Source organism: Limnohabitans sp. Rim8 (assembly GCF_943326455.1).
Classification (GTDB): domain Bacteria; phylum Pseudomonadota; class Gammaproteobacteria; order Burkholderiales; family Burkholderiaceae_C; genus Limnohabitans_A.
Genome location: NZ_CALPTI020000021.1, coordinates 1 through 55,665, shown reverse-complemented (window position 1 = coordinate 55,665; position 55,665 = coordinate 1). Strand labels below are relative to the sequence as shown.

Sequence of the window (55,665 nt, the reverse complement as noted above, 5' to 3'; positions counted from 1 at the left end):
TGCGACCGTTACCGCGAATTGGGCCCGCTGCTCAAGTTGATCGACGAAATCGAAGGCACCACGCCCCAGGTTGGCTTTGCCTACGGGCGCATGTGAGCATGCCGCGCTTTTACTGTCCCACGCCTTTGGCCACAGGCCATGCGCTCAGTCTGCCTGCGGGTGCCGCCCGTCATGTGCAGGTGCTGCGCTTGCAGCCGGGCGAGGTCATCACTTTGTTCAACGGCGAAGGTGGCGAGTTTGACGCCACCGTCATCCGCATGGGCCGCAGCGATGTGGAGGTGGCGGTGGGCGCTCACCACCCGGTGGAGCGCGAAACCGTCCGTGCTGTGCACTTGTTGGCAGGCATCACCGCCAACGACCGCATGGACTGGCTGGTTGAAAAAGCCACCGAACTGGGCGTGGCCAGCATCACCCCATTGGTGGCGGAGCGCAGCGTGCTGAAGCTCAAGGGTGAACGGGCCGATAAAAAATTGGCGCATTGGCAGGGTATTGCGGTCGCTTCTGCCGAGCAGTGCGGTCGCAACCGCGTGCCCATGCTGCACGCCGCCGTCACCCTCAAAGAGTGGTTGGTGCGGGCCGAAGCAGGACAGCGCTGGGTGTTGTCTTTGTCAGAAGGCACGCAAGCCTTGTCGGCCATGAGCGGCAGCGCCCCCGTCACCGTGCTCAGCGGCCCCGAAGGGGGCCTCAGCCCCAGCGAAGAAGCCAGCGCACTGGCTGCAGGCTTTGTGCCTGTGACACTTGGCCCTCGCGTTTTGCGGGCCGAGACCGCGCCTTTGGCCGTCCTGGCCATTTGCGCCTGACCTGAACATCTGACAACTCGCTGATTTTTGTGGGAGCCCCGACACCGGGTCGGTGGATCATGGATCGCGAAGGCTCTTTCGCGACGAGGGCGCCGAGGCGACAGGGTTTTATAAGTACCCAGCGATACACTGCCCTTCATGAACCCCAATTTGATTCTTCTCACCCTCTGCCAGGGCCTGTTTTTCACCAACAACGTCACTTTCATCGCCATCAATGGTTTGGTGGGTTTGTCTATGGCGCCGCTGGGCTGGATGGCGACTTTGCCCGTGATGGGCTATGTGGTGGGCGGTGCATTGTCGACTGGGCTGGTGGCCAAGAGCCAGTCGCGCTGGGGGCGCAAGGTGTCTTTCCAGCTGGGGCTGGTGGTGGCTTTGTTTTCGGCGTTACTGGCCGCTTATGCCGCCTGGAGCCACAACTTCTGGCTGCTGGTGTCGGCCACGGTGATTGCGGGTTACTACAGCGCCAATGGCCAGCTGTACCGTTTCGCGGCGGCCGAGTTGGCCGCAGACGGTTTCAAGGAAAAAGCGGTCTCACTGGTTTTGGCTGGTGGCTTGATCGGCGCCATCGTGGGCCCCAATTTGGCTTCGCGCACACGCACCTTGTACGAGGTGCCGTTTTTGGGCGCTTACATGGCGCTGGGCATCGTGGCCATTTTGGCCATGGTGTGCATGAGCTTCATCCGCTTTCCGGTCGTGCCCGCCAAAAAACCGGGCGACAGCGCGGGGCGCCCTTTGCGCGAGATCATGCGCCAGCCGGTGTTCATTGTGGCGGCGGCTGCAGCGGCCCTGAGTTATGGCGTGATGAACCTGCTGATGGCGGCCACCCCTTTGGCCATGCAGGTGTGCGGTTTCAGTTTTGACGATGCGGCGCTGGTGCTGGAGTGGCATGTGATCGCGATGTTCGCGCCGGGCTTTTTCACAGGCCACCTGATCAAAAAATTCGGCACGCTGCAGATCATGGCGGTCGGCGTGGTCATCAACTTCGCGTGCATCGCCATTGCACTCACAGGGGTTGAGCTCCACCAGTTCCTGATCTCACTGTTCTTGCTGGGCTTGGGCTGGAACTTCCTGTTCACCGGCAGCACCACGCTTGCCATGCAGGCTTGGACTCCCGCTGAAAAAGACAGGGGTCAGGCTGCCATCAATTTCTTTGTTTTTGCCACCATGGCCATCACCTCTTTCGCATCAGGCGCGCTGGTCACCACACAGGGCTGGACTTGGCTGAATCTCGGATCTCTCTTGCCCGTGACTTTGACCGGGCTGGCGCTGATATGGATGGTATTCAAGCAGAGGGATGCGCAGAAAAACGCGCCAGCAGCCAGCGCTTGAGGGATGTGAACACTTGGGCGCGGTAAAGGTCGTTGAAGATCTCGTGGTACATGGCTTCAAAGCATTCGGCCTGCACCACAGCCTTGGGGGCTGACCGGGCAAAGTCTGCGCTGGCTTGCGCATTGACCAAACGGTCTTGCCCTGCATACAGCAGCAAGGTGGGCACCTGCCATTTCGCTGCCTCGTCTAGTGTTTTTTCGCCATTCTTCAAAATCCAGGCAGCCAGCCCGGTGGCGATGCGCCGGTGCACCATCGCGTCGGCTTGGTAGGCCTTCACCACATCCGGGTCGCGTGACACAAAATCGGCTTTCAAGCCGTTGTCCACGCACAAGTGAGGTGCCAGACGCGGCAAGAAGGCGAGCAGTATTTTTTGGAAAATGTTGGGAAACCCACCCAACGCAGGGGACGACAAGACAGCCGCATCCACGGTACGCAAACCCTCGGCCAGCGTGCGCGCCACCACCAAGCCACCCATGCTGTGGCCCAGCAAAATCAGGGGCAGCTCTGACAAGTGGGGGCGCTGCCTGGTGTCGTCGATCACTCGGCACAAATCGGCCTGCAAGCTGCCGGGGCGCAACATGTCACCGCGTGCGCCTTCGGATTGGCCATGGCCTTGATGGTCGTAGGCCCGCACCGCAAAACCCCATTGGTGCAAGTGCGCCGCCACCTCGCCGTAGCGCCCGGCGTGTTCGCCCAGGCCGTGCACCAAGATCACCGTGCCCAGGGGTTGGCCTGCAGGCAGGGCCCAGTCGTAAACGGCCAGTTGGCCGGCTTCGCCCTGCAAGGCGGTAACTTTCGGGCGCGCGATGGCGGGACGCGATGTCACGTTCATCAAGGCATCCGCGCCATGACTTCGGCCACCGCAGCCGTGAGCTTTTTGGCATAAGGCACATGCAAAAACTCGTTGGGTCCATGCGCGTTGCTCTTGGGACCGAGCACGCCGCAGACCATCATTTGCGCCTTGGGAAAGCCAGCGCTCAGCATGTTCATGAGCGGGATGGTGCCGCCTTGGCCGATGTAGCCGACGCCGGCACCAAAGTGCGCTTGGCTCGCGCTGTTCAGGGCTTGCTCGAACCAGGGTGAGGTGTCAGGCGCGTTCCAGCCGGTGGCACCGCCGCCGCTTTCAAAGGTGACCTGGGCCTGGTAGGGCGCGTTGTCCTCCAGCAATGCTTTCATCTCGGCCACGGCTTGTGCCGCATCCACCAGCGGGGGCAGGCGCAAGCTGAGCTTGAAGGCGGTGTAGGGCCTGAGCACATTGCCTGCGTCTTTCAGCGCCGGAAAGCCTTCCGCCCCCGTGACGCTCAAGGTCGGTGTCCAGGTGCGGTTGAGCAGGGCTTGCGTGGGGTCGGTCGTGGTGGGCAGGGCAAAGCTGGTGGAGCCGCCGCAGTCGTAGTGCGCCCAGGGGAAACGCTTGTACACCTCGTCGCCCAGTATGGCGGCTGTGGCCCGCGCTTGCGCCAGCCGCTCGGCAGGCACTTCGCAGTGGAAGCTCGCGGGCAACAGTCGGCCTGTGGCGCTGTCTTCGAGGCGGTCGAGCACCTGGCGCATGATCCGAAAGCTCGATGGCACCAAGCCCGAGGCGTCCCCCGAATGGATGCCCTCGGTCAGCACCTGTACCTTGAGCGTGCCGCTGGCCATGCCGCGCAGGCTGGTGGTGAGCCACAGCTGGTCGTAGTTGCCCGCGCCGCTGTCAAGGCAAATCACCAAGCCCACATCGCCCATGCGGGTGCGCAGCGCGTCCACATAGGGCAGCAGGTCATACGAACCCGACTCTTCGCAGGTCTCGATCAGGCCGACGATGCGCGGGTGCGGAGTCTTTTGACTCTTGAGCGCCTGCACGGCGGCGATGCTGGCATAGACCGCATAACCGTCGTCTGCGCCGCCCCGGCCATAAAGCTTGCCGTCTTCATACACAGGAGTCCAAGGCCCCAGGTCGCTCCTCCAGCCATTGAACTCGGGCTGCTTGTCCAGGTGGCCGTACATCAGCACCGTTTGGCCGGATCCCTCGCTGGCGGCGCGGGTGGCGGCGACTTCAAAAAACATGATGGGCGTGCGACCGGGCAACTGGATGACCTCAAGCGTCAGGCCTTCCACCTTTTGTGCCTCGACCCATTGCGCCGCGCGGCGCAGCACAGTCTCGATGTGGCCATGCGCCGCCCAGTTGGCGTCAAAGGAGGGTGATTTGGCGGGAATTTCGATGTAATTCTTCAGCTCTGGAAGGATGGTGCTGTCCCAGGCTTGGGTGACGTCGTTCAGGGCGCGGGCACTGTCAAGATGACCGGCTGGCATTTCGCGGTGCAGGGGGGTGTTCATGGCGTGGCTCCTGATGGCTGCATAAAAAATGACTGTAACGCTATTGGACCCAGTCGACCACTGCCGTGCTTCGCAGTGGGGACAGCCGGTGATTTACTGCCCTGGTTTGGCGCAAAATAGCTGTGCAACATTCCCTTTGGCCTGCCCCGATTTGCCTCAAGTCCACCAATCCAAGTGACCCCGTTCGCCCTCAACACGCCTCCCAATGTTGGCTTACCACGCATGGGCGCCATTGTCTTGGCTGCTGGCGCAGGCAGCCGCATGGGGCATCGCCCCAAGTGCCTGTTGCAGCTCAGTGGCAGGAGTTTGCTTGAGCGTCAATTGGAGGCCTTGTCAGAAGCCAAACTTGCTCCTCTGCTGGTGGTTTTGGGGCACTATGCTGAACGCATTCAACAAGAGATTGCGCTGCAGCATTGGGGAGCCCGCGTGGTGCTCAATCACCAACCGGATGACGGTCATGTCAGTTCTTTGCGTGCTGGACTTTTGGCCTTGCCCCTTGATTTGGATGCGGTCATGGTGCTGCTCGCCGACCAGCCCATGATCGATGCGCAAGCTGTCCATGCCCTGATCCAAGCTTATGCCGCGCGTCCTGTGGGCACGCAACTGCTTCAACCGACGGTGCAGGATTTGCCCGGCAATCCGGTGATTTTTTCATCTGTGGTGGTCTCACAAATTATGGCGGGGGACGTTCAGATGGGCGCGCGCCAATGGCAAAAAGCTCACCCCAATGAGTCTTACCGATGGAAAACCCCTGATGCGCGTTACTGTCTGGATGTGGACAATGAAGAAGACCGTCAGACAGTGGAGACCTTGACAGGGCAAAGCCTGATTTGGCCCCACGACTTGAGCCAATCCAACACAAAGCAGACATGAACAGCATCGACATTGATGTCATCCGCACCGCCCTTGATTGGCAAAGCCGTGGTCACCGCGTGGTGATGGGCACGGTCGTGCGCACTTGGGGCTCGGCCCCGCGTCCACCCGGCTCACTCATGATCATTCGGGACGATGGCCAAGTGGCCGGGTCGGTGTCGGGTGGTTGCATCGAAGACGACTTGATTCGCCGTGTGGCCGCGGGTGAGCTGGCCATGCGCATGCCCGACACCACCACCTATGGCCAAACCGCCGAAGAGGTGCGACGCTTTGGCCTGCCTTGTGGCGGTTCGGTGCAGGTGGTGCTGGAGCCTTTGAGTCCCCAATCGCAATTGCGCGAATTGCTGGTGCTGATCGAGCAGCATCAGCGCGTGGAGCGCCGCTTGGATATGGCCACTGGCATGGTGCGCATGGGAGCCGCCACCGAAGGCGACAAGCTGCAGTTTGATGGTCAGAGCCTGACCACGGTACACGGTCCTCGTCTGCGCTTGCTCATCATTGGAGGCGGGCAACTGTCGCGTTATCTGGCCGCGATGGCCGTCATGCTCGACTACCAAGTCACGGTGTGCGAGCCGCGTGTGGAATACCACGAAGGCTGGGAAGCCATGAGCGGTGTGACCCTGTCCACCCAAATGCCCGACGATTTGGTCTTGGCCATGCGCCTGGACCACAACAGCGCCGTGGTCGCCGTCACGCACGACCCCAAGCTGGACGACTTGGCCTTGATGGAGGCGCTGCGTACCCCCGCGTTTTATGTGGGCGCATTGGGCTCGCTGCACAACAACGCCCAGCGCCGCAAACGGCTCCTTGACTTTGATGTGAGTGAGGCCGAAGTGCAGCAATTGCATGGCCCTGTGGGCCTGAATATTGGTGCACTCACTCCGCCAGAGATAGCCATGAGCATCGTGGCCGAGATGACCGCCATGCGCCGGGGCACCGATTTGAGTCAAGCGCTCAGCAACTGGGAAGGCTCAAAGACGGTGTGCGGGTTGGTTTGATGGCGCTCAAGCCCTGACGACGTCCAGGATCAACTTCAGTGAGATCAGCAGCAAGCCCAGTTGCACCCATTTGAAGAACCAGTCGTCGGCTATTTTGCGTGTCAGGTAAGCCCCCACCACGGTACCCACCAAGGCAAACGGGATCAGCACCAGTGCACCTGTCAGTTCAGCGGGGCCATACGGCTGCAGCTGGTGGTAGGGCCCCAGTTTGGCCAAGTTGATGAATGCAAAAAACAAAGTTGAGGTGCCAGCAAACACCAACTTGGAAAGTTTCTGGGGTAACAGGTAAACCTGAAATGGGGGGCCACCCGCGTGTGAGATGAAGCTGGTAAAACCCGACAAACCACCCCAAAAAAGTCCTTTGTCCCAGCGGGCTGGGCTGGGTGCCTGTTCGGTGTTGCGCTGGCGCCAGGCGTTGAGCACAAAGCCCACGCCCATCAGGCCGATCATCATTTTCACGGCTGTGTCAGACACCAGCGCTGCGGTGAGCCAGCCCACCAACACGCCGCCCACACCAGCTGGAACGAGAATTTTCAGATTGATGGCGCTGAAGTTTTTACGGTACAACCACAGCCCCACCATGTCAGAGATGATGTAGATGGGCAGCAGCATGACGACCGCTTTGACCGGAGACATGAACAGCGAAAGAATAGGCACTGAAAGCATGCCCACTGTGGGCAAGCCACCTTTGGACAAGCCCACCATGGCCGCGGCCACGCCCGCCCAAATCAGGTAATGCAAATCATCCATCACAACGCAGGTCAGAACGTCTTTGAATCACAAATAAGGACGCACCCATTCCAAACCCCGTGAAGTCCCCCCCGCCGAAGCATCGGCCGGGTTGTATTCACAACCGATCCAGCCGTTCCAGCCGCATTCGGCCGAAACCTTGTCGATGATTTTGAAGATGTGTGGCCAGTTCACCTCGCCTGTGCCGGGCTCGTGTCGGTGGGGCACCTCAGCGATCTGAAAGTGGCCTACCTGGCCTGTAGGCAGGTATTGGGCAATCTTGGCGCTCAAATCGCCCTCGACGATCTGGCAGTGGAACAAGTCCATCTGCACCTTCAGGTTGGCCGCACCCACCGCCTGCACGATGCGGTGCGCGTGGTCTTGGCGGTTCAGGTGAAAGCCCGGCACGCTGCGGGTGTTGATCGGCTCAATCAGCACATCACGGCCGGCTTTGGCCGCTTCAGCAGCAGCCCACTGCAGGTTTTTCACCAGTGTTGCGTCAGCAGCTTCAGGGCTGTCACCCGAGGCGCGCAAACCGACCATGGCATGGATGCGGGGACATTGCAGCGCCTCTGCATAGACCAGCGCGGCTTCGAAGCCAGTGCGAAATTCGGCTTCACGCCCCGGCACGCTGGCCGTGCCCCGGCTGCCGCCTTCCCAGGCCTGCATGAAGTTGCCGATTGCATTGCCCCCGGAAGGGGTGTTGAACAAAACCTGCTGCAAACCATGGCCCTGCAATCGGGCCGCCAATTCAGCCGCTGGGTAGGCATAGGGAAACAAATACTCCACGGCCTTGAAGCCGTCTTGGGCAGCCGCTGCAAAGCGGTCCAAGAACGGCAGGTCGGGGTACATCATGGACAAGTTGGCGGCAAATTGAGGCATGTTGGAAGGTTTGAAAAGAAGTCATGAAGTCGACGAGCAATCGATACCGTCGCTCCACTTTGAAGCAATGACGCCGTTTTGCTCGACTCAGAATGCAAAGATAACAGCATTTCCAGTCAACAAAGCCGGGCGCTTTGGTGCAATTGCCAGATGCGCGCCAGCACATCGCGGGCTTGCTTCTCGCCAATCACCGGCGTCGCCAGTTCCATGAGCTTGCCTTCCAGGTCGGCATCGGACAGGGGCAGCTCAGGATCACCCTTGCGGTCAGACTGCAGCAGGTTCAGCTGCCGACCATCGCGCAAGGTGATATCCACCCGCGCACCGCGACGACCGGGAAACGCAGCATCCACGGCCGGATCTAGCGCTTTGTCGATGCGTTGCATGAGCGCACGGGTGTGTGGGTCGTTCAAACGCTCGGGCTCGAAGGCCGACAGGCGCACACTGCCGTGGACCAGCGCTGTAGCCACCATGTAGTGCAGGCTAAACCGCGCTTGGTCGGCGTTTTGTGGGTCCACATGCGGCGCGATGTCGAGCGTGGGCTGGTACACGCCCAGCTGCACCCGCTTGATGTCGGCATGGCCAAAGCCGTGCATTTGTTGCAGTGCCAAAGCGCCGTCGATGGCGGCAAAAGTGTGGCCGCAGCCAACGTGGTTTTTGAAGGTGAGGCGGGTGATGTGGAAGTCTGTGCCCAGTGTGGCGCCGACCTTTGACCAATCTGGTCCTTGGCTCATGGCCTGACCCAGACCCGATTCGCCTTCGAGCACATCGAGCGAGCTGCGCATGCCGCCTGCGGCCAGTTGGGCCGCCAGCACACCGGCTTCGGCTGCGCGGCCTGCGTGCAGTGGTTTGGCCATCGCCTCTGAGCGAAAGGCCTGCTGCAGTCCGGCGGTGAAGGTGGCGGCGACGGCCAAAGCGTTGGCAAAAGCCACTTCGTCCAACTGCAACAAACTGGCGGCTGCTGCAGCGGCCCCAAAGCTGCCCATGGTGCCCGTGTTGTGCCAGTACTGGTAGTGCGGCCGCCCCATGACCACGCCGATGCGGGTAGAGACTTCGTAACCCAGCACCACGGCGCGCAAAAATTCAGGGCCACTGGCCCTCACCGACTGGGCAACAGCCAGTGCCGCGGCAATCGTGGCTGCACCGGGGTGGAGCATGGCGTCGCGAAAACTGTCGTCCACCTCAGCCGCGTGGGCGGCCGTACCCTGAATCAGGGCCGCGGCACGCGGGGTGGCCGCGCGCCCTTGTACCAGTTGTGCGGCGCCCCGGTCCAAGTCATCGGCCAGGGTGTGGGTCAGCACCTGCACCGCAGGCGTGTTCAGGCCGGGGTAGATGGAGGCATACCAATCGATCACGGCACGCTGCGCGTGGTGCGCCACTTCGGGCGGCAGCGGAGCCCGGGCAAAGCACATGGCAAAGCGAGCGAAAGTTGCGACCGCCAAGGGCTTGGGTGCTGGTTCGGATGCGGGTTCGGTGTGGGCCATGAAACAGCCTTTAAGTCAGCACCAGCACGCCATCGGCAGCGCTCACGCCTTGGCCTTGCGCGCGCACAAACACCGGGTTGATTTCTGCCTCCAGCAGGCGGTCGCCCAACTGCGCGGCCATGCCCGAAAAAGCCACGACGGCGTCCACCAGCGCGTCCACATCGGCTTTCGGGCGGCCACGAAAGCCGTCGAGCAAGGGCCAGGTTTTGAGGTCCTGGGCCATGGCCAGCGCATCAGCGCGGCTGAGGCTTTTGAGGCCTTGCGCGTCTTGCGGCAAAAGGCGCAGCGTGGTGTCTTGGAACAACTCGGCTGTGACGCCGCCCATGCCCAGCAGCACGGCCGTGCCCAGCGCATCGCGGTGCAGACCCAAAATCAATTCGGTGCCGCCATAGACCATTTCTTGTACCAAAAAGCGCTCAGGGCGCACGCCTGCCTTGGCCAGTACTTCGTCTCGCATGCTGGCCATGCGCTCGCCCACCGTTTCGGGGTTCAGGCCGATGGCCACACCGCCCACATCGCTCTTGTGCGTGATCTGCGAGGAGAGGATTTTGAGCACCACACGGCCACCGAGTTCGCGCGCAGCGGCCTCGGCCTCGGTTGGCGTGGTGACGATGCGCTCGGCCGCACACGGCAACTTGAAGCGCGCAAACACTTGTTTGGCCTGCGCTTCGTCGAGCGAACCAGAAGGCAAGTCGTCGATGGCGATTGCGGCTGGGCTGCTGTTCGTTACTTCTTCGATGGGAGCCACAAATCGGCCGACTTTCAGCATGGCGGCCAGCGCGGCTGTGCAGCTCTCGGCAGCGGCAAAGGCGGGCACACCGCTGCGGGTGAGCAGTGCGCCTACCTCCGGGGCGTGCGGGCTGACATAGGCCATCACGGGTTTGTCCGATTCAGGCAAACAGTCGCGAATGGCATGGGCCATCAGCTCGGGCATCGCCAAGCTGGACGAACCCACGATGATCACCAGCGCGTCGTAGCTGGGGCTGGCCAACAAGGCGCGTATCGCGCCGCGCAGCAGGTCGGGGCGCAGGCCTGCCAAGGTCACGTCAATTGGGTTGCGGTCGAGCACGGCTTCGCTGCCAGTTTGCAGCGCACGCAGCGCCCCGGCCGTGGCGGCGTCGGGTGCGGGGGTTTCAAAACCGGCCACGCCCAAGTCGTCGGACACCAGCGTGCCCGCACCGCCGGTGCTGGTGAGGATGGCCACGCGCTGGCCGCGCAAATGGCGTCCGGTGGCCAAGGCCACTGGAATGTCCAGCAGGTCATTGAAGGTCTGTGCGCGGATCACGCCCACTTGTTTGAAGAGCGCGTCGTACATGCGGTCGGTACCCGCCATCGCACCTGTATGCGACACAGCGGCTTGTGCGCCGGCTTCAGAGCGGCCGATCTTGAAGGCCACCACGGGCTTACCCAAGCCTGCGGCTTTCAGGCAAGCGGCGCGGAACTTGGCTGGATCGCGCACAGTCTCAATGTAGAGCGCGATCACCTGCGTGGCCGGGTCGTCGGCCAAGTGGTCAATGAAATCGGCCAATTCCAAGTCCACCTCGTTGCTGGTGGATATCAGCTTGGACAGACCAATGCCGCGTGCTGTAGCCCTTGACAACAAAGAACCCAAAATGCCACCACTTTGCGACACCACGCCAATACGCCCCACCGGGAAATGGTCCATTTCCAGTGCGCCGGTGGCCGAAAGCACGATGCTGTTGGTCAGGTTCACCAAGCCGATGGTGTTGGGGCCCAAGATGCGCATGGCACCCGCCGCTTCCATCAGTTGTTGTTGGCGGCGTGCGCCGTCTTCGCCGGTCTCGGTGTAACCACTGGCCAGCACGATGGCCGCCGCGCAGCCACGCACCGAGAGCTCTTTGACCGCCAAGTGGGCGCGTTCGGCGCCCAACAAGACGATGGCTACATCGGGTGTCTCGGGCAGCGAGGCGATGTCGGCATAACAAGGCAGATCACCAATGCGGTCCACCTTGGGATTGACCGGCAGGATGCGCCCAGTAAAGCCATGTTTTTGCAGGTAGGCCACTGGGCGGCCGGCGGTTTTGCTGGCGTCGGCCGATGCGCCGATGACGGCGACGCTGCGGGGTTGTAGCAAGCGGGTGATCGCATCGATGGGGGAATTCATGGGCGCACTCATGGGGACATTCACGATGTTCACTCTTGGCCAGAGGTTTTGGCCAAAAAGGCTTCGACCGAGGCGCGGTGCTCGCTGCTGGTGTAGCAGATGCCTTGCGCTTGGCTGCCTTGTGCAAACACGTCGTGGGAGCTCATTTCAAAGCTTTGGTTCAAGATGGTTTTGGTCAAAGCCATGGCGGTGCTGGAGTTTTGACTCAGCTCTTTGGCCCAAGCTTGTGCGTCAGCCAACAGCGTGTCGGCGCTGGTCTTGCGGTCCACGATGCCCAAGGCAAGGGCTTCGTCCACCTTGACTTGGCGGCCGGTGAAGATCAGTTCTTTGGCCTTGGCCAAGCCCACGCGGCGGGGCAAAAAGTACATGCCGCCGCCATCAGGAATGATGCCGCGCAGCATGTACGACCAAGCAAAACTGGCCCACTCGCTGGCGATGATGAAGTCGCAAGCCAGCGCCGTGTCTGCGCCCAAGCCCGATGCGGCGCCGTTCACGGCAGCGATCACTGGTTTGGGGCAGGTGTGCAGCAGCGACTGCGCGGTGTGCACCCGCTGCTGACGGTGCCAGCCATTGAAGCCGACTTCGCCAGCCGGAGCGTTCATGCGCTTTTGCATGCCGCTGATGTCACCGCCTGCGCAAAAGCCCTTGCCCGCGCCGGTCAGCACCAAGGCGCGAATGGCTTTGTCGGCCGTCACCGACTCCAGCGCAGAGATGAATTCCGTGCGCATGTCGTCGCTCATGGCGTTGCGCTTGTCGGGACGGTTGAGTGTGAGCGTGGCGATGCCGTTGTTCACGGCCAATTCAAGAAGTTGGTAGTCCATGGTGATTTGGGTGTCGTTGTCAGTGTTCAGTCGGCCTTGATGTTGTTTTCTTTCACGATCTTTCTCCAGCGCGCTTCTTCTGCCTTCACATAGCGATCGAACTCTGCGGGTTCAGACGCGGTGACGATCAAGCCTTCTTGCTCGACCTTTTTCACAAACTCGGGGTTTTGAGCCGCTTTTTTGACGGCTGCGTTCAGCTTGGCGATCACCGGAGCGGGCGTGCCTGCACGAACAAAAAATCCATACCAGCTTTCCACCGCATAGCCAGGAACCGAGGCGGCCACGGTGGGTACGCCCTTGAACGCGGGCGAAGGTTCGGGCGTCGTCACAGCAAGCGCGCGCAACTTGCCTTGGTCGACCAAGTTGCCCACGGCCGCCGCTGTGCCAAAGAACATGTCAATCTGACCGCCGAGTACATCCACCATGGCGGGCCCTGCGCCGCGGTAGGGAATGTGCAAGAAATCAAGCTTGGTCAAGTTGGCGAACATTTCGCCAGCCAGGTGGGCCGAGGTGCCATTGCCTTGAGAGGCATAGGTCAGTTTCCTGCCCGACCTTGCTGCATCCAACACGTCTTTGACCGTTTTGAACGGGCTTTCGGCGCGCACCACCAACACATTCGGACCACGGCCGATCAGACTGACCGGCGCGAAGGCCGTGTCGTTGTTGTAAGGCAGTTTGCTCAACAAACTGGGGTTCACGGCGTGTGCCAGTGTGGCGATGACCAGGTTGTAGCCATCGGGGGCACTTTTGGCCACCAAGTCGGTGCCGATCACCGTGCCCGCGCCGGGTTTGTTGTCAATGATGACCGATTGGCCCAGTGCTTGAGACATGCCTTGACCCAAGGTGCGTGCAATCAGGTCGGTGCCGCCGCCTGGGGCAAAGGGCACGACGATGCGCACAGGTTTGTCAGGGAACTCAGCGTGGGCCAGGTTGGCCAAGAGGGCCAAGCCCAGCCCCAAACCTGTGGCCACGCGGCGCAGGCCAGAAGAAAAAATGGTCATGTGATGTCTCCGTGATGGGTGAGCTCGGGTGCGGTATTTTGTGGGCCGCGACAACGAACAATGGATTGCACCTAAAGCTTAGAGGTCTTCAGACTTTTTAGAACCTGTATATTTCCATCTGATGGAAATAAAATGGCAAAAACCTGTTCGCAACTGACCCAGCTCATTGGGTAAACCCTGACCCATCTTGCAGTGAGTGCTTTCGAAGAAAACCCAGGCCGTTCCACCATCAACCGTTCCTTGCTGCGCGGTGCCGACATCCTGCGCGCTTTCCGTCCGGGCTCTGATCTGTTGGGCAATGGCGAGATTGCAGAGCGCACGGGTTTGTCAGCATCCACGGTCAGTCGCCTCACGCAAAGCATGGTGGCTGCCGGTTTGCTGCAACAAGACCGAGCCCGCAGGGCTTATCGGTTGGCCCCCTTGGTGCTCAGCTTGGGGCATGCGATGCGTTCAGGCTCGCAAGTGTTGGCCGTTGCAGCGCCTTTGATGCGTGCTTTGGCTGAGCGAGAGCACATCAATGTGGGCTTGGCATGCCCCGATCGCGACGAGATGGTTTACCTCGAATCCATCCGCTACAACCGCCGATTGGCGCTGCGCAGTGTGGTCTCTGGCCAGCGTGTGCCGATGGAGCTGACCTCGTTGGGGCAAGCTTATTTGGCCACGGTGCCAATGGAGCGATACCAACTGCTCGAGCCCATCTTCAAGCGTCGCAATGGTCGGCACTGGAAAGAGATCAAGTTGGCTATAGAGGCCTCAGAACTTTGCATGAAAGAAAAAGGCTATTGCTGGGCCAGTTGGCAACCTGAAGTGTTGGCCCTGTCCACCGCTCTGCAGTCAGCAGAGGGTGTTTGCATCATCAATGTCAGCGTGTCTACACCCGGAAAAATCGAGCCTTGGATCGAGACGCTGGCACCCCAACTTCTCGCTTTGAAGGCAGACATCGATCTGGCGCTGGCCAAATGGCCATGAGATCGTGGTCTTTCAAAATTTGAGCGTTGAGTCTATGCGCGGTGCTGGGGTCCACTTCGCGGTGTTATGGCGGCTCTGTATGCGAGCGGACAGACGCTGAATTTGAGGGGCTCAAAATGGGTTGGTAACTCAGGTGCACATGATTTACACCTTTGCAACTTCACTCATTTTGAAAGCTAATCACATGACATTCGAAACTCAGAAATCCACGTCACCGGCTTTGGCGACACTCAAGCCGGAGCAGCACCACCAGAAGGCAGCAGAGCATTTGGAGTTGGCGGCCAAATCACACAAAGAAGTCGCCAAATGCATCGGTACCAACGACCATGCCGCGGCTCAGACCCACAGCAAAGCAGCGCATGAGCACATGACCCAAGCCCATGAGCATGCTGATGCGGCTAAAAAAGCGATGCCAACACCCAAGTAATCCAGCCAGGATTTGCCAAGCCGTCTGCCCTGATGAGGACAGACGGCTTTATCTTGGCGATTTGACGCCAGAAGACCCAAAACCACCGTTGCCAATGCGCATACGGCGTGCTTCTGCTGACTTAGCCCCTGCCAGGAATCTTGGCGAGCAGTTGCTCCACATGGACTTTGGCTTTTTCGAGAGAAGCCATGCTGCCTGTGAGGTACATGCGGCCGCTGGCACCGATCATGCTGCACTCGACCAAGGTCAGGTCGGGGGCGACTTTTTCGGCTTCGTTGGCCATGTGGGCACCGAACAGTGCCGGAGCCACTTCCATCAGCAACATGTTCTGGCCCGGGAGCACCATGCTGGCTTGGCGTGTGCGGTTCATCAGCACGGCGTGCTGATCGGTCACGTTTTCCAGAATGTCGCTGTACAGCAGGTGTGGGCGCAGCTGGTCTTCGGCTTTCGCGCCCATCCAGTCCAAAATGACTTGTCCTGCACGCTGAAGCGCTGCGCTGTCGTTGCTGTGCAACTCCAGGACGCCGAACTGCCGCTCCACAGCCAGGATGCCCGGTTCCAGCGTAGGTTCAGCCTTGAGGGCCAGATCGATCACCCGTTGAATGGAAAGTCCGGGCGCGATCTCGACCAGCAGCGCGTTGGTGCCTTGCATCGCCACGTAGCCACGAGCGCCCAAAGGCGAACTCATCCACGAGGAGAACTGGGGCTGCAAGTCGTTGAGCGTCAGGTAGACCCGAAGCTCAGCTGCCGGCTTGGTCGGCGGTTTGGCGGGCGCGGTGGCTTTTTTGCTTGTGGCCATTCGGCCTCCTTATCTGCAACAGCCGTCGATCATTTGCCGTCGAAGGCTTTGGACACGTCAGCGTGTGGACGTGGGATGACGTGGCAAGACACCACTTCACCGATTGCGCCTGCGGCTTCTGCACCGGCTTCGGTGGCGGCTTTAACGGCACCTACGTCGCCCGAAACGATGATGGCGACGAGACCGCCACCGACTTCTTTTTTGCCAACGATGTTGACGTTGGCGGCTTTGACCATGGCGTCAGCGGCAGCGAAGGCAGCAACATAACCTTTGGTTTCGATCATTCCGATAGCTTGTGACATGTGAGTCTCCTTGAGGGGTTAAAAAAGAAAGGGTTGAGGAAAGAAGTTGAAGGAAGGGGTGAGGGGAACAAGTGCCGCTGCGTCAACGCATCGGTGTGGGGGTGTCGTAGTTGTCGAGTGAAGCAATGATCAAGGCATCGGCCACCACACGAGGATGCGCTGGGGCGAACCACCACGCGGCGGGTGCGCCGATGGTGATCATCACGCGCTCGCCAATGCCGCAACCCATGGGGTCGTAGCAGACGACCACGTCCTTGGGGTAGTCCAGTTGTACCTCCAGCAATGCGCCAGCGGGCAATTCGGGCAGGCGCTTGCTGGCGACAATGCGGCCGATCACGGTTCCTGTTTTCATGTTTTGCTTCCTCGGTCAATGGTGATGCCGCGCTTGCGCAGGGCCTCTTTGCCCAAAGGGGTCAAGACCGCCTTGGGGTGGATGCGAACGGTTTTGACGCTGGCTGGCAAGGTTTTGAGCAGCTTCTCGCCAATCACGCCTTTGAGCTCAGGTACGGATTCGCTCGCCTTGTGCGCCTGCAGGTCGCAACGCTCGTCTTTGCATTCACAGGCTTTGCCTTCTTTGCAAGACGGGCAGCAAGCGGCCGGGTCGATGGCGGTGGTGGCGGCCATGGCCGAGGCACCGCCGGATGAACCACCAGTAGCACCACCTGATGCCGCCACGGCTTTCACCGCCGCTTCGTCCACACGCATGTCAAAACGCAGCAAACCCGATTGCGCCGCTTGCAACAAGGCCGGGCTGGCGGCCAGGCGCTTGAACAGGTCGGTCAGCGCGGCGGCTTGCGCGGCCGTGCCCACACGCAAGGGCACCACCACGCCGATGGGACTGGCAGTGGCCTTGTTGGGTGTTGTTGGCTTGGGCATGCCCACTTGCTTCCAGTAAGCGTCTTTGCGGGCGATCAGGCCATTGCGAATTTGGTAGACATCGGTGCCGTCATAGGTGCCGGTCTGGCCACCGGGCAGCGGCACGGACACTTTGTAGTTTTGCACCACGGTCTGGCCCAGCACGTTCATGTGCGAGTCCGAAAACTTGGGGCCAGTGGGGCTGGCAAAGCGTTCTTTCAAAAATGCCAAGCAGGCTTCGCGGCCGTTGAGCACGCGCGAATCGGGCAGGATCCAGACCACATCGGGCGCAAAGCAGGCCACGATGGCCTCGGCGCTCATGGTCTCGTAACCGGCTTCAAAGCGGCGCATCAAAGCAGCCACAGACGCGTCAGCCGCCGGGGCTGGGCTGGACGCAGCGCCCAAAGCTTTTCGCACCTGCATGCGAATTTGCTCGCGCAAGGCGTCTGTGCTCATGCAGCACCTCCTGCGTCGCGGATCACAGCCTCGGCCACTGCCGCTGCAGCACGCACGTCCGACGCATTGCCCGACAGGTACAAGCGACCAGCTGGGCCCATGAAGCGGCAGTCGATCAGTTTCACGTTGGCGGCCTTCTCGGCCTCGTTGGCCACCAGCAGCGCATACGACGAGGTGGTCATCTCCATGATGTAGAGCGACTCACCGGGCAAGAGCATGCTGCCGGCCTTGCTGCGGTTGATCAAAAACGCGTGGTAGCCATCGACCCGGTCGATCACCTTGGAGGCCAGGATCTCGGGCTTGAGCACGCTTTTCTCGCTCACACCCATGGCATCCAGCACAGCAGCCCCGGCCGACTTGACCGATGAGGAGGACTGGCCGTGGAACTCCAGGTAACCAAACTGCCGCTCAACCACCAGGTTGCCGGGTTTGACATCGTCGTGCTTCAAAGCGATGTCGGTCAACCACTCGATGTCCATGCCGGGGGCGACTTCGATCACCATGGCGGCGTCGTTGTGGCGCGGCAAGAAGCCACGGGCCGTCGAGCCCAGCAAACACATCAACTGTGGCTGCAAGCGGTCCAGAAAAATGTAACTGCGCAAAGTGGACATGAGGGGCTTTCAGCGAAGGTGTTCGAGTTCTTCCTGCACGATGCGCAGGACGGTGGCCTGAAGTTCAGGCGTGAGGGAGGACAACTGGCCCGGTGCCGCTTGCAAGGCCGCGCCCGAAGCCATGGCTCCGGCCCAGCCGCCCGGCAGAGGAAAGGCCACGCGTTTCCAGTTGACCAGAAGCTCGGGGCCGACGTTGCAGTCCACCGAGCTTTTGCCCGCGTAACCCGTACCAATGGTGAAGGTGTAAGGCAAGCCGGTGTTGGCACCGGTGCTGTCGTGCACCGTGCTGCCATTGACGACCACACGGTAATAGTCGAGCGCCGCGCCCCAGTACACCGCCTGCTCGGCCGATGCGGAGTGGATACCTGTGGTGTGGCCTGCGCCGCTGTGCTCCAGCATGAGCCGCGCCACGCCAATGCCCTGGTCAACGTCTTGGACCACCACGCAACCCAAAATGGGCGAGAGCTTTTCCTTGAGCATCACATGGCCAGACTGCGGGTTGGCGATGGGGCAGATCAGCGCCTGACAGTCGCGCGGCACTTGCACGCCTGCGGCCTGTGCGATCTCAAACGCGGGGCGACCGACCACTTTGCCATTGAACTTGCCACCAGGAAAGGCGTGGTTCTGGATTTTCTGCGCCTCTTCTTCGGTGCACACATGCGCACCCTGTCGGGCCAGGGCTTGTTGCATGGGCCCGGCAATTGTTGCGTGCAACAAGAGTACAGAGGGGGCCTGGCAGGGGCTGCCGTGGTCAAAATTCTTGGCGGTCACAATGGTCTGCGCAGCGGCTTCGATGTCAGCACTGGCATCCACATAAATCGGCACATTGCCCGAACCCACGCCAATGGCGGGGTTGCCCGAGCCGTAAGCCGCACGCACCATGGGCGTGCCACCGGTGGCCAAAATCACGTTGGTGCGGGCGTCGCGCATCAGCGCCCCTGTCGCCTCGACCGTGGGGCGGGTCAGGATTTGCAGCGCATGGGCCGGGCCACCGGCCTTTTCAATGGCCGCTTGCAGCTCGTTTGTCACGGCGGTGCAGCAGCCCAAAGCCACCGGGTGCGGCGAGATGACCAGCGCGTTGCGCGTCATCAGGCAAAGAATAGCCTTGAACATGATGGTGGCCACCGGCGAGGTGGAGTTGGACAAACCCACCACCACCCCAGCAGGGCGGCCGATCTCAACGATGCGCAGCGCATCGTTGCGGCGCACGCCGCCCAGCGCCACGTTGTCCCAGGCCGTGGGGGTGAGCGTGCAAGCAATCTGGTTTTTGGCAATCTTGTCGGCCACTTTGCCGATGCGGCTTTCGCGCACGGCCCACTCGGCATAAAACTCGGCACGCGGCAGCAAGGCTGCAGCCACTTCTTTGGCCACGCGCTTGGCTTCTTCGGGCGTCCACAGCGCCAGCGTGGCAGCGGCTTGCTGGGCACGGCCCAGCAAGTCACGGGCCTCCTGCAAGGCGGCCAGGTCGTGGTCGGCCAGGTCGATCGGGTTGCTGGAACTCATGGTGGAGAGCAGCCCGGGTTTAACGGCGCGCCGCAGCCGAAGCCACGGCGTTCAGGTCCACGTTTTCCAGCGCGCTGAAGATGGCTTCCACCGCTTGCTGTTCACGCGGGCTGGCCGCTTGCATGCGGGTGGTGTCGAGCAACTGGCGCATCACCGAAGGCTGGCCACCTGAAGCTGTACCCGCGGCTGCGCCAGGGTTCAGGGTGGGCACAAAGCTGCCGCAGGTCATGCGCTGACCGGCGCGGTAGTGCGGCGCGTAGTCAAACACGGCGTAGTGCTGCGTAGCGCAGTTATCCCACATGGCCAAGGAGTCTTTTTCCCAACGGAAACGCACCATGAATTCGGGTTTTTTCACCCACTCATAGAGCATGTTCAGTACGGCCTCGGACAGGTCCATGTGCATGCCCAGCAAGCGCTTGGTCCAGATCGAATTCACAAACAAAATCTTGCGGCCGTTGAAGGGGTGGGTGATCACGGCAGGGTGCGACACCGTGGGCGTGTTTTCGATCATCTTGCACTCTTGCTCGCTGGCCGTGACCAGCATGCCGCTCTTGATAGAAGCACGTTTGGCAAAGCGCTCGCTGGCGTTGATGCGGCGAAAGTGCCAAGGCAGGTCGTGGTCGGCCTGCAGGCCTTCAAGCATTTGCTGCATGCCAGGATTGAGCGCATCGTAGGCTGCACCTGCGTGCATCCACATGGTGTCGCCGCCCGATGGGGGCAAGTCGGTGATGCGCAAAATCGACACCATATTGGGCTTCTTGCGGAAGGTCACGTCGGTGTGCCAGCGGTCGGTCTCGGGTGCTTCGTTGCCCTGGTTGGAAATCAGTTGGATTTGGGGGTGACCCTCGATGTGCGGGAAGAATTCGTGCTGTTCCATTTCGCCAAAGTTCTGCCCCAGACGGATGTAGGCTTCGGGCTTCAAGGCCTGCTTGCGAAAGAACACGACGCCGTGTTGCCACAGCGCTTTTTTGATTTCTTCGTAGACGTCCTCTGAGCGGGTGTTGTTCAAGTCAACGCCGCTGATCATGCCGCCGATGGTGGGCGTCATGGGGTCAACTTGAATGTGACGGAAGTTCATTTTTATCTCCTAAATGTGATCAAACTGCCTGGCTCATTGCCAGTGCAGCAAACGGCGTTCAACCCAGTTCATCAGCTTCATGATCAGCACCCCAATGAGCGCCAAATCAAACAGCAGCGACCAGACGCCGTTGACGTTGAATGTGGATCCCAGATAAGCGAGTTGTTGCCCGAGGCCACGCTCAGAAGCAATGACCTCTGCGCCCACCACGCCCAGCAAGGCGTAGATCACACCGAGGCGCAATCCTGAGAAAAGCACCGGCACAGCGCCCGGCAATGTGACCGAGAAAAACATCTGCCGACTGCTGGCCCCCAAAGTGCGCGTGAGCGTCACATGGTCTTGGCTGACGCCCCGAATACCGGCGACGGTGCTGGACAGCACGATGAAAAACGTCAGCGAAACGCCCAGAGCGATCTTGGATCCGATGCCCAAACCAAACCACAAAATGAACAACGGGACCAGCGCAATGCGCGGCAGTACATTGAAGGCAGAGATGTAGGGGTCGCAAAAGGCCTCGAACTTGGGCCAAGTGACAAAGGCCAAGCCCGTGATCATGGCAGCGACCGAGCCAATGGCGAAAGACGCGAACACGGCCAACAGCGTGTAGCCCAGATCGCCCCACAAGCGGGCGTTGGTCAGGTTGTCTAGGGTGAAAAGGATGATACCGAGTGGACTGCCCATGAAACTCGGATCAACCCACCCGATTCGTGCAGCCCACTCCCACAGCCCCAACACGAAGCACAGGAACAGCGCATGCAGTGACAGCGTACGAAGTGTTTCACCCCTCATGGTGCACCCACCCTTCTTCGAGATGTTTCCAGACTTGAGCGTAGGTGCGGTGGAAGTCATCGCTGGTCTGCAGCTCACGGATGGAGCGCGGACGTGCCAGCGGCACCTGCACATCGGCCACGATGCGACCTGGCCTGGAGGACATCACCATCACCCGGTCGGCCAGCGCGACCGCCTCTGACAAATCGTGCGTCACGAAAAGCACCGTTCGGTTACCGTCCTGACACAGCTGCAGCAACAGGTCCTGCAGCTGCAGCTTGGTTTGCGCGTCCAGTGCACCAAAGGGCTCATCCATCAGCAGCAAGGGTGAGGGCATGGCAAAGGTGCGGGCCAGGGCCACGCGCTGGCGCATGCCATGCGACAACGCCTTGGGCAGGCGGTTTTCGGACCCACTGAGCCCGACCTTCTTGAGCATCAATGCGGCAAGCTCCCGGGCATCCGCGATGGGCATGCCGCGCACTTTCAGTCCAAAGGCTGCGTTGTCCAGTGCATTGAGCCAGGGAAACAGACTGTCGCGTGCCAACATGTAAGCCACGTTGTGGCTGCCGAGCGCAGGCTTTTCGCCCGCCACCAGCAGACGTTGACCTGCAGGCAAATCCACCAGCCCCGCGCAAAGGTTGAGCAAGGTGGTCTTGCCACAGCCACTGGGGCCAGCGAGCGCGACAAACTCCCCGGCCTTGACGTGCAGGTCCACGCCTTGCAATACCAAATGGTTGCCGTCAAAGCTCAGGTCGATGCGCTGTGCGTCGATCATGAATGCGCCCTGGAAAAATCGCTGCTGTGGAGCTTCAGGGCAGGACTGCAGGCGCCATCTCTACTCTGCCCGGCAAGAGCTTGTTTTCGCTCATGGCATTGGCCACCGCTTGCATGGCGGGCACGGTGCCACGGGCCTTGAAGTTGCCGATGGAGTTGCGCAGGCTCACCTCAGCGATCTGGTCTGCGTTGGGCAATTGCAGGGCAAATGTCTTGCGCAGGACCTCCAGTGTCTTGCCGAAGTTGGCCGGGTTGGCAATGAAAGCCTCCGACAATTCCAGCATCCTGCGAATGGCGGCCACCGTTTGCGGATTAGCTGCCGCCCATTCGGTCTTCACCGCCATGGCGCCGGCGCCTCCCCGGGTCGCCAGCATGCTCTTGGGACCTTGTCCTTTGCGGGGGTCTACCACCAGGCGGCAGGCCTTCAGTACTTCGCACATGCCGTCGGCGGGTGGGAAGGTCATGATCAGATCGACTTGGCCGCGCGTGAGCGCAGGAAAGGCGGTGTCGGGCGCACCCACGGCCACAAAGGTCACGTCGTTCGCGGTCAGGCCCACATCGGCCAGCATGTCGATCACCTGAAATTCAGCGCCGGAGCCGCGTTGGGTCACGCCGATTTTTTTACCTTTGAATGACTTGACCACACCGGGGTAGCCTTCTTTTTCTGTTTCCAATTCGGTTTTTGCACCTGCAGCCATGAAAAACACTGGATCGACGAAGCCCGCGGCGATGATGGAAATGGGGGCCTTGCGGGCAACGGCTGCAACCGCCACTTCGGTCGGGCCAAAAAACACTTCGATGTCACCCGAGAGCATGGTCTGCATGCCCAGTGGCCCACCCGCTATGGTGCGCAGTTCGCAGCGAATGCCCGCTTGCTGGCAAAAGCCTTGCTCTTGGGCCACGCGCACCAACAGATTGCCAGTGCCAGGATAGTCTTGGAAACGCACCACGGACTGCGCCATGGCGCTGGCACCGAGGGTCAAGGCGATGGCACCCAGGGTGGTGCGTACAAGAGTAGGGGCAGAAAATTTCATGTCGTCTCCAATGTGGTTCTTTGACTTGATCACCGTCAAGCTCGGTGGACACGATTTAAGTCCCCCCAGATGTCGCAAATTGTTTCTGATGTGACAATTTAGGGGAAAGCACTCAAGATAAACCCATTTCAGCCCGACCAAACATGCCATCGCCACCCCCGAAAACACCGACTAAAGGCCGTACCAACAGCAAGCGCGCTGCTGTTTTCAAAGCGCTGGATGTAGATGAACTGAAGAAAGACTGGGCGCAGAATTCAGGCCTGACAACACGCTCGACCCAAGCCCTTCAAAGTGTGGGCGTGCTGCGTACTTGGAACGATGGCCAGGTCTTGCTCAGCCGGGGCCAACCCACCTCGGCGGCATGGCTGGTTGTCAGTGGCCGCGTGCGCATCAGCGTGATCACCTCGGAGGGCGAGGAGCAATTGCTGCGCTGGATGTTGCCGGGTGAAATCGCGGGCTTGAGCTCGGTGTTTGCCCAAGCCACCAATCCGGCTGACATGGTTTCCCATGGCTTGACGCAGGTCTTACACATCGAACGTGCCCGATTGATGGAACTGATTGGGCGCGATCCGGTGGTTGCGCTGGACCTTCTTCGCATCCTGGGCCTGCGCATCAACCAACTGTTTGACACCCTTGCTGATCGCGGTATACACAGCCTAGAGCAACGCGTGTGGGCCACACTGGAGCGAATTGCCAAATTCAACAGCGTGACCGTACCCGACGGTGTGATGCTGCGCGTGAGCCAGTCCGACCTGGCCCAAGCCGCCTCCGCATCACGCCAGCGCGTCAACCAGCAGCTGAGGCACTTTCAAGATCAGGGCTTGATCCGGCTGGGTTACCGCAACATTGTTTTGCTGCGGCGTAGTTTTTAGAAACCAAGATCACGATCCGATGGGGCGCATTTGTTGGCGCCACGTTCGGATCGTTGTATTTTTAGGCGCGCCTTAGGTGACAGAGTACGTTGAAAACCAAGCCGAGAATTCAGACCAACAACAAGAGGAATGCTTGATGACCGGTGCACTGAATGGGCTGCGCATCCTGGACTTGACCAGTGTGTTGATGGGGCCTTTTGCCACACAGCTCATGGCCGACATGGGTGCAGATGTGGTCAAAATCGAATCGCCTGCGGGCGACACTGTGCGTGGGATTGGGCCGATGCGACATGCCGGCATGGGCGCTATCTTTTTGCATGTCAATCGCAACAAACGGAGTTTGGTGCTGGATCTCAAAAAGCCAGAGGGCTTGAGCGCTTTTTTTGAACTGGTGAAGACCGCCGATGTGGTGGTCTACAACATTCGTCCACAAGCCATGCAACGCTTGGGCATCGGGTATGAGCAGGTTCGGGCCATCAACCCGCGCATTATCTTTGCAGGTCTTTATGGTTACGGAGAAAAAGGGCCTTATGCAGGCAAACCCGCCTATGACGATTTGATCCAAGGCGCTGCAGCTGTACCCAGCCTCATGGGGCAGGCCAGTGGCTCGGCACCACGCTATGTGCCACTCACACTGGCCGACCGCACCGTGGGACTCATGGCCTCCAATACGATTTTGGCGGCGGTCATCGCCCGCTACCAAACGGGCCTGGGACAGGCGGTTGAGGTGCCCATGTTCGAAACGATGGCGCAATATGTGTTGGGCGAGCACATGGCCGGCGCCACGTTTGAGCCTGCCTTGGGTCCAACGGGCTACCCGCGCCTGCTGGTGCAAGAGCGTCGGCCTTATCCCACCAGCGATGGCCACCTGTGCGTGCTGATTTACACCGATCGGCACTGGGAAACTTTTATGGGTTTGATCGGTCAAGCCGACGCGTTCCTGCAAGATCCACGTTTTGCCAGCATTGGGACGCGCACGCTGCACATCCATGACCTTTACCGGATGGTGGCCAAAGCCATGGTCACCGAAAGCACCGAGGTCTGGATGACCCGACTCACCGCGGCAGACATCCCATGCATGCCCATGCACGATGTCGACAGCTTGCTGAAGGATCCGCACCTTCTGGCGGTGGGCATGCTTCAACAAGTGACGCATCCCAGTGAGGGCCTTGTGAGCGAGATCGGTGTGCCCGTCAGTTTTTCGGGCACCCCGACATTGCCAGTGCAAAAGCCAGCGCCTCGTCTAGGTCAACACAGCATCGAGATTTTGCGAGAGGCAGGCTTGAGCGACGCGGCCATTGCCAAGCTGCAGCGGCTGGGTGCGACCAACCGCTGAGTGCGTTTACTCGGCTTTGGCGCCAGAGTCTTTGACCGCCTTGGCCCAGCGCGGCATTTCGGTGCGCAGGTGGGCCGCGTACTCGGCGGGCGTGCCGCCCAAAATTTCAGCGCCTTGTGCCGCCAGGCGGGCGCGCAGATCGGGGTGAGCCAGCGCCTTGTTCACTTCGGTGTTGAGCTTTTGAATGATGTCGGCCGGAGTGCCGGTGGGCACCACGATGCCTTGCCAAGCGGCGGCATCAAAGCCGGGCATGCCCGATTCGGCCAGTGTGGGCAGGTCTGGCAAGAGGCTGGAGCGCTTGATGCTGGTCACGGCCAGACCGCGTAGGCGGTTGTCGCGCACATAAGGCAAGACCGTGTTGATGGTGTCAATCATGAATTGCGTTTGACCCGCTGCCAGATCCACCAAGCCCGGGGCGCTGCCTTTGTAGGGAATGTGCTGGGTCTGCACGCCGGTTTGCGTGGACATCATGGCGCTGGCCAAATGCGTGATGGTGCCGGTGCCCGAGGAGCTGTAGTTCAGTGCGCCTGGGCGCGACTTGGCCAAATCTAAAAATTCCTTGACGCTGCGCGCGGGCAGTTGCGGGTTGACCACCAGCACCATGGGCACGCTGGCTGTCAGGGCCACGGGCGCGAAGTCTTTCAAGGTGTCGTAGTTCACCTTGCCGTAGAGTGCCGGGCCAATCACGATGGCCGATGTGTTGTAAAAAATCGTGTAGCCGTCGGGTGTGGCTCTGGCGGCCAGTTCAGCGGCCAGGTTGCCACCCGCGCCGGGTTTGTTGTCGACGATGACTTGTTGGCCCAACTGCTCGGACAGTCGTTGTGCCAGCACCCGTGAGACCAGATCGGTGGGGCCGCCGGGCGGGAAGGCGATGATCATGCGCACTGGCTTGTTGGGCCAGCTTTGGGCCCAGATGCTGCTTGCCATGAGTGCCAGAAAAAGACCCGTCAAGAATCGAAGAAAAGTGGTCATGTCAATACTCCTCAGGAATTGAATTGGTCCAGCACTTGGCCGGGCCCATGGGGGTGGTCAATGTAGTCTTGACCGTCGTGAACTTTCACGCCATTGACCCAGACACCATGCACGCCTGTGGCCTCGCGCACCATGCGCGTGCCGCCGCCGGGCAAGTCCTGGCGTGGCAAGGGTTTGGAGATGCCCACGGTGGCTGGGTCGAACAGCAGCAGGTCGGCGGGCAGGCCCACCTGCAAGCGGCCACGGTGAGGGATGCGAAAGCGGTCAGCAGGCTCGCTGGTCAGGCGGCGCACGCCTTCGGCCAGGGTGAAGTGCCCGGTGTCACGCACCCAGTGCGCGAGAAAAAACAGGCCAAAACCTGCATCGCACATGTAGGTCAGGTGGGCGCCTGCGTCAGACAAGGTGATCACGCTGGCTGGGTGCTTGAGCGAGGGGGCCACACCGTCGTCGTTGTTGTTAAAAAATTTGCCCACAAAATGCGTGTCCAGGTCTTCAGACAGGGCCAAGTCAAAGAACACATCCACCGGGTCTAGGCCGCGCTGATCGGCCAGTGCCTGAATGCTCACGCCCTCGAGCGCTTGGTTTGCCGGGTGCAGGGTGGCGCCCACTTCGATGTGCCGCCAGTTGCCCAGAAACAAGATGCCTGCCTTGGGCTGGCGCAGGTTCTGACGGAAGGCTTCGCGAAACGCAGCCGAGCGGTACAAGCCGGGCAGTGCGTCCACTGTGGCGGCCTTGACCGCATCGAAGGCCGCATGGCTGAGTAGCACATAGGGGTCTTTCAAGGTGAAGTCAAACGACAGCGGCTGGCAGCTGGTCAGCACATACAGCTCGTTGCCCCGCGCCAGGGCTTGGGCGCAACGATCGTAATAGGTGGCCCCCAAGCCCGGGTTGCCCTCGTTGTACATGGTGAGCACGGTAGAGATGTAACCGGGCCGTCCGGTGTCTTGCACGATCGACTCCATCACGTCGGGGCTAGCGCGGGTGCCGGTGGCCATCATGAAGACGCCTTTATTTTTTTCGCCCAGCACCCCGGCCAAAGCCCGCAACTCGCCTTCAGAGGCAATGGTTGACGGCATAGGGATACCGCCAAAACCGCTGTGGTTCGGAGAAAACGAGGACGCAAACCCTATCGCGCCGTGGTCCATGGCCTCGCTCACCAGGGCCTTCATGGTTTGCAGTTGTTCGGGGGTGGGGTCGACCTGGGCCGAGCCGTCAGCACCCATCACGGCCGTGCGGATGACCGAGTGCCCTGCGAACACGGCTGTGTTGACATAGGGGCCAATGCGGCGCAGTTGGTCCATGTATTGGCCAAAGGACTCAAACTGCCAGTCCACACCGGTGAGCAAGGATTGCAAATCCATGCCTTCGACCACCGACAGGTTTTTCAGCATGGTCTCGCGCAGCGGCGCTGGGCAAGGCGCAATGCCAAAGCCGCAATTGCCGATCACCGCCGTGGTCACACCCAAAGCGGGCGAGGGCGATAGGGTGCGGTCCCAGGTGACCTGGGCGTCGTAGTGGGTGTGCAGGTCCACGATGCCGGGCATCAGCGCCAGGCCCTGGGCATCGATGCTGTCGCGGGCAGGGCCATCCACCTGGCCGATGTGGGTGATGTGGCCTTGCGAGACTGCCACATCGGCCCGCTGTGGTGGGCTGCCCAAGCCGTCGTGAACCTGCGCATTGCGAATGATCAAGTCATGCATCTGTCAAAAACCTTGCTGCGGTGAAAGTCTCACGCGGGTACGTGCCCCTCGTTTTTTTGGACTATAGGCAGTTGCATGCTTCAGGCTGTCGCGCACCGGATATCAGGGTTTTCCAGATCCGTCAGGGTGGGCATGCCTCTGTATCGCAAGGCTTGCCAATGACTGCAGCAGGTGCTTGACCATGGACAACCCGCGGGTGTCGCGCAAAGCAAATCAAGCATTAGGTGAAAACGCAAACCGTCGAAATAATGCGCTGCAACAGGGACCGCGATGGGTGGCTGGGCGGTCTGTTGGCCTTGGATGGAGAGAGCATGAAGACTTTGTTTGAAAAAGGGGTGTTGGCATGAGCCAGCTCGATTCGCTGAACCCGTCGGCCATTCCTGCGCAAGACGAAGCGCTGCGCCAGGCGGTGCGGGCATTTTTGACCGAAGCCATGCGCGGTGTGCCCGCGCATGTGCGGGCACGCTCTTGGATGGGTTATGACCCGGCTTTCAGCCGCGAGTTGGGGCGCAGGGGCTGGCTGGGTATCACTTTTCCGCCAGCCTATGGCGGCGCGGGCCGCAGCGCCTTTGCGCGCTATGTGCTGGTCGAGGAGTTCCTCAACTTTGGCGCCCCCGTGGGCTCGCACTGGATCGCCGACCGTCAAAGCGGGCCTTTGTTGCTCAAGTACGGCACCGAAGCGCAAAAACAGCGCTACCTGCCCCCGATTTGCCGGGGTGAGGCTTTTTATTGCATCGGCATGAGCGAGCCCGGCGCAGGCTCGGACCTGGCCAGCGTGCGCACCCGAGCGGTGCAGAGCGATGCGGGCTGGTTGCTGAACGGCCAGAAAATCTGGACCACCAATGCCCACAACTGCCACTTCATGATCGCGCTGGTGCGCACCAGCGGCGAGGCGATGGATCGCCACAAGGGCTTGTCGCAGGTGATCGTGGACTTGTCTTTGCCAGGGGTCACGGTGCGGCCCATCGTGGATCAGTCCGGCGACAGCCATTTCTGTGAAGTCTTTTTCGAGAACGTGCAGCTGGGGCCGGAGGCCTTGGTGGGCGACGAAGGCGGCGGCTGGGAGCAGGTCACGGCCGAGCTGGCGTTCGAGCGCAGTGGTCCCGAACGTCTGTACTCCAGCATCGCCTTGTTCGACGAATGGCTGGCCTATGTGCGCACGCCGCAAGGCCGTACACCACAGGCCCAGCGCCTGGCGGGTAAGATCCTGAGCCAGCTGGCGCCGCTGCGGGCCATGTCGGTGGCCATCACCGAAAAACTCACACGGGGTGAAAGCCCGGTGGTCGAAGCCGCTCTGGTGAAAGACCTGGGCACGGGAGTGGAACAGCTGATTCCGGCGGCGATTGCGGACGACTTGTTCTCGCGCGATGCATCTGATGTGCCCGCAGAGCTGCTCAACACGCTCAACTACATCACGCAAGTGGCGCCCAGCTACTCGCTGCGCGGGGGCACACGCGACATTCTGCGCGGCATGATCGCCCGTGGTCTGGGCCTGCGCTGAAAAGGAAACACCATGGATGATCTTTTTTCTGACGCGGTCAAGGTGCTGCTGACAGACCACTGCACACCTGCGGTGGTGCGCGCCATCGAAGCGGGCCAACCGCGTGCTGCGTTGTGGCAAGCGCTAGAAGATTCGGGCTTTGCAGATGCACTGGTGCCCGAATCTGCTGGGGGCGCGGGCCTGAATTTGGCAGATGTGTACCCGGTGCTGGCGCTGTGCGGCAGCTTTGCCGTGCCGGTGCCTTTGGGTGAGACCTTGCTGGCCCGCGGCTTGATGGCTCAAGTGGGTATTCCCGTGCCGGTGGGCAGCGTGGTGTTGGCCACGGGCCAGGTGGCGCCTGATGGTCGACTGCATTGCGCGCAAGTGCGCTGCGGCACCCAAGCTGACTGGGTATTGGTTTCGAGCCAGGGCGCTTGTCGCCTGTTGTCTGCGGCAGATGCCCAAGTTCAGGTGGCCGGATTTTGTTTGGACGCCCAGTTGAGCTGGCCTCAGTCTGCTTGGGACGCCGCCCAGGCGGTGCCCGGAACGCATGACCTCGTGACGCTGCAAGCTGCGCTGTATGCCGCCCAGTTGGCCGGGGCGCTGATGACGGTGTTCAGCCGTACCTTGCAATACGCCAATGACCGCCAGCAGTTCGGCAAGCCGATTGGCAAATTTCAGGCGATCCAGCACCAGCTGAGCGTCATGTCCGAGCATGCATTTGCCGCGCGCATGGCCGCGCAACTGGGCTTGCGCACCGAGGGCCATGTGCCCGACCGCCTGCGCGTGGCCATGGCCAAGGCCCGCACCAGCGAGGCGGCGCTCGAAGTCGCGGGGCTGAGCCACTCCATTCATGGTGCGATCGGTTTCACGCGCGAGTTTGACCTGCAGCTGTACACCCGCCGGCTGCACGCTTGGCGACAGGCGGCCGGCTCAGAGTCTTATTGGCACGATGTGCTGGGGCAGGCCCTGTTGGACAGCCCTGAGCCGATGAGCTTAGATTTGATGCGCTCACTCACCGATGCGGTCGCTTGATTTTTAAACAGGACATTTCATGAGCACTTTTCTCAACATCACCCGTGAGGGCAACATTGCCATCCTCACCATGAGCCAGCCCGAGACCCGCAACGCCCTCACGGGCAACACGGCGGTCGAAGAGTTTGTACAAGCCTGTGCCGGCATTGGCAAGGACACCAGCATCCGAGCGGTGATCCTCACCGCCGAAGGCCCGGTCTTCAGCTCGGGTGGCAACGTCAAGGACATGCTGCGTTATCAGACGCAGCAGCTCAAGCCCGATGTCATCCGCGAGGAGTACCGCAACGGCATTCAGCGGTTGCCCAAGGCGCTGTACAACCTGGACGTGCCCGTGATCGCCGCCATCAACGGCCCGGCCATTGGCGCGGGGCTTGATTTGACTTGCATGTGCGACATCCGCATCGCCTCTGACAAGGCCACATTTGCCGAAAGTTTTGTGAAAGTGGGCATCGTGCCGGGTGATGGTGGTGCCTGGCTGTTGCCGCGCGCGGTGGGCGCGTCCAAGGCGGCCGAGATGGCCTTCACGGGGGAGGCCCTGACGGCCGAGCAGGCGCTGGCCTGCGGGCTGGTCTCACGGGTGGTGGCGCCCGATCAATTGATGCCCGAGGCGCTGGCGCTGGCACGCAAGATTGCGGCCAACCCTGGCGCGGTGCTGCGCATGACCAAGCGCTTGCTGCGCGAGGGTGAACGCAGCTCGCTCGAATCCTTGCTGGAGTTGTCGGCGGGCTACCAGGCCATCGCCCACATGACCGATGACCACCACGAGGCGGTCAACGCCTTCATTGAAAAGCGACCGCCCAAGTTCTTGACTTGAGGACTTGGCCGTCCTCAAACGACAGACAGACTGGCGGGGTGGTTGCACGTCAACAATGGTTCAAGAACACACCATGACATTGCAAACCTCAGCGCCTTCATTTCTTTTTCGCCAAGGCACACGTCCTTTGCAGAGCCGATGCCTGCACATTGACCCGGCCCAAATCCCCACCATAGTGCGTCATCACCCGGTGGTCCATCCACGCAAACCACAGGGGCGGGCAATAGGCCACCGAGATCATGGTGGCGTAACCTGCGGGCAGTTGCGGCGCTGACTCGAAATGCCGCAGTGCTTGGTAGCGCCGGCTGGGGTGGGCGTGGTGGTCAGAGTGCCTTTGCAACTGGTAAAGCAGCAGGTTGCCCACCAAGTGGTTGCTGTTCCATGAGTGTTCAGGCTCGCAGCGCACATAGCGGCCGTTGGTGTCTTGTTGTCGCAGCAAACCGTAGTGCTCCACGTAGTTCACCACTTCCAGCATCGAGGCGGCGTACAAGGCCTGCAGCACCAAGAAGGGCAACGCCAACCAGCCCAGCCACGTCACCAGCGCGCCAAATATAACCAGCGTCATGCCCCAAGCCTGCAGGATGTGGTTTTGGGGGTGCCAAGGGCTGTGGCCTTGAAGTTTCAAACGCTCTTGCTCCAGCGCCCAAGCCGATTGCAGGCTGCCCCAGACTGAGCGCGGCAAAAAAGCCCAGAAGCTTTCGCCCATGCGAGCACTGGCCGGATCTTCTGGGGTGGCCACGCGTTTGTGGTGGCCCCGGTTGTGCTCCACAAAAAAGTGGCCATAGGCACTGGGCGCCAAAGCGATCTTGGACAGCCACCGGTCCAGGGCCTCTTTTTTGTGGCCCAGCTCGTGTGCGGTGCCAATGCCAATGCCGTTGATGGCCCCCACCGTGAGCACCAAGGCGCCATAGCCCCACCAAGGCAGAGACTGAGTGACTGCGATCCAGGCGCCCAAAACCGTACCGACGAATTGAACAGGCACATAGGCCCACACCAAGACGCGGTAAAACATGTCCTGATCGAGTTGCGTCACCGCCGACTGGGGTGGGTTGCTGAAGTCTTCGCCAAACACGCGGTCGAGCAATGGCAAAAAGACATGGATGACTGCAGGGGCCAAGAGCATGCACCACCATTGCCCACTCCAGACGAAGGCCAGCAAGGAGGCCGTGAACACCAGCGGAATGGCAGGGCTCAGTAGCCACCACCAACGCTTGTCTTGCCAAGCCTCATCGCGTGGGATGCTTGGGCTGTTCATGGCTCAGGCCTGCTGCGCATAACTTGTCTCCACATGTGGTGCCATTGTGAGGTGTGTTGGGGCCAACAAGTTGTCACCATGGCGAGGGGTTCGCTGGGAAAAACCCTGATGCATAAAAGACACGCCGCGACACGCTTGGGCCCTTATATTGGGCGCAACAAGCATTTGGGGAGGTGCTGCATGGAATTTGACTACGTGATCGTGGGCGGTGGCTCGGCCGGTTGTGTGCTGGCCAGCCGCCTGAGCGAAGACCCGGCCGTGCATGTGGCGTTGATCGAAGCCGGGCCGCCCGACACCAGCGCACTGATCCATTGCCCGGCGGGCATTGCGCTCATGGCCCGCACCGAAATCGTCTCGCAAGGCCTGAACACCGTGCCGCAGCCCGGCTTGAACGGCCGCATCGGTTTTCAGCCGCGTGGCCGCACGTTAGGCGGCTCCAGCTCGACCAATGCGATGGCCTACATCCGTGGCCAAGCCGTGGATTACGACACTTGGGCGCAGATGGGTTGCGCGGGTTGGTCATGGGCCGAGGTCTTTCCCTACTTTCTCAAGGCCGAACACAACGAGCGCATCGACAACGAATGGCATGCCCAAAACGGCCCCTTGAACGTGGCCGACCTGCAAAGCCCCAATGTGTTTTCCAAGCGCTTTGTCGAGGCCGGCATACAAGCAGGTTTGGCGCACACCACCGACTTCAATGGCCCCACCCAAGAAGGCGTTGGCCTTTACCAAGTCACACAAAAGGCGGGCGAGCGTTTCAGCGCGGCCAAGGCCTATCTCACGCCCAACCTGGACAGACCCAATTTGCATGTGATGGCGGGCGTGACGGTGGACCGCATTGGTTTGGTGGATGGCATGGCGCGGCAGGTGCACACCTTGCAGGGTGGCCAGGCGCAGACCTTGACTGCCCGGCGCGAGATCATTTTGAGCGCCGGCGCTTTCCAGTCGCCAGCCATCCTCATGCGCTCCGGCATTGGTCCCGCAGCCCATCTCCAAAGCCTGGGTATAGAAGTGCTGCGCGACTTGCCCGGTGTGGGCGAGAACCTGCACGACCACCCGGATGCGGTGCTGGTGGCCGACGCGCCGGGGCAGACCGATTTGATCGGCGTGTCACCCAAAGGCATGTGGCACACCCTGCAGGCCCTGTGGGCCTGGCGGAAACACCGCACCGGGCGCCTGACCACCAACTTTGCCGAGGGTGGCGCGTTTTACAAAAGCCGACCCGATGAGGCGCACCCGGACATCCAGCTGCACTTTGTCGTGGCCAAGCTGGTGGACCACGGCCGCCAACTGACGCTCGGGCATGGCTTCTCTTTGCATGTGTGTTTGCTGCAACCCGACAGCCGTGGCCGTGTGCAGTTGACCGACCGCGACCCCAACAGCGCCCCGCTGATCGACCCGCAGTTTTTGAGCGACCCGCGTGACCTGCAGCGCTTGCGCGACGGGGTGCGCCAAGCCCAAAAAATTCTGGCCCAGCCTGCACTGGCCGCTTATGGCAAAGAGTGGGCTGAGTCTGCTGACGCCCATACCGATGAACAGCTGGAGCACTGGATTCGCCAAAACGCCGACACGGTCTACCACCCGGTGGGCACCTGCCGCATGGGGCAGGACAGCATGGCGGTGGTCGATGCGCAGTTGCGCGTGCACGGCGTGCCGGGCCTTCGCGTGGTCGACGCGTCCATCATGCCGCGCATCGTGAGCGGCAACACCAACGCGCCGACGATCATGATCGCCGAAAAGGCCGCAGATTGGATTCGGGCTTCAAGGCCTTGATGTCACTTGGGTTGTGAGCCCAAAGAAAAAGCGCCAGAAGGCGGTTTTAGCGATGCCCTATGGCAGCGCCGGGGCACCCCGAAGGGGCGATGTGGCAAAGCGAAGCGCCTCTGAGCCCTGGCGGGGCAGCGGCATCTGAGTCTGCCGCAGCCACCTGCTAAAGGTTACTTTTTCTTGTTGACGACCCGCACCATCTCCAGGCACTGCTTGGCGTAACCCCACTCGTTGTCGTACCAAGCCACGATCTTCACGAAGGTTTTGTCCAGGGCAATGCCGGCGGTCGCGTCGAACACGCTGGCGCAGGGCTCGCCACGGAAGTCGGTGGAGACCACTTTCTCGTCGGTGTAACCCAGCACGCCTTTGAGCGCGCCTTCGCTTTGCGCTTTCATTTCGGCGCAGATGTCGGCATAGCTGGCATCGCTGTTCAGCTCCACCGTCAGGTCAATCACCGACACGTCCGATGTGGGCACGCGGAAGGCCATGCCAGTGATCTTGCCCTTGATCTCGGGGATCACCACACCCACGGCCTTGGCCGCACCCGTGCTGCTGGGGATGATGTTTTCGAGGATGCCACGGCCACCGCGCCAATCTTTGCGTGACGAGCCGTCCACGGTCATTTGGCTGGCGGTGGCAGCGTGCACCGTGGTCATCAGACCGCGCTTGATGCCCCATTTGTCGTGCAGCACCTTGACCACGGGGGCCAAGCAGTTGGTGGTGCATGAGGCATTCGACACGATGGCCTCACCCGCGTATTGTTTGTGGTTCACCCCGTACACAAACATCGGGACCGTGTCCTTCGATGGCGCCGAAATCACGACCTTCTTGGCGCCAGCGGCAATGTGCATCTGGCTGGTTGGCTCGGTCAGGTAATGGCCTGTGCACTCGAGTACGGTGTGCACGCCCATTTGGCCCCACTTGAGGTTGTGCGCATCGCGCTCGTGCGAGAGCTTGATCTTTTTGCCGTTGACGATCAGTGTGTCTTCGGTGAAGTCCACCGTGCCATCAAAGCGGCCGTGCACGCTGTCGTACTTGAGCATGTAGGCCAGGTAGTCGGCGGGCTTGGGGTCGTTGATGCCGACGATCTGGATGTCGTCGTAGCCGTGTTTGAGTGCAGCGCGCAGGGCCAGGCGGCCAATGCGGCCGAATCCGTTGATACCCAACTTGATGGTCATGGTGAGAGCCTCGGGAGATAAGTTACTAAACCGTTACGTCACCGGATTGGAAATCAGGATCCTTGCGAGAACCTGATCCCCTTTGCCGGTCAGTGGGCCTTGTCAGGCCTTGAGCAATGCGGCGTGGACCGTGTCGGCCACGTTCTCGGCGGTGAAGCCGAAGTGTTTGAACAACACAGGCGCTGGAGCCGACTCGCCGTAGGTGTCGATGCCGACCACCGCAGCGCAGCCGTATTTCCACCAGCCGTCGGTGGAGCCCATCTCAACCGCCACGCGGGGCAGGCCTTTGGGCAGCACGCTTTGCTTGTATTCGGTGTCCTGGCGGTCAAACACATTGGTGCTGGGCATGGAGACCACGCGCACACCGATCTTGCGTTCGGCCAGCAGCTTTTGCGCGGCCAGGGCCAGTTGCACTTCAGAGCCGGTGGCGATGATCACGCCGTGCGTCTTCTTGATGCCGACATGCGCGGGCTCGGACAGCACATAAGCGCCACGGCTGATGTCACCCAGATCGCTCTTGGGCGAATAGGCCAGGTTTTGGCGGCTCAGCAGCAGGGCCGAGGGGCGGTTGGCGTTTTGGAGGGCTACGGCCCAGGCCACGGTGGTCTCGGCTGTATCGGCGGGGCGCCACACATCCAGACCGGGAATCAGGCGCAGGCTGGCGGCGTGCTCGATCGACTGGTGGGTCGGGCCGTCTTCGCCCAGGCCAATGCTGTCGTGGGTGAAGACGTGGATCACGCGCTGCTTCATCAAAGCGGCCATGCGGATGGCGTTGCGTGAATAGTCCGAGAAAGTCAGGAAGGTGCCGCCGTAGGGGATGTAGCCCCCGTGCAGGGCCACGCCGTTCATGATGGCGGCCATGCCGAATTCGCGCACGCCGTAATTGATGTGGCGGCCGATCTTTCCTTCGGTCTTGACCACATCCCCAGCCAAGTCCACGCGGAAAGCGGGGGTGCTCTTGGTGTTGGTCAGGTTGGAGCCTGTCAGGTCGGCCGAGCCGCCCAGCATTTCGGGCAGGGAAGCGGTGAAGGCTTCGAGTGCCAGTTGGCTGGCTTTGCGGCTGGCCACGGTTTCGCCCTTGGTGTGGGCGGCCACGACGGCGTCAAACGCCACCTGGTTGAAGTTCTTGGGCAGGTCGCCCTTCATGCGCCGCACAAACTCTTTGGCCAGCGCGGGGTAGGCGGCTTTGTAAGCGGCAAAGGCCTTGTTCCACTCGGCTTCGCGGGCTTTACCAGCGGCCTTGGCGTCCCAGTCGGCATAGACCTCTTTGGGGATCTTGAAGGGCTCGGACGTCCAGCCCAAGGCTGCGCGGGTGAGTTGGATTTCTTCAGCACCCAATGGCTCGCCGTGGGCTTTGGAGGTGCCCGCACGGTTGGGCGAGCCCTTGCCGATGGCGGTTTTGCAGACGATCAGGGTGGGTTTGTCGGCGCTGTGCTTGGCCGCAGCGATGGCTTTGGACACGGCTGCAGCGTCATGGCCGTCCACGGCGTCGATGACGTTCCAGCCGCAGGCGGCAAAGCGCTGAGGCGTGTTGTCGATGAACCAAGGGGCGACCTGGCCGTCGATCGAGATGCCGTTGTCGTCGTACAGGGCGATCAGTTTGTTCAGCTTCCAGGCACCCGCCAGGGCCACCGCTTCGTGGCTGATGCCTTCCATCAGGCAGCCGTCACCCAAAAATACGTAGGTGTGGTGGTTGACGATGGCGTGGCCAGCTTGGTTGAATTCGGCGGCCAGCATTTTTTCGGCCAGCGCCATGCCCACGGCGTTGGTGATGCCCTGGCCCAGCGGGCCGGTGGTGGTTTCCACGCCGGGGGTCACGCCCACTTCGGGGTGACCAGCGGTTTTGCTGTGCAGGGTGCGGAAGTTCTTCAGCTCGTCAATCGGGAGTTTGTAGCCTGTCAGGTGCAGCACCGAATAGATCAGCATGGAGCCGTGGCCGTTCGACAGCACAAAGCGGTCGCGGTTGGCCCAATGCGGATTGGTGGGGTTGTGCTGCAGGTGATCGCCCCACAGCGCGACGGCCATGTCGGCCATGCCCATCGGGGCGCCGGGGTGTCCGGAGTTGGCTTGTTGAACAGCGTCCATTGCGAGGGCGCGGATGGCGTTGGCCATTTGCTGTGTGTTTGCCATGTGGGCAGCTCCGGGAAGGTGTTCTGGAAAACCCGTGATTTTAGCGGTTGTCCATCGGCTGACCCGGCTCACGCAGTCCGCCATCGGCCCTGCAAGCAGTGATCAGGACTGGCTTTCTTTTTGCTGCCGGGCCAGCACATACCGACGCATGGCCACTGCCGGCGCATCGGCAGCCACTGAAAATTCGTACAAATCCTCGGCGGGCGTGCTGGCCAGGGCCTGTTCTTGCAAGGCCAAGCCGTCCACATCTTCCTGAAAAGCCACGAAGAGTTGATCGTGCATGAAGCGCGTGGTGCCTGGATCGTCCAGCGCAAAGTCTCGTCCGTGCACGATGAAGTAGTGCGTCGTAGTGGCGGTCTCGGGCGTGGGCATGTGCGCGGTGCGGATGCGGAACTGCGGGCGGTCTGTGTCGGGCAGATGGCAGTCGTAAAACAGCACCGACACTTCGTGCAGGCCCAGACTGCGGAACTCGGAGCGCACGATGCGGGCGGCCTGGCCTGATTCTGTCAGGCCAGTGGGCACACCCCACACCGGGGGCAGCGTGGTTGGCACCACCTGGCGCAGCAAGGCGAACTGGCCATCGCCGATTTCGGTTTCAAATGCGGCTTTGGCGTAATCGGGCGTGCCAAAGCTTTTGGCGTGCAAAAAGCTCAAATGGGTCAAGTCCAGCAGGTTCTCGTGGAGGCGCACATAACTGGCTTGCAAACTCAAATAACCCTGTGAGCGTTCCCATTCTGTGTTCTCCATCCAGTCTTGCGCGGGCAGCTTGCTCAGGTCTGCTTGGCTCTCCTCGCCCATCCAGATCCAGACCACCGCACCGCGTTCTTGGGTCCGGTAAGCCCTGATGCCCATGTTGTGGGGGCAATTGGCTTGCGAGGGGACTTCGATGCAGTCGCCTTCGCTGTTGAAGCGCAGGCCGTGGTAGCCACACACGATGGTGTCTTGTTGAAGGGTGCCGGCCGACAGGGGCATGGAGCGGTGGGGGCAGCGATCTTCCAATGCCACCACGCGGCCGTCGCTGGTTCTGTAAAAAACCAATCGGCGGCCCAGCAAGGTGCGGGCCAAAAGCTGGTCTTTGATTTCCTCGCCAAATGCGGCCACGTACCAGTCGTTCATGACAAAAGGGGTGTGGCGGTCGGCCATGCGTTGAGAGGCGTTCTGTGCGGCGGCAATCACGGCGGGCAGGGGGCGTGTCATGGCTGTGCTCTTTCGGGTCCAACTTATTTGGCATTGAACGGGTTGTACAAAAGAGTGTAGAACGCGGGGGCGATGGGCGGATGTCCCATGAGCGCCTTTAGCCATCAGCATCTGAGGCATGGCAATATCCGGGGCATGTTTTCAACCTTTGATGCTCAAGCCATGGTGCTGGCCGCTGGACGTGGCGAGCGCATGCGCCCCTTGACCGACCATATTCCTAAACCTATGTTGCAGGTGCGCGGACAGCCACTCATGCAGTGGCCCATGCAGGCGCTGGCCCGGGGTGGCTTTGTCCGCCAGTTGGTCAATACCGCGTGGTTGGGCGAAAAGATACCGGCGCACTTTGGTGAACGCATCACTTGGGCGGGCTTGCCCGAAGTAGAGATCGCCTATTCGCACGAAGGGCAAGATTTTGGCCATGCGCTTGAAACTGCGGGTGGGATTGTGCGCGCCTTGCCGCACTTGGCTGAGGTGTTTTGGGTGGTGGCAGGCGATGTCTTCGCGCCGGATTTTGTCTTCGCCCCAGGGTCTGTTCGGCGTTTTGCCGCCAGCACGGCTTTGGCCCACCTGTGGCTGGTGCCCAACCCTGCACACAACCCGAGCGGCGATTTTGGCTTGTCGGCGTCGGGCCAAATTCTGAATTTGGCCAAAGGCTCAGTGGGCTGCGATCACACCTTCAGCACCATTGCCTTGTACAAAAGATCATTTTTTGCAGGATGTGGCCTGCTGCCCGGCAACCCGGATGGCGTCGCCCTGGCCCTGGCCCCCTTGCTGCGGGCCGCGATGGACAGAGGTTTGGTGACGGGTGAGGTTTATGCCGGCGACTGGACCGATGTGGGTACGCCGGAGCGTTTGGCGCAGCTCAACAGGGATCTGCCTAGAATTACAGCATGACCACCCAGACGATTTACACCCAACGCCGTGCCCGCCTTGCTGCCCAACTGGGCTCGGGCGGTATCGCCATCATCCCCACCGCGCCCGAGCGCCAGCGCAACCGCGACAGCGATTACCTGTACCGGCACGACAGCTACTTTTATTACCTGACCGGTTTCACCGAGCCCCATGCCAGTCTGGTCATCACTGCTGAGGGAGAAACCACGCTGTTTTGCCAGCCCAAAGACCTGGAGCGTGAAATCTGGGACGGTATCCGCTTGGGGCCAGACGCGGCACCCGCAGCTTTGGGCGTGGACAGGGCTTTGCCGATCAGCGAGATGGCCGCGCACATGCCCAAGTTGCTCGAAAACCGCAGCACCGTTTGGTATCCGTTTGCCATCCACGCTGGGCTGGAAGGTTTGGTGGCCGGTTGGTTGCAGTCGGTGCGCGCACGGGTGCGCTATGGCGCAATGTGTCCCGAGCAGCAGCGCGATTTGTGCAGCTTGCTGGATGAAATGCGCTTGGTCAAAGACGCGCACGAGCAGGACATCATGCGCCGGGCCAGTGCCATCAGCGCCCGCGCCCACATCCGCGCCATGCAGCGCAGCGCGGCCATGCTGCGTGCGGGTCAAGAGGTGCGCGAATACCACTTGGATGCCGAGTTGCTGCACGAATTTCGCCAAAACGGCTCTCAATACCCGGCCTATGGCTCCATCGTCGCAGGCGGCGCCAATGCCTGCGTGCTGCACTACCGCGCCGATGCGGCTTTGATCAAAGACGGCGACATGGTGCTGATCGACGCGGGTTGCGAGTTGGACGGCTACGCCAGCGACATCACACGCACCTTTCCGGCCAACGGCCAATTCACCGGCCCACAACGCGCTTTGTACGACCTGGTGCTGGCCTCACAAGATGCGGCCGTGGCTGCCACCAAGGCGGGTGCCCGTTTTGTGGATCCGCACGAGGCCACCGTGGCCGTGCTGGCGCAGGGCCTCTTGGATGTTGGCTTGCTCGACAAGAACAAGGTCGGCAACGCGCAGGACGTGATCGCCAACCGCAGTTATTTTCAGTTTTACATGCACCGCACTGGCCACTGGCTGGGCATGGATGTGCACGACTGCGGCAGCTATGTCGAACCGTCGCAGGTGGGCCAGGTCAGTGAGCGCAAAGACCCGCTGAGCGGAGAATTGATCAAGGACCGCCCCAGCCGCATCTTGCAGCCGGGTATGGTTTTGACCATCGAGCCGGGCTTGTATGTGCGTCCCGCCCCGGGCGTGCCTGAGAAGTTCTACCACATCGGCATCCGCATCGAAGACGACGCCATCGTGACCGCCACGGGTTGTGAGCTGATCACCCGCGGCGTGCCGGTCAAGGCCGACGAGATTGAAGCCTTGATGCGGGGCTGAAGGGCCCATGCCATCCAGTTTTCGGCATGTGGTGTCGGGCACACTGATCTCCATCCAGACCGGCCAGGTTCGTCCCCTGATGGTGGGCGGGCGCAAAATGGTCTCGGCCATTGGCAAAACGGCTGTCGCTGGTCCCATCGAAGTGGGGGTTCTGGGCCTTGCCGGTGACGATCAGGCCGACTTGTCGGTACATGGCGGCTTGAGCAAAGCCGTGTATGCCCTCCCGTCCGAGCACCTGGCCTGGTGGCAGGTGCAGCGCCAAACCCGGGGTGCGACGATGTTTGAAGAAGCCCTAACGCCTGGCTACTTGGGCGAAAACCTGAGCCTGCAAGGCGTGCTTGAGCAAGACCTCTTTGTGGGCGACTGCCTGAACTTTGGCGATGTGGTTTTGCGCGTGACACAGCCTCGCGAGCCTTGCGGCAAGTTCAACGCGGTCATGGGCTACGCCGGAGCCGCCAAAGACATGGTGGACAGTGGGCGTTGCGGGTTTTATTTGGCGGTGGACAAGCCGGGAACGCTGAGGGCAGGCGCTTCATTTCATGTGGTGCAGGGCCACAGATCGGTCAGTATCCTCCAAGCTTTGCAGTACAAAGCCTGGAAACACAGGCGTTAAAGCGCTCTATTTGTGCCAAAAAGTCAAAAGCCAACTCACTTGCTACGCAGATTTACGCAGTCTTGACCCCCTAATCCGGGGCCTACAATGAAAAGACCGCCATTCAAGCACGCACACCAATGTGTTCGAACGGACAGACGAAGACGGCTGAACCCCAGCAGTCCACAGGCAAATTATCAAAGCGGAGTACATCCATGACCAACAAGGTTCAAGCCGAAGAAAAGCGCGCACAACTGCGCAAAGCGGCGCTCGAATACCATGAGTTTCCGACCCCCGGCAAGGTGGCCATTGCAGCCACCAAACAACTGGTCAACCAGCACGATTTGGCTTTGGCCTATTCGCCAGGCGTTGCTGCGCCTTGTGAAGAAATCGTCAAAGACCCGGCCAACGCTTTCAAATACACCAGCCGTGGCAACTTGGTGGGTGTGGTGACCAATGGCACGGCGGTGCTCGGTCTGGGCGACATCGGCCCGCTGGCCAGCAAGCCGGTCATGGAGGGCAAAGGCGTTTTGTTCAAGAAGTTCTCGGGCATTGACGTGTTTGACATCGAAATCAATGAAAAAGACCCGGACAAGTTGGTCGAGATCATCGCCTCGCTGGAGCCCACCTTTGGTGGCATCAACCTCGAAGACATCAAGGCGCCAGACTGCTTCTACATTGAGCGCAAATTGCGTGAGCGCATGAAAATCCCGGTCTTTCACGACGACCAGCACGGCACTGCCATTGTGGTGGGTGCCGCCATTTTGAACGGCCTCAAAGTCGTGGGCAAAGACCCCAAACAGATCAAGCTGGTCACCTCGGGCGCGGGCGCTGCGGCGCTGGCTTGCTTGGGCTTGTTGGTCAAGCTGGGCATTCCACGCGAAAACATTTGGGTCACCGATTTGGCTGGCGTGGTCTATGAAGGGCGCACCGAGCTGATGGACGAAGACAAGATTCAGTTTGTGCAAAAGACCGAGCACCGCACTTTGGCGCAAGTCATTGCTGGGGCCGACGTGTTCTTGGGTTTGTCGGCGGGCGGCGTCCTCAAGCAAGACATGGTCAAGTCCATGGCCGCCAAGCCCCTAATTTTTGCGCTGGCCAACCCCAACCCCGAAATCAACCCCGAAGACGTCAAAGCTGTGCGCGACGACGCGATCATGGCAACGGGTCGCACCGACTACCCGAACCAGGTCAACAACGTCCTGTGTTTCCCCTATATTTTCAGGGGCGCTTTGGATGCGGGTGCTTCGACCATCACTTTGGAGATGGAGATTGCCGCTGTTCATGCGATCGCCGAATTGGCCCAAGCCGAGCAAAGCGAAGTGGTGGCAGCTGCTTACGTGGGCGAGCCTTTGGCCTTTGGCCCTGAGTACTTGATCCCCAAGCCCTTTGATCCGCGTTTGATGATCAAAATTGCGCCTGCGGTTGCCCAAGCGGCGGCCGAAAGTGGTGTGGCTTTGAGGCCCATCAAGGACATGGACGCTTACCGCGAAAGTCTGCAAGGTTTTGTCTATGCCTCTGGCACCATGATGAAGCCCATTTTCACGGCCGCCAAACGCGCCCTGAAAAAACGCATCGCCTACAGTGAAGGTGAAGAAGAGCGGGTGTTGCGCGCCTCGCAAATCGTGGTGGACGAGGGCATTGCCCGCCCCACCTTGATTGGTCGCCCTGCTGTGATTGCCGAGCGCATCGAGAAGTTCGGTCTGCGCCTGAAAGAAGAGCTCGATTACGACGTGGTCAACGTTGAAGACGACCACCGTTACCGGGATTTTTGGCAGACTTACCACCGCATGACTGAGCGCAAGGGCATTACCCAGCAAATGGCCAAGATCGAGATGCGCCGCCGTTTGTCGCTCATTGGTGCCATGTTGCTGCAAAAAGGTGATGTGGACGGCATGATTTGTGGCACATGGGGCACCAACCCGATGCACCTGAATTACATCGACCAAGTCATCGGCAAGCGTGCGGGCGTCAATACGTTTGCTTGCATGAACGGTTTGATGTTGCCGGGACGCCAGGTTTTCATGGTCGACACCCATGTCAATTACGACCCAACAGCCGAGCAATTGACCGAATTCACCATCATGGCGGCTGAAGAAATGCGCCGATTTGGCATTCAACCCAAAGCGGCGTTGTTGTCGCACTCCAATTTTGGTTCGTCTAACCAACCCAGCGCCGTCAAAATGCGCGATGTGTTGGAGCTGTTGCGCCAGAAGGCCCCGTGGCTTGAAGTGGACGGCGAAATGCACGGGGATGTGGCTTTGGACGCCGCCGCACGCCACGCCATCATGCCCAACAGCACTTTGATTGGCGATGCCAACTTGCTGGTTTTGCCCAATATCGATGCGGCCAATATCGCCTACAACTTGCTCAAAACCGCTGCGGGCGGCAACATTGCGGTGGGTCCAGTTTTGCTGGGCGCTGCCAAACCCGTTCATATTTTGACGCCCAGCACGACTGTGCGCCGGATTGTGAACATGACGGCTTTGACCGTGGCAGACGCCAACGCGGCCAGATAAGAGCCCAAATGGGAGTGTGTCCTCACATGCGGTAAAAATGCCCCAAATACATTGGCCTGTTTATTGGGCATTCGCTTGCATTTTTATCGCATTTGTCGCACACTAGCGCCTTCAAGTTTTCGGGTAAACCCGGAGGCTCCTGAAAGGTGTACTCATGAAGGTGGCCCAGCAATTGGTGTCCCGCCAGCACTGGTTTGCAGTGTTGTTGGGCCTTGTTTGGATGGCTTGCACGGTTTTGGTGCATGCCAAGCAGCCCGTTGAGGTGACGAGCTTGGCCACCGTGTTGGTGGCCGATTTGCCCCGCGAAGCGCAAGAAACGTACCAAACCATTCGAAAGGGTGGTCCTTTTCCTTACGAAAAGGACGGGACTGTTTTTGGCAACCGTGAACGGCTTTTGCCTCGTCAAGACCGCGGGTTTTACCGCGAATACACCGTCAGGACCCCTGGAGAGCGCAGCCGTGGGGCCCGCCGCATTGTTTGCGGTGGTCCAGTCCCTGCGGAGCCTAAAGCCTGTTACTACACACAAGACCATTACGCGAGTTTTCGCATGATGGTTGACCGACCTTGATTTTTGTTTGAGAAAGACCACGGAGATGGACACGCTGACACGCCATGACCAAGAGGCGCCCCTGAAGGGTGTGCGGTCAAACATCGTGCAGTCGATTCGCGCTTACCGCGTGAGCGACCTGCAGGAAGCCGCCCAAGGATTGGGGCATCACTTTTTGTACGCCAACTTGGCGGAAGCCCAGAGCAAACAGGATGTGCTGGATTTGATTGGTGCGCAATTCACTTTGCCATCGCACTTCGGCAAAAATTTTGATGCGCTCTACGACTGCATGACAGACCCTTTGCACAAATCGGGCCCACAGCCCGGCTTCATTGTGGTGTTGGAGCAGATTCCGGCCCACGTGAAATTCGACAAAGAGGCCCGCGAGCAATTGCTGGACATCTTCCGTGACACGGCCGATTTCTGGGGAGACAGGAAGGTACCCTTCCGATGCTTCTATTCTTTTCTGTAGCCCGTTCTGCGCAAAACAGCCAAGCAGGACGGGCGATTGAGGCACAAACCGAGGATGCCATCATGGCCGAGTCGGTCGAGGAAGGCGAAAAAATGCCCACCGACAAGTTGGTGGATGTCTCGCCTTTGGCGCTGCGCATGAGCAGCCCTTTCAATGCAGGGTACTGGCTCGCTGCAGCTTGATTCCTTGAGCAGCCCTAGGGGCTGCGCCACCATCAAAAAACCCGCTTTGCAGCGGGTTTTTTGATGGTTTTTTCCTTGCATTGGGCGCCGTCAGGTGGCGGTTTGGGGCAATCTTTTCATCAATCCCTCCAAAGCCCAAGCCACAGTGGCTTGCCGCACCTTATGCCGGTCGCCCCCAAATGTTTGCCGCTCAGCGTGAAGCTGACCGTCGATGCACCAAGCCAGCCAGACAGTGCCTATGGGCTTGTCGGCGCTTCCTCCGTCGGGGCCGGCAATGCCCGTGACCGCTAACGAGACTCGGGCGGGTGTTCTGTAAAAAGCGCCCAAGGCCATGGCGCGGGCTACATCCTCGCTGACAGCACCTTCGGCGGCGATGACTTCCGGGCGAACACCCAGCAAATCGGTTTTGGCCGCATTCGAATAGGTCACAAAACCGCGTTCAAACCACCGGCTGGACCCTGGCAAGTCGGTGCAATGGGCGGCAATCAAACCGCCAGTGCAGCTTTCGGCGGTGGCCATCATCCAGCCTAATGAGGTCAGGCGGTCCGCTAAAAGAGAGGTGACATCAGTCATACAAATGACCTCCAAAGTGCGATGACGAAAAGGGTGCAAAAGGCGGCGATCAGATCGTCAAAGACGATGCCCCAACCGCCTCGCCATCCAAAACCCTTGAACAAACGATCGGCCCAAGCCACAGGACCTGGCTTGACAGCGTCGAAAAAACGAAACAGGCCAAACGCCACCAACTGTCCAGTGAAGTCGGTGGGCATAAGGACGAAAAAAATCAGCCACATGGCCAAAATCTCATCCCAAACAATGGCGCCGGGGTCGCTCACGCGGAGGTTGCGCGCGGTGACCGTGCAAGCCCACCAACCTAAAAGCAAGCCCGTCACGATCAAAGCAGCTTGAAGTGGCAACGACAAGTTGTGTTGGATCAGCAACCAAGACGCCCACCCCCACAAGCTACCGACGGTGCCTGGGGCTTTGGGCGAAAGGCCCGAACCAAAACCCAAAGCGATCGCGTGTGCCGGGTGTTTGAACATGAATGCCGCCGTCGCACGCACTGGCCCCAGCTGGGCGGTGTTGTCAGAGGTGGTCGTTGGCCCGCTCATTGTCATGCGAAATGGTCAAAAGAACGGAAGTCGTGGTGTACAACATCCCCGTTGTCATCCATCACCACCAAGCCTCTGCCTGGCGTGATGCGGCCGATGCGGGTGATGGGTGTTCCGCTGCTCAAAGCGGCCGCTTCAACCGATTGCTGCGATGCTGGCGGGGCGGTGAACACCAGTTCGTAGTCGTCACCGCCAGACAATACGCAGCGCAGCAGCCATTCACAGGGGCAGTCCCAGGCTTGGCGGGTGAGCATCAGCTGCGACAGGACGGACAAGTTCAACTGGGCGCCGACGCCGCTGGCCTTGAGGATATGCCCCAAGTCACCCAGCAAGCCATCGCTGACATCGGCCATTGCACTGGCAATGCCGCGCAAAGAAGTGCCCAACGCCATGCGCGGTGTCGGGGTTTCCATGCGTGCCCTGGCCAGGTCAAAAACAGCTTGCGGTACGCTCAAGTTGCCTCTAAAAACCTCCAAGGCCAGTCGCGCATCGCCCAAATGACCGCTCACATAAATGTCGTCCCCTGTTTGCGCTGTGCTGCGCAAAATGGCTTGCCCATGGGGGGTTTCGCCCATCACGGTGATGGCGATGTTCAAAGGACCTTGGGTGGTGTCACCACCGATCAACTCACAGGCGTGCGAATCGGCCAAAGTCAACAGGCCCTGAGAGAAACCCGATAGCCACTCTTCGTCAGAGCGGGGCAATGACAAGGACAGCAAAAAAGCACGAGGGGTTGCACCACACGCAGCCAAATCACTCAGGTTCACAGCCAAGGCTTTGTGGCCCAAAGACCGGGGAGATACCGTGGACAAAAAGTGACGCCCTTCGACCAGCATGTCGGCCGAAAAAGCCAACTGGTGACCGGGGTGGGGTGTCCACACAGCGCAGTCGTCGCCAATGCCAACAGCCGCTTGCCGTGCAGGCCGTTTGAAGTAGCGCTCGATCAGCTCAAATTCACCCATGGCCTGAGCTTAACCGCAACTTCGCTGGAGAGGCTCAGTGCAGAGTGCGGCCCGCTGGTATCGTGTTGGACGATTCCAATACGAAGGTGCCGATGGCCGCGTCGAAGCGGTGACCATCTTCTGCCACAAAGAAATAACTGCCGCCCATGGTTCCACTTGGGGCCCGCAAACGGCAGCCGCTGCTGTATTGGAAGGATTCACCTGGCCGCAAAAGAGGCTGTTGACCGACAACGCCCAAACCTTTGACCTCTTCAGAATGCCCGCGCTCGTCTTGAATGACCCAATGACGGGAAATCAATTGCACTGGCACCTTGCCGGTATTGGTCACCGTGACGGTGTAAGCAAAGGCAAAAACCTCTTGCAAGGGCTTGCTTTGGTCGGCCACGTATTGGGGCACGACATCGATTTGAACGTTGTAAGCAGACATGGGCCGATGTTAACTGCGACAATTCTGGGATGACGAAGACCTACCGCATTGCCCCTTCCATTCTCTCGGCTGATTTCGCTCGCTTGGGTGACGAAGTCAAAAGCGTCATCGACGCTGGCGCCGACTGGATCCATTTCGACGTGATGGACAACCATTACGTCCCCAACCTGACCTTTGGGCCCATGATCTGCCAAGCTCTGAAGCCGCACGCCATAACAGCGGCAGGCGTGGCGGTGCCAATCGATGTCCATTTGATGGTCTCGCCCGTGGACGCCTTGGCCGCGTCTTTTGCCGATGCCGGAGCGGACCTCGTCAGCTTCCATCCTGATGCCAGTGGGCATGTACACCGCAGCATTCAGGCCATCAAAGCCAAGGGCGTGAAGGCGGGTTTGGTGTTCAACCCGGCAGAACCGCTCGATGTGCTGGAGTGGACCATCGATGAGATCGACCTGATCCTCATCATGAGCGTCAACCCGGGCTTTGGCGGTCAAAGTTTCATTGACTCAGCGCTGCGCAAGATCGAGCAAGCGCGCAAACTGATCGATGCCAGCGGCCGTGACATTCGCCTAGAGGTCGATGGCGGTATCAAAACCGACAACATTCGACGCGTGGCCGATGCCGGGGCCGACACCTTTGTGGCCGGCAGTGCGATTTTCGGCAAGCCCGATTACAAAGCCGTGATCGACCAGATGCGCGTGGCTTTGGGCTAAGTGGGCTTGAGTACGATGCAAAATTTGCAAGATCTGACGCAGATCGAAGCTGTTATTTTTGATCTGGACGGCACTTTGGTGCACACCTTGGGCGATTTCCAGGTGGCCCTGCACCGCACCATGGTCGATCTGGACTTGCCCCCGGTATCGGACGCGCTGATTGCGCAAGCCATTGGCAAAGGCTCGGAGCACCTGATCCGCAGCCTGCTGGCGCACCAAATCGCCAGACCCGAAGTCAAAGGGGTGGGGCAAGCGTGTGCAGCCTTGACGGTGGACGCCTTGTTTGACCGCGCTTGGCAGCGCTACCAGCACCACTATTTGGCCATCAACGGCCAATTCGCTGACGTCTACCCCGGCGTGCTGGACGTCCTGAAACACTTGGCGGCCAACAACGTGCCCATGGCGTGTCTGACCAACAAGCCCTTGGCCTTTGCTCAAGCCTTGCTCAAAGACAAGGCCTTGACGCACTTCTTTGGCCCTGTGTTTGGTGGGGACAGTTTCGAGCGCAAAAAGCCCGATCCTTTGCCCATCTTAAAAACCTGCGAAGCTTTGGGCACTTCTGTGGCGCGCACCTTGATGGTGGGCGACTCCAGCAACGATGCCCAAGCCGCTCACGCTGCAGGGTGCCCGGTGGTGCTGGTGACTTATGGCTACAACCATGGCCAACCCGTGCAAGACACGCCTGCTGCTGCCTGGTTAGACAGCCTTGCCGACCTGCCTGCACGCTTGAACGCTTGAATACGCCTGCGAAGCGTTGAGCAAGGAGGGCAGTTTGACCAAGCTCCCAAAGTGCTTGCTTGGGTCTCAACCAAAGCGTCTCGGGCCTTTGCTACACTCTCAACACCATGTTCACCCTCCATCACCATTCCAGCGCAGCCTGCCTGCCGAGCCATTCCCTTTCGGAAGGCCGGGGAGCCTGGCCCTGGCGTCAGCCAGCCTGACCCCATCGACTCTGCGGCTTGCCCGCCACCCGCGCCCGGATTCCTTTACACCATGACCGGGCACCTGGAAGAATGAAAAGCAGCTTGCACAAGCTTGCTGAGCGCTTTGGAGGCATTAGCCTGTGATCACTGAACTTGAATTCAAAAGCCTGGCCAGCCAAGGCTACAACCGCATTCCCCTCATGATCGAGGCCTTTGCGGACCTGGAAACACCCCTGTCGCTTTACCTGAAACTGGCGCACACCAAAGACAACGGCCAATACAGCTTCTTGCTCGAATCGGTGGTGGGTGGCGAGCGTTTTGGGCGCTACAGTTTTATTGGCTTGCCTGCGCGCACCTTGCTCAGGGCCAGTGGTTTTGGGGCCGAGGCCAAGACCGAGGTGGTGCGAGAGGGGAAGGTCATCGAGTCCGCTACGGGCAATCCACTGGATTTCATCGAGCAGTACCAAAAGCGTTTCAAGGTGGCCTTGCGCCCGGGTTTGCCCCGCTTTTGTGGTGGTCTGGCAGGCTATTTCGGTTATGACGCGGTGCGCTACATCGAGAAAAAGCTTGAAAAAACCTGCCCGCCGGATACCTTGGGCACGCCCGACATTCTGTTGTTGCAATGCGAAGAACTGGCCGTGATCGACAACTTGTCGGGCAAGCTCTACCTCATTGTCTATGCCGACCCGGCCACGCCAGAGGCCTATGTGGGCGCGAAAAAGCGCCTGCGCGATCTGAAAGAGCAGCTCAAATACTCGGTCAGTGCCCCGGTGGTCAAGCCCACTCAGTCTTACCCGGCTGAGCGCGATTTTTCCAAGGCCGATTACATCGCCGCCGTCGAAAAAGCCAAGGAATTGATCGCCGGCGGCGACTTCATGCAGGTGCAGGTGGGTCAGCGCATCAAAAAGCGCTACACGGAGAGTCCACTATCCCTGTACCGTGCGCTGCGCTCGCTCAACCCCAGCCCTTACATGTATTTCTACAACTTCGGCGACTTCCATGTCGTCGGGGCCAGCCCCGAAATTTTGGTGCGCCAGGAGCAAACCGAAGAAGGCGCCAAAGTCATCATCCGTCCTCTGGCGGGCACACGCCCTCGTGGCGCCACGCCCGAAAAAGACAAGGCCGCCGAGCAAGAACTGATCAATGACCCCAAAGAGCGCGCCGAGCATGTGATGCTGATCGATCTGGCCCGTAACGACATTGGGCGCATCGCCCAGATTGGCTCGGTCAAGGTGACCGAGGCCTTTGTGGTTGAGCGCTACAGCCACGTCATGCACATCGTCAGCAACGTCGAGGGAATGCTCAACGACGGCATGAGCAACATGGACGTGCTCAAAGCCACTTTTCCTGCAGGCACTCTTACGGGCGCACCCAAAGTTCACGCGATGGAGTTGATTGATCAGTTCGAACCCGTCAAGCGCGGCATCTACGGCGGCGCGTGTGGCTACATCAGCTATGCGGGCGACATGGATGTGGCGATTGCGATACGCACTGCCGTCATCAAGGACCAGATGCTCTACGTGCAGGCCGCGGCCGGTGTGGTAGCCGATTCGGTGCCCGAGATGGAGTGGCGCGAAACCGAGCACAAGGCGCGTGCCTTGTTGCGGGCCAGCGAGTTGGTTGAAGAAGGGCTGGAGTGATCATGTCGAAAAAAATCAAACTCCTGATGGTCGACAACTACGACTCCTTCACTTTCAACATCGTGCAGTATTTTGGCGAGTTGGGCGCGGAGGTTGAGGTTTTTCGCAACGACGAGATCACGCTGGAAGGCATTGCGGCACGCCAGCCTGACCGGTTGGTGATTTCGCCTGGCCCGTGTTCACCCGCCGAGGCGGGTATTTCGGTGGCGGCCATTCAACATTTCGCAGGCCAGTTGCCCATTTTGGGTGTGTGCCTCGGGCACCAGAGCATTGGCGCAGCCTTTGGCGGCAAGATCGTTCGTGCTCAGGAGTTGATGCATGGTAAGACCAGTGTCATCACCACCACGCAAGACGGCGTTTTCGCAGGCTTGCCCCCGCAGTTCACCGTTAACCGTTACCACTCTTTGGCCATTCAGCGGGCCACGTGTCCGCCTTGCCTGAAAGTCACCGCTTGGACCGACGACGGCGAGATCATGGGCGTGCGCCACACCGAGCTGGACATCGAAGGCGTGCAGTTCCACCCCGAATCCATCCTGACCGAGCATGGTCACGCCATGCTCAAGAACTTTTTGGTGCGACCATGAAAATGCCCATTGACCTGCGCAGCGACACCGTCACCCAGCCCACCGCAGCCATGCGGGAAGCCATGTTGCGCGCCCCCTTGGGAGACGATGTGTTTGGTGACGACCCCAGCGTCAACGCCTTGCAAGAACGCATCGCCCAACTCACGGGCAAAGAGGCCGCGCTGTTCATGCCCACCGGAACGCAGAGCAACCTGTGTGCTTTGATGGCGCACTGCGAGCGGGGCGACGAGTACATCGTGGGGCAAAACGCCCACACCTACCGCTACGAAGGCGGCGGTGCGGCGGTGCTGGGCAGCATCCAGCCGCAGCCGCTGGCGCAAAACGCTGCGGGTGAAATGTCTCTGGCCGATATTGCAGCAGCCATCAAGCCGATCGATTGCCACTTTGCCCGTACACGCTTGCTGGCGCTGGAAAACACTTGGAACGGTCACCCCATGTCGCAGGACTATTTGGCGCAAGCCACAGGTTTGGCCAAACGGCATGGCTTGGCCACGCATCTGGATGGCGCCCGCTTGTTCAATGCCGCCGTGGCGCAGGCAGACGGCGGATCGGTCACGGCCAGCGTACGCCGAATCGTTGACCATTTCGACAGCGTGTCCGTGTGTTTCAGCAAGGGCTTGGGCGCGCCGGTGGGCTCGGCCTTGTGCGGTTCTCGTGAATTGATCGCCTGTGCACTTCGCTGGCGCAAGGTGCTGGGCGGCGGTATGCGCCAGTCCGGCATTTTGGCCGCTGGAGCTTTGCATGCCCTGGCTCACCATGTGGACCGCCTGGCCGATGACCATGCTCTAGCTCAGCGCTTGGCCCAAGGCCTGCAGGGCTTGCCCGGTCTGAGCGTGCGTTCTGCGCAAACCAATATCGTGTTTGTGGACGTGGCCGATGGCCGTGGCCCCGCCTTGTTGGCCGAACTCAAGGCCCAAGGTGTTTTGGCCACAGGTTTGATCGGCCTGCGTTTTGTGACGCACCTGGATGTGGACGCTGCACGTGTCGACTTCGCCATCGCTTGCATTCGCCGTTTCATGGTCCAGCCTTTGGCGACCAACGGCACGGGATCATCCCCGTCTGGTATTTACTGAACACCCATTCCCATCAGGACGACGCCATGCCCATCACCCCCCAAGAAGCACTGCAACGCACCATTGAGCACCGCGAAATTTTCCATGACGAGATGCTGCACATCATGCGCATGATCATGAATGGAGAGTTGTCACCCGTCATGATGGCTTCTTTGCTCACGGGTTTGCGCGTCAAAAAAGAAACCATTGGCGAGATCACCGCCGCTGCGCAGGTGATGCGCGAGTTTTCCACCAAGGTCCATGTGGCCGACCCCACTCATTTGGTTGACATTGTGGGCACAGGCGGAGACGGTGCGCACACTTTCAACATCTCGACTTGCGCCATGTTTGTGGCTGCCGCGGCAGGGGCCAAAACGGCCAAACACGGTGGCCGCAGCGTGAGCAGCAAGTCCGGCAGCGCCGATGTGGTTGAGGCTTTGGGTGGCAACATCCATTTGTCGCCTGAGCAAATTGCCCGATCGATCGAAGAGGTCGGCATCGGTTTCATGTTCGCGCCCAATCACCATCCGGCCATGAAAAACGTGGCCCCTGTGCGCAAGGAGCTCGGCGTGCGCACGATGTTCAACATCCTCGGGCCTTTGACCAATCCTGCCAGTGCCCCCAATATTCTGATGGGTGTATTTCACTCTGACTTGGTGGGTATCCAGGTGCGTGCCTTGCAGCGTTTGGGCGCTGAGCACGCGGTGGTGGTCTATGGGCGCGATGGCATGGACGAGATCAGCTTGGGCGCCACCACTTTGGTGGGTGAATTGAAAAATGGCCAGATTACCGAATACGAAATTCACCCCGAAGACTTTGGGTTGACCATGGCCAGCAACCGTGCGCTGAAGGTCGATACACCGGAGCAGTCGATGGCCATGCTGCGCAGCGTGTTGGACAATCAGTCGGGTGCGGCGCGAGACATCGTCATGATCAATGCCGGCGCAGCTTTGTACGCGGCCAATGTGGCCAGCAGCATCGCCGACGGGCTCTCACGCGCCAAGGCGGCCATTGAGTCGGGCGCCGCCAAAGCCAAGCTGGCGCAGTTTGTGGCCTTTGGCCAGAAGGCGGCTTGAGCCATTTTGAATTTCCCCCCTCTGAGCCTCGGAGCTCGGACAGAAAGCAAATCATGAGTGACATCTTGGACAAAATTGTGGCAGTCAAGCGCGAAGAAGTGGCTGCTGCGCTCAGGCACAAACCCTTGGATGTGGTCCGAGCCGACGCCGAAAGCCGTGTGCTGACCAGAGACTTTGAAGGCGCCATGCGTGCCAAAATCACCGTTGGCCAAGCGGCAGTCATCGCAGAAGTCAAGAAAGCCAGTCCCTCTAAAGGCGTTTTGCGGGCTGAGTTCATTCCAGCGGATATCGCCCAGAGCTATGCCGAATTCGGTGCAGCATGTTTGTCGGTGTTGACCGACAAGCGGTTTTTTCAGGGCAGCGTTGATTTCTTGAAGCAGGCCCGCGCCAGCTGCGACCTGCCTGTGTTGCGCAAAGACTTCATGATCGATGTGTATCAGATCTATGAAGCCCGGGCCATGGGTGCCGATGCGATTTTATTGATCGCGGCCTGCTTGGACGATGCCCAGATGGCCGACATGGAGGCCGTAGCCCGCAGCTTGGACATGGCGGTCTTGGTCGAAGTGCATGACCGCGCCGAACTTGAGCGAGCACTGAAACTCAAGACGCGCCTTGTTGGCATCAACAACCGCAACTTGAAAACATTTGAGGTGTCATTGCAGACCACCTTGGACATGTTGTCCGACGTGCCTGCCGATCGTTTGCTGGTCACCGAAAGCGGAATCCAAACACCCGACGATGTTCGTCTCATGCGTGAGGCCAAGGTCCACGCCTTTTTGGTGGGTGAGGCTTTTATGCGCGCTGACGAGCCTGGTGAGGCCTTGGCCAAGCTCTTTGCCTGATGCCCTCTGGATTGGCGCAGCAGTCTCTTGATTTGGGCGATTCACCCATGGGTTGCGATCGCTTGGTGTGTTGGCCGCCAGATTTATCGGGGATGGATGAAGGCTGGGCCACTCTGGTACAAGGTTTTTTGAGCAGTGATGCGGGCCGTGCGCTGTCTTCGCGATTGTCCGATGCCCTGAGGGTTGGGCAAGTCGTTTTTCCGCCAGAGCCATTCAAGGCGCTCAGCCTGACGCCTCTGAAAGACGTTCGCGTGGTGATTCTGGGCCAAGACCCCTACCATGGGCCCGGCCAAGCGCACGGGCTGGCGTTTTCGGTGCCACCGGGGGTGCGGATCCCGCCCAGTCTGCGAAATATTTTCAAAGAACTGCAAGAAAGTTTGGGTTTGCCTGTGCCGCCACATGGGTCGCTGGTGCACTGGGCTCAGCAGGGCGTGTTGCTGCTCAATACTTGTTTGACGGTTGAGGCGGGACAGGCTGGCAGCCATGCCCGCTGGGGATGGGAGGCGTTGACCGATGCCTTGGTTGCCGCTGTGGCTGAAAGCCCCGGGCCCGTCGTGTTCATGTTGTGGGGTGCGCATGCGCAAGCCAAGAAGACAATACTGGATGCTGTGGCGGGCTCGTCCAGACATTTGATCCTTCAGGCCAATCACCCCTCACCGCTGTCTGCCTTGCGGCCCCCCCTGCCTTTTTTGGGGTGCGGCCATTTCGCCCGTGCCCAACTTTTTATGAGCCAAACGGGCAGGCAGCCCATCGCATGGTGAAAAGTTCCATGCTGACTTGCGCGTTGTCACAAAAAGATGGCATAATCTAAGACTCGCTTCTGGAGGGGTGCCCGAGTGGCTAAAGGGGGCAGACTGTAAATCTGTTGGCTTACGCCTACACTGGTTCGAATCCAGTCTCCTCCACCAGCAAACTGGCGAAAGCCGGCTTGATTGAGCAATTGGAAATGGTTTCAAGCATTGGCGTCGCATCCACTCGTGCGGTGCAATCAGTGCGGGAGTAGTTTAATGGTAGAACCTTAGCCTTCCAAGCTAATGACACGGGTTCGATTCCCGTTTCCCGCTCCAATTTGCCGGTGAGTT

56 protein-coding genes and 2 tRNA genes (1 of these 58 only partly in view) are annotated in these 55,665 nt (G+C 60.3%); 30 read left to right on the top strand and 28 right to left on the bottom strand.

Translation table 11 applies throughout. The features are described 5' to 3' along the window. The 3 genes from Q1M54_RS13100 to Q1M54_RS13090 form a co-directional block, all read left to right on the top strand. A protein-coding gene (locus Q1M54_RS13100) for a phosphotransferase (protein WP_300557916.1) crosses the window boundary here: on the top strand, positions 1–96 show its end. 1,002 nt of this gene lie to the left of the window's left edge; 96 of the gene's 1,098 nt are visible here — the last part of the coding sequence; the start codon falls outside the window, past its left edge; its stop codon occupies positions 94–96. A gap of 2 nt (positions 97–98) precedes the next feature. Beyond that, positions 99–800: a 16S rRNA (uracil(1498)-N(3))-methyltransferase gene (locus Q1M54_RS13095; protein WP_300557914.1), complete on the top strand. Its 702-nt coding sequence runs from the start codon at positions 99–101 to the stop codon at positions 798–800. Between the two features lie 138 nt (positions 801–938). Continuing rightward, complete coding sequence (locus tag Q1M54_RS13090) at positions 939–2,129, top strand: MFS transporter (RefSeq protein WP_300557912.1); 1,191 nt, start codon at positions 939–941, stop codon at positions 2,127–2,129. Here the strand turns inward: Q1M54_RS13090 and Q1M54_RS13085 are convergent. Continuing rightward, positions 2,083–2,961, bottom strand: a complete 879-nt coding sequence (locus Q1M54_RS13085) for an alpha/beta hydrolase (RefSeq protein WP_300557910.1) — start codon at positions 2,959–2,961, stop codon at positions 2,083–2,085. The genes Q1M54_RS13090 and Q1M54_RS13085 overlap by 47 nt on opposite strands. Beyond that, positions 2,961–4,442 carry a M20 family metallopeptidase gene (locus Q1M54_RS13080; RefSeq protein WP_300557908.1) on the bottom strand — a complete coding sequence of 494 codons (1,482 nt, stop codon included), beginning with the start codon at positions 4,440–4,442 and terminating at the stop codon, positions 2,961–2,963. Before Q1M54_RS13080 ends, Q1M54_RS13085 begins: the two co-directional genes overlap by 1 nt. 222 nt (positions 4,443–4,664) lie before the next feature. Between Q1M54_RS13080 and Q1M54_RS13075 the strand changes: the two genes are divergently transcribed. Further along, positions 4,665–5,315 carry a nucleotidyltransferase family protein gene (locus tag Q1M54_RS13075; protein ID WP_300557906.1) on the top strand — a complete coding sequence of 217 codons (651 nt, stop codon included), beginning with the start codon at positions 4,665–4,667 and terminating at the stop codon, positions 5,313–5,315. Continuing rightward, positions 5,312–6,313 carry an XdhC family protein gene (locus Q1M54_RS13070; protein ID WP_300557904.1) on the top strand — a complete coding sequence of 334 codons (1,002 nt, stop codon included), beginning with the start codon at positions 5,312–5,314 and terminating at the stop codon, positions 6,311–6,313. The genes Q1M54_RS13075 and Q1M54_RS13070 overlap by 4 nt, the downstream gene beginning before the upstream one ends. Positions 6,314–6,319: 6 nt before the next feature. On the opposite strand, the gene Q1M54_RS13065 is transcribed toward Q1M54_RS13070, so the two are convergent. The 6 genes from Q1M54_RS13065 to Q1M54_RS13040 all read right to left on the bottom strand — a co-directional run bounded on the left by Q1M54_RS13065 (position 6,320) and on the right by Q1M54_RS13040 (position 13,352). After that, positions 6,320–7,063: a sulfite exporter TauE/SafE family protein gene (locus Q1M54_RS13065; protein ID WP_300557902.1), complete on the bottom strand. Its 744-nt coding sequence runs from the start codon at positions 7,061–7,063 to the stop codon at positions 6,320–6,322. 27 nt (positions 7,064–7,090) lie between these two features. Then, positions 7,091–7,924 carry a 2-oxo-tetronate isomerase gene (otnI, locus tag Q1M54_RS13060; RefSeq protein ID WP_300557901.1) on the bottom strand — a complete coding sequence of 278 codons (834 nt, stop codon included), beginning with the start codon at positions 7,922–7,924 and terminating at the stop codon, positions 7,091–7,093. 116 nt (positions 7,925–8,040) lie between these two features. Then, on the bottom strand, positions 8,041–9,405 hold the full coding sequence (locus Q1M54_RS13055; protein ID WP_300557899.1) for an MmgE/PrpD family protein: 1,365 nt from the start codon (positions 9,403–9,405) through the stop codon (positions 8,041–8,043). A gap of 10 nt (positions 9,406–9,415) precedes the next feature. After that, positions 9,416–11,530, bottom strand: coding sequence for an acetate--CoA ligase family protein (locus Q1M54_RS13050; RefSeq protein WP_300557897.1), 2,115 nt, complete (start codon positions 11,528–11,530; stop codon positions 9,416–9,418). 29 nt (positions 11,531–11,559) lie between these two features. Next, the gene (locus tag Q1M54_RS13045) at positions 11,560–12,351 is read right to left on the bottom strand and encodes an enoyl-CoA hydratase/isomerase family protein (protein WP_300557895.1); all 792 of its coding nucleotides are present in this window, start codon (positions 12,349–12,351) and stop codon (positions 11,560–11,562) included. 26 nt (positions 12,352–12,377) lie between these two features. Then, positions 12,378–13,352: a tripartite tricarboxylate transporter substrate binding protein gene (locus Q1M54_RS13040; RefSeq protein ID WP_300557893.1), complete on the bottom strand. Its 975-nt coding sequence runs from the start codon at positions 13,350–13,352 to the stop codon at positions 12,378–12,380. A gap of 192 nt (positions 13,353–13,544) precedes the next feature. Here Q1M54_RS13040 and Q1M54_RS13035 point away from each other — a divergent pair, with 192 nt between their 5' ends. Continuing rightward, the gene (locus tag Q1M54_RS13035; RefSeq protein ID WP_300557891.1) at positions 13,545–14,321 is read left to right on the top strand and encodes a helix-turn-helix domain-containing protein; all 777 of its coding nucleotides are present in this window, start codon (positions 13,545–13,547) and stop codon (positions 14,319–14,321) included. Positions 14,322–14,460: 139 nt separating this feature from the next. Continuing rightward, the gene (locus tag Q1M54_RS13030; RefSeq protein ID WP_300557889.1) at positions 14,461–14,748 is read left to right on the top strand and encodes a hypothetical protein; all 288 of its coding nucleotides are present in this window, start codon (positions 14,461–14,463) and stop codon (positions 14,746–14,748) included. 121 nt (positions 14,749–14,869) lie between these two features. Here Q1M54_RS13030 and Q1M54_RS13025 read toward each other — a convergent pair whose 3' ends face one another. The 10 genes from Q1M54_RS13025 to Q1M54_RS12980 form a co-directional block, all read right to left on the bottom strand. Next, on the bottom strand, positions 14,870–15,547 hold the full coding sequence (locus Q1M54_RS13025) for a microcompartment protein (protein WP_300557887.1): 678 nt from the start codon (positions 15,545–15,547) through the stop codon (positions 14,870–14,872). A 29-nt stretch (positions 15,548–15,576) separates the two neighbouring features. After that, on the bottom strand, positions 15,577–15,849 hold the full coding sequence (locus Q1M54_RS13020; protein WP_019427480.1) for a BMC domain-containing protein: 273 nt from the start codon (positions 15,847–15,849) through the stop codon (positions 15,577–15,579). An 82-nt stretch (positions 15,850–15,931) separates the two neighbouring features. Further along, positions 15,932–16,201, bottom strand: a complete 270-nt coding sequence (locus Q1M54_RS13015; RefSeq protein ID WP_019427481.1) for a EutN/CcmL family microcompartment protein — start codon at positions 16,199–16,201, stop codon at positions 15,932–15,934. Next, entirely contained in the window at positions 16,198–17,160 is a 963-nt protein-coding gene (locus Q1M54_RS13010) for a nuclear transport factor 2 family protein (RefSeq protein WP_300557883.1), read from the bottom strand. The genes Q1M54_RS13015 and Q1M54_RS13010 overlap by 4 nt, the downstream gene beginning before the upstream one ends. Then, positions 17,157–17,771, bottom strand: coding sequence for a BMC domain-containing protein (locus Q1M54_RS13005; protein WP_300557881.1), 615 nt, complete (start codon positions 17,769–17,771; stop codon positions 17,157–17,159). Before Q1M54_RS13005 ends, Q1M54_RS13010 begins: the two co-directional genes overlap by 4 nt. Positions 17,772–17,780: 9 nt before the next feature. Further along, the gene (locus tag Q1M54_RS13000; RefSeq protein WP_300557879.1) at positions 17,781–19,274 is read right to left on the bottom strand and encodes an aldehyde dehydrogenase family protein; all 1,494 of its coding nucleotides are present in this window, start codon (positions 19,272–19,274) and stop codon (positions 17,781–17,783) included. Between the two features lie 19 nt (positions 19,275–19,293). After that, positions 19,294–20,352 carry a TauD/TfdA family dioxygenase gene (locus tag Q1M54_RS12995; RefSeq protein ID WP_300557877.1) on the bottom strand — a complete coding sequence of 353 codons (1,059 nt, stop codon included), beginning with the start codon at positions 20,350–20,352 and terminating at the stop codon, positions 19,294–19,296. Positions 20,353–20,385: 33 nt separating this feature from the next. Then, positions 20,386–21,141, bottom strand: a complete 756-nt coding sequence (locus tag Q1M54_RS12990) for an ABC transporter permease (RefSeq protein WP_300557875.1) — start codon at positions 21,139–21,141, stop codon at positions 20,386–20,388. Next, positions 21,131–21,895, bottom strand: coding sequence for an ABC transporter ATP-binding protein (locus tag Q1M54_RS12985; RefSeq protein WP_300557873.1), 765 nt, complete (start codon positions 21,893–21,895; stop codon positions 21,131–21,133). Before Q1M54_RS12985 ends, Q1M54_RS12990 begins: the two co-directional genes overlap by 11 nt. 34 nt (positions 21,896–21,929) lie before the next feature. After that, positions 21,930–22,928, bottom strand: coding sequence for an ABC transporter substrate-binding protein (locus tag Q1M54_RS12980; RefSeq protein WP_300557871.1), 999 nt, complete (start codon positions 22,926–22,928; stop codon positions 21,930–21,932). Positions 22,929–23,071: 143 nt separating this feature from the next. Here Q1M54_RS12980 and Q1M54_RS12975 point away from each other — a divergent pair, with 143 nt between their 5' ends. Then, a complete protein-coding gene (locus tag Q1M54_RS12975; protein ID WP_300557869.1) occupies positions 23,072–23,800 on the top strand; it encodes a Crp/Fnr family transcriptional regulator in 729 nt (242 codons plus the stop codon). A 136-nt stretch (positions 23,801–23,936) separates the two neighbouring features. After that, positions 23,937–25,136 carry a CoA transferase gene (locus Q1M54_RS12970; protein ID WP_300557867.1) on the top strand — a complete coding sequence of 400 codons (1,200 nt, stop codon included), beginning with the start codon at positions 23,937–23,939 and terminating at the stop codon, positions 25,134–25,136. A 6-nt stretch (positions 25,137–25,142) separates the two neighbouring features. On the opposite strand, the gene Q1M54_RS12965 is transcribed toward Q1M54_RS12970, so the two are convergent. Together Q1M54_RS12965 and Q1M54_RS12960 are read right to left on the bottom strand one after the other, a co-directional pair. After that, positions 25,143–26,108 carry a tripartite tricarboxylate transporter substrate binding protein gene (locus tag Q1M54_RS12965; RefSeq protein ID WP_300557865.1) on the bottom strand — a complete coding sequence of 322 codons (966 nt, stop codon included), beginning with the start codon at positions 26,106–26,108 and terminating at the stop codon, positions 25,143–25,145. 11 nt (positions 26,109–26,119) lie between these two features. Further along, positions 26,120–27,808 (bottom strand): amidohydrolase family protein, encoded by a 1,689-nt coding sequence (locus Q1M54_RS12960; protein WP_300557863.1) that lies wholly within the window; start codon positions 27,806–27,808, stop codon positions 26,120–26,122. 343 nt (positions 27,809–28,151) lie between these two features. Here Q1M54_RS12960 and Q1M54_RS12955 point away from each other — a divergent pair, with 343 nt between their 5' ends. Genes Q1M54_RS12955 through Q1M54_RS12945 form a run of 3 tightly spaced genes read left to right on the top strand, consistent with a single transcriptional unit; the run spans position 28,152 to position 31,137 of the window. Beyond that, the gene (locus tag Q1M54_RS12955; RefSeq protein ID WP_300557861.1) at positions 28,152–29,309 is read left to right on the top strand and encodes an acyl-CoA dehydrogenase family protein; all 1,158 of its coding nucleotides are present in this window, start codon (positions 28,152–28,154) and stop codon (positions 29,307–29,309) included. Between the two features lie 12 nt (positions 29,310–29,321). Beyond that, positions 29,322–30,323, top strand: a complete 1,002-nt coding sequence (locus Q1M54_RS12950; RefSeq protein ID WP_300557859.1) for an acyl-CoA dehydrogenase family protein — start codon at positions 29,322–29,324, stop codon at positions 30,321–30,323. Positions 30,324–30,342: 19 nt separating this feature from the next. Then, complete coding sequence (locus Q1M54_RS12945) at positions 30,343–31,137, top strand: crotonase/enoyl-CoA hydratase family protein (RefSeq protein ID WP_300557857.1); 795 nt, start codon at positions 30,343–30,345, stop codon at positions 31,135–31,137. 97 nt (positions 31,138–31,234) lie between these two features. Here the strand turns inward: Q1M54_RS12945 and Q1M54_RS12940 are convergent, their stop codons facing one another. Then, entirely contained in the window at positions 31,235–32,392 is a 1,158-nt protein-coding gene (locus Q1M54_RS12940) for an alkane 1-monooxygenase (protein ID WP_300557855.1), read from the bottom strand. 180 nt (positions 32,393–32,572) lie between these two features. Between Q1M54_RS12940 and Q1M54_RS12935 the strand changes: the two genes are divergently transcribed. Then, positions 32,573–34,165, top strand: a complete 1,593-nt coding sequence (locus tag Q1M54_RS12935) for a GMC family oxidoreductase N-terminal domain-containing protein (RefSeq protein ID WP_300557853.1) — start codon at positions 32,573–32,575, stop codon at positions 34,163–34,165. Positions 34,166–34,329: 164 nt separating this feature from the next. Here the strand turns inward: Q1M54_RS12935 and gap are convergent, their stop codons facing one another. The 3 genes from gap to Q1M54_RS12920 form a co-directional block, all read right to left on the bottom strand. Further along, entirely contained in the window at positions 34,330–35,337 is a 1,008-nt protein-coding gene (gene gap, locus Q1M54_RS12930; protein WP_300557851.1) for a type I glyceraldehyde-3-phosphate dehydrogenase, read from the bottom strand. A gap of 102 nt (positions 35,338–35,439) precedes the next feature. Further along, on the bottom strand, positions 35,440–37,467 hold the full coding sequence (gene tkt, locus Q1M54_RS12925; RefSeq protein WP_300557849.1) for a transketolase: 2,028 nt from the start codon (positions 37,465–37,467) through the stop codon (positions 35,440–35,442). Between the two features lie 102 nt (positions 37,468–37,569). Next, positions 37,570–38,664, bottom strand: coding sequence for an aromatic ring-hydroxylating dioxygenase subunit alpha (locus Q1M54_RS12920; protein ID WP_300557847.1), 1,095 nt, complete (start codon positions 38,662–38,664; stop codon positions 37,570–37,572). Between the two features lie 135 nt (positions 38,665–38,799). Between Q1M54_RS12920 and Q1M54_RS12915 the strand changes: the two genes are divergently transcribed. The 7 genes from Q1M54_RS12915 (at position 38,800) to Q1M54_RS12885 (ending at position 45,255) form a co-directional block, all read left to right on the top strand. Beyond that, positions 38,800–39,558: a nucleotidyltransferase family protein gene (locus Q1M54_RS12915; RefSeq protein ID WP_300557845.1), complete on the top strand. Its 759-nt coding sequence runs from the start codon at positions 38,800–38,802 to the stop codon at positions 39,556–39,558. Then, a complete protein-coding gene (locus Q1M54_RS12910; protein ID WP_300557843.1) occupies positions 39,555–40,943 on the top strand; it encodes an aminopeptidase P N-terminal domain-containing protein in 1,389 nt (462 codons plus the stop codon). The genes Q1M54_RS12915 and Q1M54_RS12910 overlap by 4 nt, the downstream gene beginning before the upstream one ends. A 7-nt stretch (positions 40,944–40,950) precedes the next feature. Further along, on the top strand, positions 40,951–41,556 hold the full coding sequence (locus tag Q1M54_RS12905; protein WP_300557841.1) for an MOSC domain-containing protein: 606 nt from the start codon (positions 40,951–40,953) through the stop codon (positions 41,554–41,556). Between the two features lie 194 nt (positions 41,557–41,750). Then, positions 41,751–44,054, top strand: coding sequence for an NADP-dependent malic enzyme (locus Q1M54_RS12900; RefSeq protein WP_300557839.1), 2,304 nt, complete (start codon positions 41,751–41,753; stop codon positions 44,052–44,054). A gap of 220 nt (positions 44,055–44,274) precedes the next feature. Continuing rightward, positions 44,275–44,622, top strand: a complete 348-nt coding sequence (locus tag Q1M54_RS12895) for a ribonuclease domain-containing protein (RefSeq protein WP_300557938.1) — start codon at positions 44,275–44,277, stop codon at positions 44,620–44,622. 25 nt (positions 44,623–44,647) lie between these two features. Further along, on the top strand, positions 44,648–45,073 hold the full coding sequence (locus Q1M54_RS12890; RefSeq protein ID WP_019426923.1) for a barstar family protein: 426 nt from the start codon (positions 44,648–44,650) through the stop codon (positions 45,071–45,073). Next, complete coding sequence (locus tag Q1M54_RS12885; RefSeq protein ID WP_300557836.1) at positions 45,052–45,255, top strand: hypothetical protein; 204 nt, start codon at positions 45,052–45,054, stop codon at positions 45,253–45,255. Before Q1M54_RS12890 ends, Q1M54_RS12885 begins: the two co-directional genes overlap by 22 nt. A gap of 90 nt (positions 45,256–45,345) precedes the next feature. On the opposite strand, the gene Q1M54_RS12880 is transcribed toward Q1M54_RS12885, so the two are convergent. From Q1M54_RS12880 to apaG, 4 genes are read right to left on the bottom strand one after another with little or no spacing between them, the layout of a single operon-like run. Further along, positions 45,346–45,828, bottom strand: coding sequence for a CinA family protein (locus Q1M54_RS12880; protein WP_300557834.1), 483 nt, complete (start codon positions 45,826–45,828; stop codon positions 45,346–45,348). After that, positions 45,825–46,373 carry a phosphatidylglycerophosphatase A gene (locus Q1M54_RS12875; protein WP_300557832.1) on the bottom strand — a complete coding sequence of 183 codons (549 nt, stop codon included), beginning with the start codon at positions 46,371–46,373 and terminating at the stop codon, positions 45,825–45,827. The genes Q1M54_RS12880 and Q1M54_RS12875 overlap by 4 nt, the downstream gene beginning before the upstream one ends. Next, on the bottom strand, positions 46,370–47,329 hold the full coding sequence (gene thiL, locus Q1M54_RS12870) for a thiamine-phosphate kinase (protein ID WP_300557830.1): 960 nt from the start codon (positions 47,327–47,329) through the stop codon (positions 46,370–46,372). The genes Q1M54_RS12875 and thiL overlap by 4 nt, the downstream gene beginning before the upstream one ends. A gap of 34 nt (positions 47,330–47,363) precedes the next feature. Further along, entirely contained in the window at positions 47,364–47,756 is a 393-nt protein-coding gene (apaG, locus tag Q1M54_RS12865; RefSeq protein WP_300557829.1) for a Co2+/Mg2+ efflux protein ApaG, read from the bottom strand. 29 nt (positions 47,757–47,785) lie between these two features. Here apaG and rpe point away from each other — a divergent pair, with 29 nt between their 5' ends. The 10 genes from rpe to Q1M54_RS12815 all read left to right on the top strand — a co-directional run bounded on the left by rpe (position 47,786) and on the right by Q1M54_RS12815 (position 55,650). Continuing rightward, entirely contained in the window at positions 47,786–48,466 is a 681-nt protein-coding gene (gene rpe, locus Q1M54_RS12860; protein ID WP_300557827.1) for a ribulose-phosphate 3-epimerase, read from the top strand. A gap of 15 nt (positions 48,467–48,481) precedes the next feature. Then, positions 48,482–49,204 (top strand): phosphoglycolate phosphatase, encoded by a 723-nt coding sequence (gene gph, locus Q1M54_RS12855; protein ID WP_300557825.1) that lies wholly within the window; start codon positions 48,482–48,484, stop codon positions 49,202–49,204. Between the two features lie 325 nt (positions 49,205–49,529). Then, a complete protein-coding gene (trpE, locus tag Q1M54_RS12850; RefSeq protein WP_300557823.1) occupies positions 49,530–51,029 on the top strand; it encodes an anthranilate synthase component I in 1,500 nt (499 codons plus the stop codon). Between the two features lie 2 nt (positions 51,030–51,031). Beyond that, entirely contained in the window at positions 51,032–51,613 is a 582-nt protein-coding gene (locus Q1M54_RS12845; protein WP_300557821.1) for an aminodeoxychorismate/anthranilate synthase component II, read from the top strand. Further along, positions 51,610–52,686: a low-specificity L-threonine aldolase gene (gene ltaE / locus Q1M54_RS12840; RefSeq protein WP_300557819.1), complete on the top strand. Its 1,077-nt coding sequence runs from the start codon at positions 51,610–51,612 to the stop codon at positions 52,684–52,686. Before Q1M54_RS12845 ends, ltaE begins: the two co-directional genes overlap by 4 nt. 26 nt (positions 52,687–52,712) lie before the next feature. Further along, positions 52,713–53,741: an anthranilate phosphoribosyltransferase gene (gene trpD, locus Q1M54_RS12835; protein ID WP_300557817.1), complete on the top strand. Its 1,029-nt coding sequence runs from the start codon at positions 52,713–52,715 to the stop codon at positions 53,739–53,741. A 53-nt stretch (positions 53,742–53,794) separates the two neighbouring features. After that, on the top strand, positions 53,795–54,583 hold the full coding sequence (gene trpC, locus Q1M54_RS12830; RefSeq protein WP_300557815.1) for an indole-3-glycerol phosphate synthase TrpC: 789 nt from the start codon (positions 53,795–53,797) through the stop codon (positions 54,581–54,583). Between the two features lie 47 nt (positions 54,584–54,630). After that, the gene (locus tag Q1M54_RS12825) at positions 54,631–55,344 is read left to right on the top strand and encodes a uracil-DNA glycosylase (RefSeq protein WP_300557936.1); all 714 of its coding nucleotides are present in this window, start codon (positions 54,631–54,633) and stop codon (positions 55,342–55,344) included. 61 nt (positions 55,345–55,405) lie between these two features. Continuing rightward, positions 55,406–55,491: transfer RNA gene (locus Q1M54_RS12820), tRNA-Tyr, on the top strand. A gap of 85 nt (positions 55,492–55,576) precedes the next feature. Beyond that, positions 55,577–55,650, top strand: a tRNA-Gly gene (locus tag Q1M54_RS12815). Positions 55,651–55,665: the final 15 nt, after the last annotated feature.

Coding starts and splice junctions, on each gene's coding strand:
- Q1M54_RS13085 (WP_300557910.1), bottom strand. CDS start 2,961: ATGAACGTGACATCGCGTCCCGCCATCGCGCGCCCGAAAGTTACCGCC.
- tkt (WP_300557849.1), bottom strand. CDS start 37,467: ATGGCAAACACACAGCAAATGGCCAACGCCATCCGCGCCCTCGCAATG.
- Q1M54_RS13025 (WP_300557887.1), bottom strand. CDS start 15,547: ATGGCCACAAGCAAAAAAGCCACCGCGCCCGCCAAACCGCCGACCAAG.
- Q1M54_RS13090 (WP_300557912.1), top strand. CDS start 939: ATGAACCCCAATTTGATTCTTCTCACCCTCTGCCAGGGCCTGTTTTTC.
- Q1M54_RS13020 (WP_019427480.1), bottom strand. CDS start 15,849: ATGTCACAAGCTATCGGAATGATCGAAACCAAAGGTTATGTTGCTGCC.
- Q1M54_RS12950 (WP_300557859.1), top strand. CDS start 29,322: ATGGATGATCTTTTTTCTGACGCGGTCAAGGTGCTGCTGACAGACCAC.
- thiL (WP_300557830.1), bottom strand. CDS start 47,329: ATGGGTGAATTTGAGCTGATCGAGCGCTACTTCAAACGGCCTGCACGG.
- Q1M54_RS12985 (WP_300557873.1), bottom strand. CDS start 21,895: ATGATCGACGCACAGCGCATCGACCTGAGCTTTGACGGCAACCATTTG.
- gph (WP_300557825.1), top strand. CDS start 48,482: ATGCAAAATTTGCAAGATCTGACGCAGATCGAAGCTGTTATTTTTGAT.
- Q1M54_RS13080 (WP_300557908.1), bottom strand. CDS start 4,442: ATGAACACCCCCCTGCACCGCGAAATGCCAGCCGGTCATCTTGACAGT.
- Q1M54_RS12910 (WP_300557843.1), top strand. CDS start 39,555: ATGACCACCCAGACGATTTACACCCAACGCCGTGCCCGCCTTGCTGCC.
- Q1M54_RS13015 (WP_019427481.1), bottom strand. CDS start 16,201: ATGAAAACAGGAACCGTGATCGGCCGCATTGTCGCCAGCAAGCGCCTG.
- Q1M54_RS12845 (WP_300557821.1), top strand. CDS start 51,032: ATGTCGAAAAAAATCAAACTCCTGATGGTCGACAACTACGACTCCTTC.
- Q1M54_RS12945 (WP_300557857.1), top strand. CDS start 30,343: ATGAGCACTTTTCTCAACATCACCCGTGAGGGCAACATTGCCATCCTC.
- Q1M54_RS12825 (WP_300557936.1), top strand. CDS start 54,631: ATGGGTTGCGATCGCTTGGTGTGTTGGCCGCCAGATTTATCGGGGATG.
- Q1M54_RS12975 (WP_300557869.1), top strand. CDS start 23,072: ATGCCATCGCCACCCCCGAAAACACCGACTAAAGGCCGTACCAACAGC.
- Q1M54_RS12880 (WP_300557834.1), bottom strand. CDS start 45,828: ATGACTGATGTCACCTCTCTTTTAGCGGACCGCCTGACCTCATTAGGC.
- Q1M54_RS12980 (WP_300557871.1), bottom strand. CDS start 22,928: ATGAAATTTTCTGCCCCTACTCTTGTACGCACCACCCTGGGTGCCATC.
- Q1M54_RS12970 (WP_300557867.1), top strand. CDS start 23,937: ATGACCGGTGCACTGAATGGGCTGCGCATCCTGGACTTGACCAGTGTG.
- apaG (WP_300557829.1), bottom strand. CDS start 47,756: ATGTCTGCTTACAACGTTCAAATCGATGTCGTGCCCCAATACGTGGCC.
- Q1M54_RS12915 (WP_300557845.1), top strand. CDS start 38,800: ATGTTTTCAACCTTTGATGCTCAAGCCATGGTGCTGGCCGCTGGACGT.
- gap (WP_300557851.1), bottom strand. CDS start 35,337: ATGACCATCAAGTTGGGTATCAACGGATTCGGCCGCATTGGCCGCCTG.
- Q1M54_RS12900 (WP_300557839.1), top strand. CDS start 41,751: ATGACCAACAAGGTTCAAGCCGAAGAAAAGCGCGCACAACTGCGCAAA.
- Q1M54_RS13070 (WP_300557904.1), top strand. CDS start 5,312: ATGAACAGCATCGACATTGATGTCATCCGCACCGCCCTTGATTGGCAA.
- rpe (WP_300557827.1), top strand. CDS start 47,786: ATGACGAAGACCTACCGCATTGCCCCTTCCATTCTCTCGGCTGATTTC.
- Q1M54_RS13075 (WP_300557906.1), top strand. CDS start 4,665: ATGGGCGCCATTGTCTTGGCTGCTGGCGCAGGCAGCCGCATGGGGCAT.
- Q1M54_RS13095 (WP_300557914.1), top strand. CDS start 99: ATGCCGCGCTTTTACTGTCCCACGCCTTTGGCCACAGGCCATGCGCTC.
- Q1M54_RS12990 (WP_300557875.1), bottom strand. CDS start 21,141: ATGAGGGGTGAAACACTTCGTACGCTGTCACTGCATGCGCTGTTCCTG.
- Q1M54_RS12890 (WP_019426923.1), top strand. CDS start 44,648: ATGGACACGCTGACACGCCATGACCAAGAGGCGCCCCTGAAGGGTGTG.
- trpC (WP_300557815.1), top strand. CDS start 53,795: ATGAGTGACATCTTGGACAAAATTGTGGCAGTCAAGCGCGAAGAAGTG.
- Q1M54_RS12885 (WP_300557836.1), top strand. CDS start 45,052: ATGCTTCTATTCTTTTCTGTAGCCCGTTCTGCGCAAAACAGCCAAGCA.
- Q1M54_RS12965 (WP_300557865.1), bottom strand. CDS start 26,108: ATGACCACTTTTCTTCGATTCTTGACGGGTCTTTTTCTGGCACTCATG.
- Q1M54_RS12920 (WP_300557847.1), bottom strand. CDS start 38,664: ATGACACGCCCCCTGCCCGCCGTGATTGCCGCCGCACAGAACGCCTCT.
- Q1M54_RS12960 (WP_300557863.1), bottom strand. CDS start 27,808: ATGCATGACTTGATCATTCGCAATGCGCAGGTTCACGACGGCTTGGGC.
- Q1M54_RS13010 (WP_300557883.1), bottom strand. CDS start 17,160: ATGAGCACAGACGCCTTGCGCGAGCAAATTCGCATGCAGGTGCGAAAA.
- Q1M54_RS12940 (WP_300557855.1), bottom strand. CDS start 32,392: ATGAACAGCCCAAGCATCCCACGCGATGAGGCTTGGCAAGACAAGCGT.
- Q1M54_RS13055 (WP_300557899.1), bottom strand. CDS start 9,405: ATGGCCCACACCGAACCCGCATCCGAACCAGCACCCAAGCCCTTGGCG.
- Q1M54_RS12955 (WP_300557861.1), top strand. CDS start 28,152: ATGAGCCAGCTCGATTCGCTGAACCCGTCGGCCATTCCTGCGCAAGAC.
- Q1M54_RS13065 (WP_300557902.1), bottom strand. CDS start 7,063: ATGGATGATTTGCATTACCTGATTTGGGCGGGCGTGGCCGCGGCCATG.
- trpD (WP_300557817.1), top strand. CDS start 52,713: ATGCCCATCACCCCCCAAGAAGCACTGCAACGCACCATTGAGCACCGC.
- Q1M54_RS12905 (WP_300557841.1), top strand. CDS start 40,951: ATGCCATCCAGTTTTCGGCATGTGGTGTCGGGCACACTGATCTCCATC.
- Q1M54_RS13000 (WP_300557879.1), bottom strand. CDS start 19,274: ATGAGTTCCAGCAACCCGATCGACCTGGCCGACCACGACCTGGCCGCC.
- Q1M54_RS13005 (WP_300557881.1), bottom strand. CDS start 17,771: ATGTCCACTTTGCGCAGTTACATTTTTCTGGACCGCTTGCAGCCACAG.
- Q1M54_RS12875 (WP_300557832.1), bottom strand. CDS start 46,373: ATGACAATGAGCGGGCCAACGACCACCTCTGACAACACCGCCCAGCTG.
- Q1M54_RS13050 (WP_300557897.1), bottom strand. CDS start 11,530: ATGAATTCCCCCATCGATGCGATCACCCGCTTGCTACAACCCCGCAGC.
- Q1M54_RS12895 (WP_300557938.1), top strand. CDS start 44,275: ATGGCTTGCACGGTTTTGGTGCATGCCAAGCAGCCCGTTGAGGTGACG.
- Q1M54_RS12995 (WP_300557877.1), bottom strand. CDS start 20,352: ATGAACTTCCGTCACATTCAAGTTGACCCCATGACGCCCACCATCGGC.
- ltaE (WP_300557819.1), top strand. CDS start 51,610: ATGAAAATGCCCATTGACCTGCGCAGCGACACCGTCACCCAGCCCACC.
- Q1M54_RS12935 (WP_300557853.1), top strand. CDS start 32,573: ATGGAATTTGACTACGTGATCGTGGGCGGTGGCTCGGCCGGTTGTGTG.
- Q1M54_RS13040 (WP_300557893.1), bottom strand. CDS start 13,352: ATGACCATTTTTTCTTCTGGCCTGCGCCGCGTGGCCACAGGTTTGGGG.
- Q1M54_RS13030 (WP_300557889.1), top strand. CDS start 14,461: ATGATTTACACCTTTGCAACTTCACTCATTTTGAAAGCTAATCACATG.
- Q1M54_RS13045 (WP_300557895.1), bottom strand. CDS start 12,351: ATGGACTACCAACTTCTTGAATTGGCCGTGAACAACGGCATCGCCACG.
- otnI (WP_300557901.1), bottom strand. CDS start 7,924: ATGCCTCAATTTGCCGCCAACTTGTCCATGATGTACCCCGACCTGCCG.